Origin of the sequence: Chryseolinea soli, assembly GCF_003589925.1 — a bacterium.
GTDB classification, from domain to species: Bacteria; Bacteroidota; Bacteroidia; order Cytophagales; family Cyclobacteriaceae; genus Chryseolinea; species Chryseolinea soli.
In genome coordinates, this window is sequence record NZ_CP032382.1 from 6,166,944 (window position 1) to 6,224,614 (window position 57,671).

45 protein-coding genes and 2 tRNA genes (2 of these 47 cut by a window edge) are annotated in these 57,671 nt (G+C 51.3%); 10 read left to right on the top strand and 37 right to left on the bottom strand.

From position 1 onward, the window contains the following. The 5 genes from D4L85_RS25805 to D4L85_RS25825 all read right to left on the bottom strand — a co-directional run. Positions 1–727, bottom strand: partial view of a polysaccharide deacetylase family protein gene (locus D4L85_RS25805; RefSeq protein ID WP_119757013.1) — the 5' portion only. It extends 215 nt beyond the left edge of the window; the window shows 727 of its 942 coding nt (coding positions 1–727); its start codon is at positions 725–727; its stop codon lies off the left edge, out of view. 85 nt (positions 728–812) lie between these two features. Continuing rightward, positions 813–1,196, bottom strand: coding sequence for a hypothetical protein (locus D4L85_RS25810; RefSeq protein WP_119757014.1), 384 nt, complete (start codon positions 1,194–1,196; stop codon positions 813–815). A 4-nt stretch (positions 1,197–1,200) separates the two neighbouring features. Next, on the bottom strand, positions 1,201–1,548 hold the full coding sequence (locus D4L85_RS25815; RefSeq protein ID WP_119757015.1) for a hypothetical protein: 348 nt from the start codon (positions 1,546–1,548) through the stop codon (positions 1,201–1,203). 146 nt (positions 1,549–1,694) lie between these two features. Further along, positions 1,695–2,528 carry a hypothetical protein gene (locus D4L85_RS25820; RefSeq protein WP_228450631.1) on the bottom strand — a complete coding sequence of 278 codons (834 nt, stop codon included), beginning with the start codon at positions 2,526–2,528 and terminating at the stop codon, positions 1,695–1,697. 339 nt (positions 2,529–2,867) lie between these two features. Next, the gene (locus D4L85_RS25825) at positions 2,868–3,881 is read right to left on the bottom strand and encodes a phosphotriesterase family protein (protein WP_119757016.1); all 1,014 of its coding nucleotides are present in this window, start codon (positions 3,879–3,881) and stop codon (positions 2,868–2,870) included. A gap of 281 nt (positions 3,882–4,162) precedes the next feature. On the opposite strand from D4L85_RS25825, the gene D4L85_RS25830 reads away from it, so the two are divergent. Then, positions 4,163–4,786, top strand: a complete 624-nt coding sequence (locus D4L85_RS25830) for a hypothetical protein (RefSeq protein WP_119757017.1) — start codon at positions 4,163–4,165, stop codon at positions 4,784–4,786. A 30-nt stretch (positions 4,787–4,816) separates the two neighbouring features. Here the strand turns inward: D4L85_RS25830 and D4L85_RS25835 are convergent, their stop codons facing one another. Beyond that, a complete protein-coding gene (locus tag D4L85_RS25835; RefSeq protein ID WP_160144006.1) occupies positions 4,817–5,266 on the bottom strand; it encodes a hypothetical protein in 450 nt (149 codons plus the stop codon). 618 nt (positions 5,267–5,884) lie between these two features. Between D4L85_RS25835 and D4L85_RS25845 the strand changes: the two genes are divergently transcribed. After that, the gene (locus D4L85_RS25845; RefSeq protein WP_119757020.1) at positions 5,885–7,177 is read left to right on the top strand and encodes a hypothetical protein; all 1,293 of its coding nucleotides are present in this window, start codon (positions 5,885–5,887) and stop codon (positions 7,175–7,177) included. Between the two features lie 306 nt (positions 7,178–7,483). Here D4L85_RS25845 and D4L85_RS25850 read toward each other — a convergent pair whose 3' ends face one another. The 5 genes from D4L85_RS25850 to D4L85_RS25875 form a co-directional block, all read right to left on the bottom strand. Beyond that, positions 7,484–8,338, bottom strand: coding sequence for a DUF4249 domain-containing protein (locus D4L85_RS25850; RefSeq protein WP_119757021.1), 855 nt, complete (start codon positions 8,336–8,338; stop codon positions 7,484–7,486). A gap of 3 nt (positions 8,339–8,341) precedes the next feature. Then, positions 8,342–10,699, bottom strand: a complete 2,358-nt coding sequence (locus D4L85_RS25855) for a TonB-dependent receptor (protein WP_160144007.1) — start codon at positions 10,697–10,699, stop codon at positions 8,342–8,344. Positions 10,700–10,976: 277 nt separating this feature from the next. Beyond that, the gene (locus tag D4L85_RS25860; protein WP_119757023.1) at positions 10,977–11,786 is read right to left on the bottom strand and encodes a universal stress protein; all 810 of its coding nucleotides are present in this window, start codon (positions 11,784–11,786) and stop codon (positions 10,977–10,979) included. 745 nt (positions 11,787–12,531) lie between these two features. Beyond that, entirely contained in the window at positions 12,532–13,059 is a 528-nt protein-coding gene (locus tag D4L85_RS25870) for a ferritin (RefSeq protein WP_119757025.1), read from the bottom strand. A 112-nt stretch (positions 13,060–13,171) separates the two neighbouring features. Continuing rightward, a complete protein-coding gene (locus D4L85_RS25875) occupies positions 13,172–13,522 on the bottom strand; it encodes a hypothetical protein (RefSeq protein ID WP_119757026.1) in 351 nt (116 codons plus the stop codon). 603 nt (positions 13,523–14,125) lie between these two features. Between D4L85_RS25875 and D4L85_RS25880 the strand changes: the two genes are divergently transcribed. Beyond that, positions 14,126–14,617, top strand: a complete 492-nt coding sequence (locus D4L85_RS25880; RefSeq protein ID WP_119757027.1) for a YybH family protein — start codon at positions 14,126–14,128, stop codon at positions 14,615–14,617. A gap of 206 nt (positions 14,618–14,823) precedes the next feature. Here the strand turns inward: D4L85_RS25880 and D4L85_RS25885 are convergent, their stop codons facing one another. Continuing rightward, entirely contained in the window at positions 14,824–16,080 is a 1,257-nt protein-coding gene (locus D4L85_RS25885; RefSeq protein ID WP_228450632.1) for a WD40/YVTN/BNR-like repeat-containing protein, read from the bottom strand. Positions 16,081–16,207: 127 nt separating this feature from the next. Here D4L85_RS25885 and D4L85_RS25890 point away from each other — a divergent pair, with 127 nt between their 5' ends. Further along, positions 16,208–16,417: a hypothetical protein gene (locus D4L85_RS25890; RefSeq protein WP_160144008.1), complete on the top strand. Its 210-nt coding sequence runs from the start codon at positions 16,208–16,210 to the stop codon at positions 16,415–16,417. A 116-nt stretch (positions 16,418–16,533) separates the two neighbouring features. Here D4L85_RS25890 and D4L85_RS25895 read toward each other — a convergent pair. From D4L85_RS25895 to D4L85_RS25905, 3 genes are all read right to left on the bottom strand, one after another. Continuing rightward, positions 16,534–16,606: transfer RNA gene (locus D4L85_RS25895), tRNA-Thr, on the bottom strand. Positions 16,607–16,780: 174 nt separating this feature from the next. Continuing rightward, on the bottom strand, positions 16,781–18,634 hold the full coding sequence (locus tag D4L85_RS25900) for a DUF349 domain-containing protein (RefSeq protein ID WP_160144009.1): 1,854 nt from the start codon (positions 18,632–18,634) through the stop codon (positions 16,781–16,783). A gap of 54 nt (positions 18,635–18,688) precedes the next feature. Beyond that, positions 18,689–19,264, bottom strand: a complete 576-nt coding sequence (locus D4L85_RS25905; protein ID WP_119757030.1) for a YqgE/AlgH family protein — start codon at positions 19,262–19,264, stop codon at positions 18,689–18,691. A gap of 124 nt (positions 19,265–19,388) precedes the next feature. Here D4L85_RS25905 and pdxH point away from each other — a divergent pair, with 124 nt between their 5' ends. Then, complete coding sequence (gene pdxH, locus D4L85_RS25910) at positions 19,389–20,030, top strand: pyridoxamine 5'-phosphate oxidase (protein WP_119757031.1); 642 nt, start codon at positions 19,389–19,391, stop codon at positions 20,028–20,030. Here the strand turns inward: pdxH and bshB1 are convergent. The 9 genes from bshB1 to D4L85_RS25955 form a co-directional block, all read right to left on the bottom strand. After that, complete coding sequence (gene bshB1, locus D4L85_RS25915) at positions 20,027–20,746, bottom strand: bacillithiol biosynthesis deacetylase BshB1 (RefSeq protein WP_119757032.1); 720 nt, start codon at positions 20,744–20,746, stop codon at positions 20,027–20,029. The two genes, pdxH and bshB1, sit on opposite strands and share 4 nt — an antisense overlap. 44 nt (positions 20,747–20,790) lie before the next feature. After that, a complete protein-coding gene (gene trxB / locus D4L85_RS25920; RefSeq protein ID WP_119757033.1) occupies positions 20,791–21,741 on the bottom strand; it encodes a thioredoxin-disulfide reductase in 951 nt (316 codons plus the stop codon). 82 nt (positions 21,742–21,823) lie between these two features. Continuing rightward, positions 21,824–22,687, bottom strand: a complete 864-nt coding sequence (locus D4L85_RS25925) for a sigma-70 family RNA polymerase sigma factor (RefSeq protein ID WP_073130761.1) — start codon at positions 22,685–22,687, stop codon at positions 21,824–21,826. 76 nt (positions 22,688–22,763) lie between these two features. After that, complete coding sequence (pnp, locus tag D4L85_RS25930) at positions 22,764–24,908, bottom strand: polyribonucleotide nucleotidyltransferase (protein ID WP_119757034.1); 2,145 nt, start codon at positions 24,906–24,908, stop codon at positions 22,764–22,766. Between the two features lie 181 nt (positions 24,909–25,089). Continuing rightward, the gene (gene rpsO / locus D4L85_RS25935) at positions 25,090–25,365 is read right to left on the bottom strand and encodes a 30S ribosomal protein S15 (protein WP_073130765.1); all 276 of its coding nucleotides are present in this window, start codon (positions 25,363–25,365) and stop codon (positions 25,090–25,092) included. Between the two features lie 95 nt (positions 25,366–25,460). Further along, a complete protein-coding gene (locus tag D4L85_RS25940; RefSeq protein WP_119757035.1) occupies positions 25,461–27,185 on the bottom strand; it encodes an LptF/LptG family permease in 1,725 nt (574 codons plus the stop codon). Between the two features lie 89 nt (positions 27,186–27,274). Beyond that, positions 27,275–27,676 (bottom strand): START-like domain-containing protein, encoded by a 402-nt coding sequence (locus tag D4L85_RS25945; RefSeq protein ID WP_073134672.1) that lies wholly within the window; start codon positions 27,674–27,676, stop codon positions 27,275–27,277. 537 nt (positions 27,677–28,213) lie between these two features. After that, positions 28,214–28,287: transfer RNA gene (locus D4L85_RS25950), tRNA-Met, on the bottom strand. A 286-nt stretch (positions 28,288–28,573) separates the two neighbouring features. Continuing rightward, positions 28,574–29,005 carry a methylglyoxal synthase gene (locus tag D4L85_RS25955; protein ID WP_228450633.1) on the bottom strand — a complete coding sequence of 144 codons (432 nt, stop codon included), beginning with the start codon at positions 29,003–29,005 and terminating at the stop codon, positions 28,574–28,576. Between the two features lie 82 nt (positions 29,006–29,087). Here D4L85_RS25955 and D4L85_RS25960 point away from each other — a divergent pair, with 82 nt between their 5' ends. Genes D4L85_RS25960 through D4L85_RS25975 form a run of 4 tightly spaced genes read left to right on the top strand, consistent with a single transcriptional unit; the run spans position 29,088 to position 35,177 of the window. Next, positions 29,088–31,412, top strand: coding sequence for a Tex family protein (locus D4L85_RS25960; RefSeq protein WP_119757037.1), 2,325 nt, complete (start codon positions 29,088–29,090; stop codon positions 31,410–31,412). A gap of 49 nt (positions 31,413–31,461) precedes the next feature. Next, entirely contained in the window at positions 31,462–33,114 is a 1,653-nt protein-coding gene (gene pgi / locus D4L85_RS25965) for a glucose-6-phosphate isomerase (protein ID WP_119757038.1), read from the top strand. A 59-nt stretch (positions 33,115–33,173) separates the two neighbouring features. Further along, the gene (gene pfkA / locus D4L85_RS25970; protein WP_119757039.1) at positions 33,174–34,157 is read left to right on the top strand and encodes a 6-phosphofructokinase; all 984 of its coding nucleotides are present in this window, start codon (positions 33,174–33,176) and stop codon (positions 34,155–34,157) included. A gap of 24 nt (positions 34,158–34,181) precedes the next feature. Further along, the gene (locus D4L85_RS25975) at positions 34,182–35,177 is read left to right on the top strand and encodes an ROK family protein (RefSeq protein WP_119757040.1); all 996 of its coding nucleotides are present in this window, start codon (positions 34,182–34,184) and stop codon (positions 35,175–35,177) included. Positions 35,178–35,272: 95 nt separating this feature from the next. On the opposite strand, the gene D4L85_RS25980 is transcribed toward D4L85_RS25975, so the two are convergent. The 13 genes from D4L85_RS25980 to D4L85_RS26040 all read right to left on the bottom strand — a co-directional run bounded on the left by D4L85_RS25980 (position 35,273) and on the right by D4L85_RS26040 (position 56,776). After that, positions 35,273–37,666 (bottom strand): DUF3536 domain-containing protein, encoded by a 2,394-nt coding sequence (locus D4L85_RS25980; RefSeq protein WP_228450634.1) that lies wholly within the window; start codon positions 37,664–37,666, stop codon positions 35,273–35,275. Positions 37,667–37,697: 31 nt separating this feature from the next. Then, positions 37,698–39,674 (bottom strand): 1,4-alpha-glucan branching protein GlgB, encoded by a 1,977-nt coding sequence (gene glgB / locus D4L85_RS25985; RefSeq protein WP_119757042.1) that lies wholly within the window; start codon positions 39,672–39,674, stop codon positions 37,698–37,700. A gap of 31 nt (positions 39,675–39,705) precedes the next feature. Continuing rightward, a complete protein-coding gene (treS, locus tag D4L85_RS25990) occupies positions 39,706–43,041 on the bottom strand; it encodes a maltose alpha-D-glucosyltransferase (RefSeq protein WP_119757043.1) in 3,336 nt (1,111 codons plus the stop codon). 3 nt (positions 43,042–43,044) lie between these two features. Continuing rightward, positions 43,045–44,991 carry an alpha-1,4-glucan--maltose-1-phosphate maltosyltransferase gene (locus D4L85_RS25995; RefSeq protein WP_119757044.1) on the bottom strand — a complete coding sequence of 649 codons (1,947 nt, stop codon included), beginning with the start codon at positions 44,989–44,991 and terminating at the stop codon, positions 43,045–43,047. Positions 44,992–44,998: 7 nt separating this feature from the next. Continuing rightward, a complete protein-coding gene (locus tag D4L85_RS26000) occupies positions 44,999–46,564 on the bottom strand; it encodes an alpha-amylase family glycosyl hydrolase (protein ID WP_119757045.1) in 1,566 nt (521 codons plus the stop codon). 6 nt (positions 46,565–46,570) lie between these two features. Beyond that, entirely contained in the window at positions 46,571–48,283 is a 1,713-nt protein-coding gene (locus tag D4L85_RS26005; protein ID WP_228450635.1) for an alpha-amylase family protein, read from the bottom strand. A 171-nt stretch (positions 48,284–48,454) separates the two neighbouring features. Beyond that, positions 48,455–48,826, bottom strand: a complete 372-nt coding sequence (locus D4L85_RS26010; RefSeq protein WP_160144010.1) for a transmembrane 220 family protein — start codon at positions 48,824–48,826, stop codon at positions 48,455–48,457. Between the two features lie 99 nt (positions 48,827–48,925). Further along, positions 48,926–49,780: a sugar phosphate isomerase/epimerase family protein gene (locus D4L85_RS26015; RefSeq protein ID WP_119757048.1), complete on the bottom strand. Its 855-nt coding sequence runs from the start codon at positions 49,778–49,780 to the stop codon at positions 48,926–48,928. Positions 49,781–49,817: 37 nt separating this feature from the next. Beyond that, positions 49,818–53,144, bottom strand: coding sequence for a ThuA domain-containing protein (locus D4L85_RS26020; RefSeq protein ID WP_119757049.1), 3,327 nt, complete (start codon positions 53,142–53,144; stop codon positions 49,818–49,820). Between the two features lie 84 nt (positions 53,145–53,228). After that, a complete protein-coding gene (locus tag D4L85_RS26025) occupies positions 53,229–53,942 on the bottom strand; it encodes a 3-keto-disaccharide hydrolase (protein ID WP_119757050.1) in 714 nt (237 codons plus the stop codon). Positions 53,943–54,032: 90 nt separating this feature from the next. Then, a complete protein-coding gene (locus D4L85_RS26030; RefSeq protein ID WP_119757051.1) occupies positions 54,033–54,476 on the bottom strand; it encodes a c-type cytochrome in 444 nt (147 codons plus the stop codon). Between the two features lie 54 nt (positions 54,477–54,530). Continuing rightward, the gene (locus tag D4L85_RS26035; protein WP_119757052.1) at positions 54,531–55,583 is read right to left on the bottom strand and encodes a sugar phosphate isomerase/epimerase family protein; all 1,053 of its coding nucleotides are present in this window, start codon (positions 55,581–55,583) and stop codon (positions 54,531–54,533) included. A 38-nt stretch (positions 55,584–55,621) separates the two neighbouring features. Further along, entirely contained in the window at positions 55,622–56,776 is a 1,155-nt protein-coding gene (locus D4L85_RS26040) for a Gfo/Idh/MocA family protein (RefSeq protein WP_119757053.1), read from the bottom strand. Between the two features lie 184 nt (positions 56,777–56,960). Between D4L85_RS26040 and D4L85_RS26045 the strand changes: the two genes are divergently transcribed. Then, positions 56,961–57,671 carry the 5' portion of an aromatic ring-hydroxylating oxygenase subunit alpha gene (locus D4L85_RS26045; protein WP_119757054.1) on the top strand. It continues 330 nt past the right edge of the window, so the window shows 711 of its 1,041 coding nt (coding positions 1–711); its start codon is at positions 56,961–56,963; its stop codon lies off the right edge, out of view.

Below are 57,671 nucleotides of genomic sequence, written 5' to 3' on the forward strand. Positions count from 1 at the left end.
GGTCGCCCAGGAACAAGGCGTTCACCAGGTTATGGTGAAGCAGCAGCGTGTGATGAATATGCCGGCCGGTGAGTTGAAAAGCGAGCTGTTCGTAGTACTGCGCCCGTGCGTATAAATGCTTTAGATAGAATTGACGAAAGCCCTCGAGGTTGGCCTTAGGGTCGGTTCTGAGCCGTTTTAACAAACGGCTATCGATATACCAATCCGAAGCATCGATGGTGACGCTCCCATTTCTGTACTGGTGTGCTCGCAGCAGATCGCGAAAGGCTTCGACTTTGGGCGCGGTGTCGCCTTCTTTCAGATAGGGAAACCGGAACATCCGGATGTACTGGCTGTAGCGTTGAATGATGGAATCGGTGCGCAAGAATTCGAGTTTGAATTTCTCGAAGGAAACGGACTTGCTGCCGTAGTTGAGGTGTGAGTAGGTATGATTTCCGATGCGATGACCGGCGTCGTTCCATTGGGTGAGCAAGTACGTTCCTTTTGCATCGGATTTGTTAAATCCCGTAACAAAGAACACCGTCTTTATCCCGGCATCGTTCAAATGTTTTAGCAACAAACCATTCCATTGTTCAAAAGGATATCCAGGCATGTCGTTGGTCACGCCATCGTCGAATGTGAAGCTGATGGTAGGTTGTGCATAGCTGGTGATGGCCAGAAACAGGAAGCAAAGCGTCGCGACGTGCTTGCCGATGCGGATACCTTTCAAGGATTCAAAATGGTTCATCAACAATGTTACGGATTACGACGAGACGTTACAAATAAAAGAAGCTGTCCTTTCGGGACAGCTTCTTTCGGGATGGTCGTATTCGCTAAACAGCAGGACGAATTTCAGCGGGGGCATTTGCTTTAGAGGCTTTCCGCCCACGGAAGAAAAGATAGAGGTTGAAAAATAACATCACGCCCAGGTAGATAGAGAACCCTCCGATCTTCTTGCTAAGGATCTCAACGACCTGTTGACTGGATGCCACTTCGGCATAGATCTCCAGTATCCACAAGGCAAATCCCACATTCAACAGATAGAATCCCACTTCAAAAAGCTTGTTGGTGGCCATGGCGATCTCTGTTTTTCCGCGGAAGATATCCAACATGAAAACGCGGCTGTTTTTGAAAAGCGTGTGCGCGACATACCACGTTAATAAGAGGGTCACGGGCAGATAGATCAGGTAAGCGGTGAGGACATAAGACGTGTTCATAAGATCAGGATTTATGTGAAGGATGGAATTTGTTCCAGAGTACGACGGCGGTGATGTTGAAATAATGCATGACACTGAGCACGATCATGATCCGGCCCACGGAAATCGAAAGGGACACGATCAGATCACTCACCGTTTCGACGGGCGATCGCAGGGTGAGTACGGCGAAGACGTAACCGAGATTGACGAGATAGTAGCCGGTGAGGAGTAATCGATTCACCGAATCGGTAATGGCCGCTTCTCCCAGCATCGTCAACAAGAACGGTCGCCCGTTTCGGAATAAGACCCTGCCTACGTACACCGTGATGTACCCGGCGATCAATAGATGGAGGAAAAGAACCAGGGTTTTCATTGTTATGTAACTTTCAGTAATTTCTGAAAGTACTATATTTAACGACTACCCCGCGAAAAGGTTGACAAGGCCTTTGCATTTTTTCTATAAAATAAAAAAGCCGTCTCAATCCTGAGACGGCTTTCTTTCCGGATGGATTTCCAGATCTAAATGGTCGGCCTGAGCTTATATCCTTTCGTAGGGATATTGAACCCTGCCGACAAAATGTATTGCGCGGAGAAGAAGCTGTGTTGGGCTCTTCCATATCCGTAGAGCTTGGCGTCGGTATAGTTGGCCCACGATCCCTTCACACCAAACTGCAGGAAAAGATAGCGGAAGACATCATAGCGCAGGGCAGCACCTACACCGATCACGTAGCCCGACAACCGGAAAGGTCCGTCGTTGTGCATGCCCATGATGTAGGAGTCGGTCTTGGGAACAAGCCCGCCGCCACCCAGGCGGAAGTTGGCGCTCAGCACGTGGTTCTCATCGCGGGAGTGCACGATCTGCATGCGCTTCAGCAAACTGATCATGAGATAGTTGTTGCCGTTGGTGTGTTCGAAGTGAACAAAGTTGGGCGTCACTAGCGTATCCTGATCAAAATGTCTTTCGTTGATCTCGCCCGTGAGGTGCATGGTCTGGTTGTCGTTCACCACATACTTGAGGTGATTCCAGCAGATCTCTATGCCCAAATCATGTTTGTCGTTGAAGAAGTAGCCGCCGCTGAGCACGTATTGAGGCACCGTGAGCGGGGTGTGGAAGAAGTGATCCCAATCGGGCTTGTCGCTTGCCTTGGCGTTGTGCAAGGTAAAGTCGTAGTCGCCTGTCTTGTGATCTTCGAAGTGGATGGTGCTTCTGGAATAAGAATCGCGGTGGTAGCCCCACTCAAAGAAGAACTCGCCTTTCAGCTTTTTCTTTTTTTCACCGGATCCATCATTTTGAGCCTGTAGCGATTGCGTAGCCAAAACGCCCAGGAGAGAAAGGAAGTAAACAAGCCGCATAGATAAAAATTTATTTCAACTAATGCGGTGCGAAATAATGGAATAAAACGATCAGAACTGTGGGTTACATGATTTTTATTTCGCCGCTAACCTGACCTCTATCTTACGTTGGCGCGAATTACCCGTTTTCGGCTTAAACAATCGGTTGAAATGCAACGGTGGTGCAATCGGTTCGTTTGCGTGTAGCCTTAAAAATACCTTAAAGGTATACCGTTGCATTTTGGTGAAAAGATCACCTGAAAACATTTTTGATTTTCCACCAGATGTTCCGTGGTGACTATCTTCTCGTGATGACCAACCATGACACTCCAGAAATTCATCGGTCTAACCGGTACGTGTTCAAAGCTTGCGAACGCGAATAGCGAAAGCTCTTGCCGGATTGGCCACAAAGATCTTATCGATCTCCGCCACGGTAAAGCCATTCGCTTTTAAAGCGGGAATAAATTGCGTGAAGATGCAATTGTAATCTTTATAGTTGCCACCATTCGGCTCACCCACATTATACCACCCCGAGTCCTGCGACACAAGGACCTGGTCCAACAGCTTATGCGCTTTCATGACTTGCAAATTCTCCACGTTAGCCTTTACCGTATCGGGATTGACGCCGTCAAAGGCAACCCAGCTTTTGCTTCGGGCTGCCTCCAGGTGATAGGCCTTATCGGGCTCGTTTTGTGAATGGACCCAAATCCTGGCCTGCGGAGAAACACCCCGAGCTTTCAGAATGGCCAATTCTTCCTTAGCCGCCTCTCCGTTGCCCGTATGGATGGCGATGGTGAGCCCGGTGGCGAGGTGCGTCAGCGCGGCGCTGTCGACTACCTTACGTTGCGCTTCGGTTAGGGGCGCGTTGTCAACGCTGGTTTTGATGAACCCGGGCTTAATACCGGTGCCCTCAATGCCGTTCTTGAATTCGTCAATCCATCGCGCAGCAATCTGCTCACTGGTTTCGGTGTAGACCTGGGGTGGCAGGAACTTCTCTCCTACTGCACCATAGTAGCCTGTGTTCGTGATGAAGTTCAACCCCGTTGCCTCTGCCAGCCGCTTGAACAAAAGCACATCGCGTCCCAAATAAGCCGGTGAACAATCGATGAACGTGACACAGCCGCGTTGCTTCACATCTTTCAGAAACGGCAACGCGCGGGCAAACACTTCGTCGGCGTTGTAGCGATCGCGGCTGTATCCTTTGGCTCCAATGAAGTCGGCCAGCACGTGTTCGTGTTCCAGGGTAAACTTCATGTCGGCGGGGCGGATCGGGCCGGTCACGGTCATGACGATGTCGTCGGCGAGCAGCGAAGGGAACAGGAATATTCCCGCAGCGGCAGTTGTTTTTTGGAGAAAGGTTTTTCGGTTCATCATTTTAAAGCCAAGGACGAACAATAAAGTGGCTCGTCACAGATCATAGTTTTTTTCACCACGATCGCACGCGCTCTTGTCCGTAAAGGGTTGGCTGCGTTGTTTATGAGTTCAAGAAAATCCAATCCAAGGACTAATTCAAACCCTTTAGACAAAAGGCGCAGTTTGCCGGACAGATACCCGGGTGGAGTTCCTTATTGGCGGCTAGACGCAATTCCGTTACTTTTGTCAGGTGCGGCAATTTCATACGCATCCCGTAGGCAACAAAGAAATATTCGACTGATATGGACCTGGGAATTTTTAATGAATTTTGGGATGGCGTGCACCCTCACCATTTGCCTTTACTAAATCTTATTGACTCGGGAGCGTCCAACCAATGGAATTTGACGATCAGCCTCCAAAGACTTAATGCTATCGTAGAGAAGAATCCCGAACAATCGGTGCAGGAAGGAGTCATCGCCTTACTGGCATATCACGATTGGCGATCACACTTGGTTGCTTGCCTTGTGATCTTAAGACTACCCTCATCGGCAAGATCTATATTGCTCGACCATTTTTGGAAACGGCTCTCGCTCGGTTCCTGGGTATGTCCGCAAATACTGGTTGCACTCTCGCTTGTAGATCGAAATTTTGAAATGAAAGCGGAGAAAATTCTTCATGATGGATTAGCGATGTACGCGCAAAGTCTTTCAGTCACGGATGAACAAAAATCACAAGGCAGCAGCAGGGCCTCCACTCCTTCTGAAAGAAAAACCAAAGCCGCCATCGAATTCCTGCTAAAAAATACCCTCAACGACACTCCTGACAGTGATTCGGGGGGATTAATTGCCAGCCGTTGGAAAAAAAGGTTATTAAAACTGATGGAGTTGAAGAGCGTTGCCTTTTACGAGATCTTTATCTCTTGGTAAGAAATGCTTAAACATCGCTCCTGAAACCCCTTAGTTCGTCACAGCCTCTACTTTGAAATACGGACGCGTCTTATAATCACCTTTCACCAAGTTCACGTCGCAAAAGTAGATAACACCCTTGTCCAGGATAAACGGCTGCCCCTTTTCACCCGTCATTCTATAGTGTGCACCGTCAATAAAAAAGTGGTGATAAGGCACTTTGGAATCGTCCATCCATCCGGTGCTGGGGATACTGTTTTTCGCATACGTGAAGGCTACCGAAGGGTCGGTCGAAAAATACAGGTCGTTGTTCGCCGTGGCCACGCTGTCAATGCTGTTGTCGATAAAGGATTGCACCTCCTTGGGCAGGGCCTCGTACGTGGTGGTTTGAGTGCTCTTCTTGTCCAGGTCGACTACTTTTTCGCCGCAGGCGACCAATGTTATGGAGAGCGCGAAAAATAAATAGCCTGCCAGAGGGTGACGATGTTTGCTTGTGCTCATATTTTTTTGTGGTTTATCTGCGCATCCGCCAAAAAAGATCGAGGCGGTACGCCATAACACAAGATAATACCTTCTGGGCTATGGTCAAACTAATTCTCAGTGACGTCCTGCTTCCCGACAAAGTTGAGTCCACTGCCACCCAGTGATGCGTTAGCGATCCTGAACTGAATGTATTTGCCTATAAACCAATTAGTTACTGGCAATTATAACGGATTGAGAAATCGATTTTTTGACAGGTCAACTAGACGGCTGAAGCCGTTGTCCTTGTTAGAGGTGCTGGACAGCCTTTCTGAATCAGTCCAATCATGAGACGTTTCCCTTCCATAAACTCATGTCAACCGTTTAGTTTCGGCCGCGTCGTCCATCTAATTTTTGCGATCTTATACCCATGTTGGATTTCGTGTGATTTTCAAAAAATCCAGGCTCCAACCATCGTTATCAGCTTGATTTAGCATATTCTCGTCTGCCGACTGAATATAATTTCAAGTGCCTCCAGCAAGGTTTATGGGACTTTCGTTGCCGCGAGCGGATTATTACATATCCTCAACGTTTGGCTTACGCGCAGGTCTTCGTCTGTGATTCAAATCAAGCTATACTTGTAAATAAAACATTCCAAAAATGAACAAAACATTGCTAAAGTTTGGTGCTTTGATCGTGGCAGCCTCGGTATTCGTGGGCTGTAGCAAAGATGATGATGAAGTTAAAACGACCGAACCTGAATTCCCCACGGACTACAGCGAACTCTCGGTAGAACAAAACAAAACAAAACTGGAAGACAACGGCGTGTCGCTCGTAAATGCGGTGACGACGTTGAAAAATGCCAGCGGCATTCAAACGTCGATCGCATTCAGCAAGTATCTCGACGGCAGCACGCTCCCCGACAACATCGGCGGCCGTGTGGGCGACAACGGCGGCGTTCGCCTGCTTCAATTGTTGTCTTCGTTTGGCAATGGCCACTCGTCGGCTGCCAAAACATTGTCAGGTCTGCGCGTGGCAACCGATGGTTTCCAGTCGTTCCAAGCGGAATATGCTGACGTAGTAGGTGTGTATACCTACAGCAAAGCCAACGATACCTGGACATATGAAAAAACAGGTGATAAAATTGTCTTCAAGTTCCCTTCAACGGAAACCGGAACAACAAACAACGCTGAATACTCCGTTTACGGCCTCGAGACCGTGACCATCACAAGCGACCTGGGCGGCGATAATTACACCGGCGACTACCCGACGGCATTAAAGGCTGATCTGACCATCGACGGCGCGAAACACATGGGTTATAGCTTCTCGGCCAGCTACAATAGCAAGGGAGATCCCTCGGCTGTAGCCATCGCGTTGAGCATCGACAACTATACACTGGCCTACGAGGTGTCTAACAGCACTACCGATGCCAAATTCGATTACTCGCTGAAAGACGGCGACAAGCTGCTCTTCGGATATGGTGTGCGCGCATCGGGTAACTTCTCTTCTACGGCTGTTGAAGGAAGCCAGAATGCCGGCGACGTGGTGACCAGCGCTACCGCTTACTTCCAGATCATGAACATCAAGTTCTCGGGCGAAGTGAACGCCAACACACTGGCCGACGCCCTGGAAGCTGCCACTACCATCGAACAGCGACTGGCGGCATGGAACGCCAACTACAAACTGATCGTGTTCTACGACGATTCGAAACAGAAGATCGCCGAGAGCGAGTTCTACATTGCCGACGAAGAGTATACCGAAACGGAATGGTCCTACAATCCGAATACGGACCAGTGGGAAGCCACAGAAGTTAAGAAGACCAAAAAGGCTCTCGAAGTACGTCTGGTATTTGCCGACGGCACCAAGTCTGACCTGGCCACTTACACCGACACCGGCTTCGACGACATCAAGGATTCTTGGGATAAGTTTGTCGAAGATATCGGCAATGACTAATTGACATAACGTAGTATCTAAAGCAAAAAGAGGTTGCCTTGCAGGCAGCCTCTTTTTTTTGCGTTCATTTTTAGTCATTAGTGATGTGAAAGTATATCCGCCTCCAAATATGCTCGCTACTTAAGATGGTGCAATATTTTCGTGCCACTTGCAGCCGGCTAATGGCTTGTTAGCCATTCACGAAACATTCGCGGTAAGCGCCTGGGCTTCCTTGAGAAAAACCACACAAGCTTTCAGGAATGGATGGTGAATGCGGGCAGTTGCCGCTACGAGGAGAGATCGAAGAAGGGCCTCAATAAAAACTTTCTACTTTATATTAATGGCGTAGAACGACACGCCATAGCCTCCCCACACACCCAACGCATCATCGCCGTCGATGTTTGAGATGATCTCATTACCGGAAGATGAAAACGGGTTGCCCACTACATAGAGTTCCCGTTCCACGGTGCGCCAGAAATCGAAGTGGGCTCTGTCCATCGAGCAAAGTTTGACCCGCACACTGTCGCCACGCTTGAAATAGAGGTCGTCGATGACGTTGGTGAAATTCTCAGGCCCGCGAAGGATCGTAAACGTGAACTGCTGGCCGTTGAAATATTGATCGCCCACGGCCGACAGGTAAACCGGGATAAACCGGTTGTCCTTGTTGAGGCGTTGCGTGAATACACGGTAATAGTTGGCTTCCTCGGCGTTGTCGGTAAGCTGGCCATACACATAGCCCAGTGAATCTTTACCCGGCGCCAGTTCGAACCAGAGTTTATCAAATTTGGCTGGCGGCGGAATGGTGGTCGATGCGGTGTAACGCTTGCCTTTCACTTCCACAGTTAGAGAGTACGTCTTTCCGACCTCCCCCTTCAACGACGTACCCTGATAGACGTACGGAGGAAAGAAATCGTCGTCGCGTTTTAGGGTAAGAATTTCCTCGGTTTCGCCGTCGCTCACAGTGACCTTTGCGGTGGATACGATCAGGTCGCGGATGTTGGCGGAATCGATGTTCATGAAATAGGAAGCACTGTTGCTGAGCACCACACGGGGAAAGCCCCCGCTTTCGATGGAGCCGTCGATCACCAACTTGGGTTCGTAGGCGGTTTGGTCCAACGAGGGTTCCGGCACACAGGCCAGGAGCAGTACAGCGGGTATGATCAAAAGAACAAGTCTATCCATGGCTCAGAACTTTACGCGGTAAGTGAAGGCTGGAATGATGGGGAAAAGCGATACCTGCTTGATGCTGGTGTGCAGTTCGAGGTTTTCCAGGTTGCCCTCGGTTTCGAAATAGATATAATAGGGATTCTTGCGACTGTACACATTGTAGATGGAAAAGATCCAGTACGATTCCCAGCGCGCGCTCTTGTGCGCCGCATAGGTCACGGCCAGGTCGAGCCGGTGATAGGCCGGCATACGAAACGAGTTCCGTGCACCATACTCGTTGATCACATTTCCCTGGATCACATACCGGGCCACCGGCAGGTTCAAAGCATTCCCTGTTCCATAGACAAACACACACGAGAAGGTCCACCGGGGAGAATATTCATAGTTGCCCAGCACGGAAAGATCGTGCAGCCGGTCGTACTTGGCAGCAAAGGGCTTGCCGTTGTTCAGTGCTTCGAATTGGCGCGTTGTCCGCGAAAGTGTATACGACACCTGGCCGTTCAGGCGCCCCTTCGGCTTTTTGATGGAGAACTCGCTGCCATACGAGGTGCCGCGGCCGAACACAAAGTTGTCGTCGAAGTTGTAGCCCTTGCTGTAGCCGATCACCACGCCTTCGCGGTATTCGATCTGCCGTTGCATGGCTTTGTAATAAAGCACCACCGAGGTCTCGATCCGGTTGTCACTGAAATTGCGGAAGTAGCCGGCCGAAAATTGATGGGCTGTCTGCGGCTTGATCACGGCAGAGCTGGGCACCCAAATATCCAACGGCAGCGACACCGACGACAGCGGTGCCATGTGCATGTACTGGACCGTCTTATCATACGAAACTTTGACCGACGACGCCGGCGTCAGACTATACCGCAAGGACGCACGCGGCTCGATGTTGCCGTAGTTCTGGATGCGTTTGTGCTTGCTGTACGTGATCGTGTCCAGGATCTGAAAGTTGTCGTCTTCGATGTAGCGCGTGAACGGACCAAGCTGACTGTAGCCCGAAAACCGGATGCCCACGCTTAGTTCGGCACGCTCGCTTAGCGTGATCTTGTCATTGAAGTACAGCGCCGCCTCGTCGGCCTTGAGTTTCAGGGGCGGGCCCACATTGAGCGAGACATCATCACTCGAAGCGCTCACGTTGTTGGGCCTCAGGGCGTGGCGGGTATAGGTGAGTCCCCACGCCAGGTCGTGTTTGTTCTTTTGGAGACCGAACTGATACGTAAAGCCGACGTCGCTGATGTCGGAAACAATATCGAACGTATACGAACTGATGTCGGCGCCAAAGCCCATATCATAGCCGGAAGCTTGCACAGACAACTCCGTAAAAAGACGTTCCCCGGTATGTTGCCACGCCACGGACGCAGTTTTGTTTTTCCAGGTGATCGCATTCGAAAAACTGGAACTCGTGTTGTAGTTAAAATCGTCGGCACCATAGTAGGTTCGTATGCTGAGGCGGTCTCGCGGCGAAAGGCGGTAGTCGAAGTTTACGTTGAGGTCGTAAAAATAATAATCGATATTCCGTTTCAGCAGCCCGAGTTCGTGCAGGCCACGGGCAAAGAGATCGACATAGGTGCGGCGGGCGGCGACAAGAAACGACCCTTTGTTTTTCTTCACCGGCCCTTCCACCAAAGCCGTTGCCGCCACCAGACCGATGCTCCCCTCACCTTTCAATTCCTGGTCGTTACCGCTTCGCGTCGACACTCTGGTGATGCACGATAACCGGCCGCCGTAATACGAAGGTATACCCCCCTTGTACATATCCAACCCCTGAACGGCAGTGCCGTTAAAGATGGAGAAGAATCCAAACAGGTGGCTGGGGTTGTATACGGTGGAATGATCCAGCAACATCAGGTTCTGATCTACTGCGCCACCGCGTACATAAAAACCCGTGCTCCCCTCACCCGAGGTTTGCACCCCCGGCATCAGTTGCAGGATTCGGATGGGATCTACCTCGCCCAACAAATAGGGCAATTTTTCAATGTCTTTTCGCTGCAGGGAGATGAGGCCTGTTTCGGTTTGGGTCACGGCTTCATCGGCAGCCTTTTCCGCCACGATCACTTCGGAGAGGGTCGTGCTCTCGGAGGTTAGTTTTATGCTGAGCGTTTGGGAGGTCTGTGCATTTACAACAACGGTGTCGCGTTTATACCCAACAAATGAAAACACCACCTGGTAACGTCCTGGAGGAACAGCAAGCTGGAAAAATCCGGTCGTATCGGTGGCCGCTCCTTTGTTCAGGGTTGGAATGAAGAGTGTACATCCCGGAAGGGGCGAGCCCGTGGTGGCGTCGTGAACGTAGCCGGAAAGCATATTGTCTTGCGCCCGGGCCAATATGGCCAGCGACAATAGCACCAAGGTGAACGCTACTTTTCGAGAGGGAGAACGCACTTTTTTGAGAACCGGGTCTAAAACAAGATTCAAATATACTGGCAAGACCTCACCCGCAGGCTCCAATTTCAGCCACAATATTACATCTGTCCAACTAATCCGGCAGGCGCCAGCCTGGGAGCAAACAAATGCCCCACTTGTTGAGCCTAATAGCGGAATGCCGTTACTGCGGGAACCAATTAACGGGATTGAAGGTGTCTCGTTACAAGGAAGAACTCACTTGTCAAAACGCGAATAAAGGTTTATCAGAAATGGACATTACCACAACAGCTAATCGTTACGTTGTTTTAACGTCGTGTAAAACCAATAGTGGCAAATGTGTATGCGAAGCCATCTCCCGGGTGTAGTGCTTTTGGATGAGGTGCCCCGAATCGCGTGCGATCATCGCGATCAATCCGGTGTCCCTGTGCTCGTTGAGATAAAAATTGATCCCCGCCATCACATCCCGGCTGAAGACCGTAGCGCGATCGCTTTCAATCTCGGGGTTGAAAATGGAAAGCAGGGCGCTGCGCTCCATTCTTTTCAAATAGTCGAGGTCAGTATTCTTTGGCCGGACACTCACCACCCTCACTTTTGGCTCGATGATTAACAAGGCTATTTCCTTAAGAATGAGGAGCGAATCTTCGTCTTCCAAGGCGTCGAGATCAGTGGCCAAAACAATCCTGTTCTTCCCTTTCATCATAAAATTCTCAAATCTCGCTACTTCCGGAATGACGAGCACCGGCAGCTTCGTTTTTGCGATTACGTTCACGGTGTTGCTGCCGATTAAAATTCTTTTTAGTCCGCTTGCCCCTTTCGTGCCCATGACAATCACATCGGGTTGCTGGACATCTGTGATTTCCTGAAGGGCGTCGACAAGACTCCCCTGCCCCACCGACGATCCGCAATGTAAGCTGGAGCCGAAAGACTTTTGCAACCCGAGCGCTACTGCCTCAAGTTTGCTCTTCGCTTCCGCCTCATCCTCATCTTGCGCAATCACATGAACCATTTGGAGATGCGCGGATGCTCTTTTGGCCATTTCAGCTGCGAATGCCAAAGCGTTCGTTGATACATCAGAGAAATCGACGGGGGCGACAATAGTTTTCATATCATTTCGATTTCATTAACAAGGTGGATCCAAAATGACCCGGTATACTTTTACGGGTAGTAAGAAAGAGACTATTTCAATTCGTCACCCACACCGCATTGAAGCATCAATAGTCTGGAGATTATAACCTGTTCGTTAATCGGGTTGGGCGCCGGCATGTGTTTGGCTAATTCTAAGCTACGAAGAAAACCGCGCCGGGCAATGCAATTATGACTTTGTCCAACGGATAAGAAGATTCGGAGTAGGTGAACCACGGTATTCCGTGAGGCAAGCTTCACCTCCGGGTAACCGGTGATCTTGTGGATTTATGCTTTCTGATGACGGGGAGAACATTCATTGATCAAACCCACTGCCATTTCCTCACTGACTTGTAAATGCCACTCATTTTTGGGCATCACAGCGATTACAGGCCCCATTTTGCATCGGTCAGTGCAGCCGGTTTTGATCACCTGGACCTGTCGTTTAAGGTGACGGTGCTTCACCTCGCCCTTCAGCTGCTTATACAATTGCTTTCCGCCCGACTTTTTACATTTGCTTCCACAGCAAACATAAAACACGCATTCAGGTGAGCGGGAGAAATGCTTCATCGTTTTTGATTTAAAAACGCAAGGTAGCGATTTAACCTTACTTCGATCCGGGAGCAGGTGGTTTGGTTTTAAAAGGAATGGATGGTGGAAACCGGACTAAAAATAAAAAAGGCTGTCATCGAACATGAACAGCCTTTCTCAATATTCCGTTATGGAGATCAGTCTTTTTTCTTGAGATCGTGGATCTCGCGGTCAATGTCGAATATGGCATCCTTCGCATTCATCTGATCGAAAATCTCGATGCAGCGGCGTGCCTGTCTCTCCTCTTCAAATTGTTCGTCGAGGTACCACTGTACGAACCGCGCCGTCTGGTAGTCGCGCGCTTTCTGGCAATGCTCAGTGATCTTGTTGAAGTTCTCGGTGATCTGGATCTCCTGGTCCAGCGCCATCACCAGGGCCGAGCGGAGGTCGGTAAAGTTGCGCTCGATATTGCTCACTTCCGGCGAGATGGCCAACGCGCCGGCATGCGTGATGTAATGAAAGATCTTCATCATATGTTCGCGCTCTTCATCGGCCTGTTTTCTAAAAAACTCACCGCATCCGCGGAGACTTTGGGCATAACACCAGGCCGACATGGAGAGGTACAGGGCTGACGAATGGGCTTCGACGGCCATCTGTTGATTGAGCATCTCCAGGACACTCTCCTGAAGGGATGTTTTCTGACGAAGTATAGATGTTGTACTCATGTTTCAGGTTTGATTTGTTGAATAGAAAAGGGTCTACTACCTGACAAAGATATTTTGCTGGGGCGCAACCTTCCAACTAAACGGGGATCAACCTTGGTAATTTAGAAGAAGTCTAGTTCAACTCAGATAACGTGAGCGTAGACTGGGGAAAGATGGAGCTCCGGATCAGGAGGTCCTGCAACTTCAATTCGTACATCATTTGGCCGTATAAAGTTCTCAGCCTGGCAAAGTCACGGAGGCTAAGGACAACAGCGTTACCCTTGCCCGAAAGCGGTACATTCACCTTGTCGCTAGCATTGGAAAGGTCCTTGAGGTAAGCTTCGATGTCGGTTCCGACCATGGACGAATACGTGAGCAGAAATTCACAGGTTGACTGCTGAATGGCCTGATCGCCAATCACCAGCGTGAAAGAATTTCCGGAGTGGTTAAGCGAAAGCGGAAGAACTTGTGTAAGGAGCTCCAACTGGTCGAATTTTGATGCACAAAAATACGTCGGGATCGCTGGATATCAAAGGTTAATTAGAAAAATTCTAAATAATGTAAACGAAGAAAAATTATGGCAGCCCCAGACTCCTCAAAAACCGCCTAATTTCCTATAAAAACGCAGTTTTTCGTCCCTTTCTGAATTTAATGTGACGCGAAAGTGATACAGATTTCGCCCAAGCCCGTGATCCCAATCATTTCGCACCTGGCGACAAGAAGCTCTCCGGAGTACAAGGATTTCAGCGGGGCCCCTCAAGATGGGGTTCGGAATGGCGATAGACGCAAAGGGCTGATCTACGAATCAAAAATCGAAACGGCGCGTACGTCGCCAGGAAAATCGCACAACTTCATACCTACACGCTAGCTTCCGTCAATGGAATAACATTTTAATCTTCTCTTGTCGCAAAAACCCCTTCTAATGTCGTCTCCTCCCCCGGTAATGTGGCTTTTTGCTAGTGACATTTATGTCGTCCTAACACTGATGTACAATGGGAAAAATTATCGTCATCTCAGACATTACACTCGACTGCTACTGTGGTGGTTTGAAAGACCAGGAGCGGCAAAATTTTAACGCATCCTACACATGAGGTCTAAAATCAAAACTATTCTGCAGGCAGTTTTAGTTCTATTATTTTTTGAATCATGTACACCACAAAACTCAAACATGAAAGAGACGCCATCATTTCTCTCTGTGCTTCATGCACACCTCAAAGCGATAGAGGAAAAGGACCTTGAAAAATTTGAACCAACGGTTGCCGAAAATGTGAGCACTATCGACCCTAACGGAATAAAAACGGATGGAAAAAAAGCGTTTCTGGATTTTCATAAAAACTGGTTTGCTCAATCCAATTGGGAACGCAAAGACACGATTTTGACAACATCAGTAACGGATTCCATAGGCTATTCCGTCATTCAGTATCAATACATTCAAAAGGATGAATCGGGCAACATCCTGATTCAAGTCCATGCATACCAGATTTTAATATTTGAAAATTTAGATGCTGGCTGGCAGCTCGTATACGATCAAAACACGGGGATTCAGGAATTCAACAAAGGAATCGACACTCAGCGTTAAGATGGTAGCACAACTTCTGTGAACCTTTCTAACGCATTACATAACCGAAAAAAAGAAAAAGGCAGCTGCATTCGATGTAACTGCCTGATTATCTGATCCCCCTGTCGGAATCGAACCAATGCCACTAACCCCTTTAAAAAACGTCCCAAAGCCATTTTTATGATTTTAAACTCAGCAATACACATTATTGCTGAGTTTGGAGTTTTTCAACATCCTTTATTTGGTATGAGATAGATCACGTTGCCCGAAACAGATAAATTGAAGCCATAATTTTCTGTAGTAGGAAGTAATAGTTGTTGCCATGTTTTGCCCATGTCGGATGACCGGAATATACCATCTGAGCGACCACATAGTAAATATTTACCCATTTGTTTGATTGATGAAATCTCCGGTGAAGATTGAAGTAACCCTATTTTTTTCATGAATAAACTACTCCAGGAAGGCTGAAGATCTTCACCTATGGCTTTCCAGGTTTTTCCATTATCCATTGAAATGTGTAGGCTGTTTGTTTGGGTTACTATGTTGTTTACTATAGCAGCAAATCCTCCATCAATACGTTCCACAGCGATGCCAACACCCCCTTCATTGATCACAAGATCCCAGTTTTGACCATCGTCGGTGGATCTTAATATTCCCTCTTTGGAGGCAGCCAACAGTACACCGTTTGACTCTACCAATTTCATTCCCCAGCCCCCAACATGCACTTGCTTCCAGGTTTCCCCATTGTTCGTCGATCTAAAAAGGCTGTTGCTGGAAACGATGAAAACTGTGCCTCCGGCAGTTTCGAAAATGGTGCGTACAAATTTTTCTTTATAATGCGTGTACATCCAATCTATCGTTCCGTTTAGGCGTACGGCTTGCTCTTGAAAATTCTTGTACACGGGCGACCAGTTACTCGTTCCGTTTACTTTTTGTAAAAATTGGCCCCTGAAATTATAGGCAAATATCCCATTCTTGCCAGGGGCAATGTTCGCCTGTTTACCAGGGAAGATCTCTTTTGTCCAAAAAGAAGTTGTGGAATTTGGTTCACTGTGATAAACCCCATTTCCAGCACGTAAATAGAGCCCACGGTCATTTGCAAAGAACCCATCTCTCCGTACACCTTCTCTCTGCAAATTTTCAGGCAGCCCTTTGCTAATATCCTGCCAGGTTTGTCCGCCATCAGTAGATTTGAAAATGATGTTGCCAATCCCCGATGACTTGCCCTCTTTTATTGGTTTCTTTCTTGCTTCCTTTTCTTTTAGCACAAAAGAATTTAGTAGAAATAATACCAGGAGGATAGCCGGAGTAAACACAAATACTTTTTTCATTTTTTTAATCTTTTTATCTTCCAACAAACCTACAAGTCTTTGTGCTCGGCTTTGTAAAGCGCTTGTAAAAAGATGTAAACGAGATGTAAAAGTTACTTGGATAGCAAAATGTGAATGCTGAATACTGAATCTTTGCCAGTAATGATTGTTCACATAGACCTATGTGCCATTAGAGAGAATAGCGCGACATTATAAATAACAGGACCCTATATCAAGGCTTGTTGATGATGTGGCCAAGCTCCGGCAAAAGATTCAGGAGCATATTAATACAACGACTAGTGTGGATAAGTATAAAACGTTGTTTGACATTAGTAATCGACTCGCTCAGGAAATTAATATCGATGGAGTGGATGATAACAAAGATGATGAGGCAGAATGGCGTCGAAGAAAACTTAAATCCGACTTCGCAAAGCTTTTCGACGAGCGTGATAAATGGTCTCCTTTCAAACGCAAAGGAAGAGATGCCCTGCATCCTGATGAGTATTCATGATTATTTGAATCGGTAGCGCGCTGCGTTTGCGAAATTATCAACTGACCATTGTTGCGACCCACGAACGGAGCCAAAAGAAAAAGGCAGTCACATCGATGTAACTGCCTGATTATCTGAGCCCCCTGTCGGAATCGAACCAACGACCTACTGATTACAAGTCAGTTGCTCTACCTGCTGAGCTAAGGAGGCTTTTTTCTTTTGCTCTCTACTGATTACAAATCAGTTTCCGCCTGCTGGCGGATGAGCTAAGGAGCCAAAATGGAGGTGCAAAAATAGAGTAAGAATGCGTTTTCGCAAATACTTGTCCCAAATTACTTCAACATTTTTCGGGTTTTTTAAAGGCTCCAAGGCCCTTTTGAGGCGTTAGACGGTTTTGAGGAGTTTTAACTGCTCTTTCAGTTGCTTCAGATGGTCAGAAGCCTCGCGGATCTTGTCGTTGAATTCATCCTTGAATTTGTCGGCGTTTTTGGAGCGGCCGAAGAATTCAAGGTTGTTTTTCCAGAGCGCGATGTCGTTTTCCACTTTGCTGATCTTCTTACGGATGACCTGTTCTTTTTGGAAGATCTTGCGTTCGGCCATGGGGTCGCTGCGCAGCTCGTTCAGTTGATTTTCGAGCGTGATCTTTCCTTTCTCGTCTTCGGTGATGCCGGGGATGGAATTGATGAAACGCTCCACCGCTTCATGATAGCGCGTGCGGATGGCATTGATGTCTTTCTTGGGCACGAAGCCGATCGAATTGAACTTGGCTTGCAGTTCCAACAAGATGTCTTCCGTGCCGGTGTGGGCTGAAGCATGGGCCTCCAGGTCGGAGCACACATCTTCTTTGAGACGCAGGTTTTCGGCTTGTTCGCTCTCCACTTTACCGTGTTGCGTGCGGCGTTGTTCGAAGAAGTGGTCGCAGGCATCTTTGAATTCCTTGAACACCTTTTCGCGGAATTTCTCGGGGACGGGTCCCACGTCTTTCCATTTTTGCTGAAGGTTCTTCAACTCATTCGACGTGCGTTCCCAGTCGTTGCTTTCTTTCAGCTCGATCGCTTTCTTCACCAGGTCGTTCTTGAGCTGCAGATTTTGTTCGCGCTCTTCGTCCAGTTTTTTGAAGAATACATTTTTGTTATTGAAAAAGGTCTTGAAGGCCGACCAGAATTTCTTGTTCACTTCCTTCGCCTTTGCCCGCGGAAGCCCGCCGATGACCTCCCAGCGTTTTTGCAGCTCCAGGATCTCTTTCGTTTTTTGATTCCATTCCTTGATGCGGTCGGAATTAAAGTCGATGAATTGCTGCACTTCGTCACTCAACGAAGCTTTGCCTCCCAGGTTCACTTGCAGCTCTTGCTGGAGGTTCTGCAGGTAGGCATCCCGTTTGGCGTATACGGCATCGGACGCGGCTTTGAAGCGTTGCCACACGGCTTCCTTATCTTCTTTGGGCACGGGGCCCAGGTGTTTAAACTCATGGTGCAATTCGTTGAGTTCGCGGATGGCATCCTTGATGATCTCGACGTCGGCCAGCTTTTCGGCGCGCACGCACAATTCGATCTTGGCCTCGAGGTTTTTACGGCGATCGAGTTCTTTCAGCTCGAAGTAGATGCTTTGGTTGTCATAGAAACGATCCAGCAGCGCGTGATAGTTGGCCCAAAGCGTTTTGGCTTGTGGTCCGGGCACGGCGCCGATCGCCTTCCACTCCCGTTGCAACGTCTTGAAGCTGTCGAACTGGTCGGAGGTATCTTGTGAGTCGGAAAGCACGCGGAGCTTTTCGAGGATCTCCTGTTTCTTTTGGAGATTGTCGAGCTTCTGTTCTTCCTGTTGTTTGAAGTATTGAGCGCGCCGGTCGCGGATCAACTTGAAGTTGGCGTCGAACACATTGTCACTCTCGTCGCCTTTGTAGTCGAAGTCTTCTTCCGTCCCACCCCCTGCGGTAAATTTCAACAGGGCTTCAGCTCTTTCCTTGTCGCGGATCTCGTCATAGAGCGGTTTGATCTCGCGCAGGATGTTGTCTACCTTTTTAAAGTTGGCGTCTTTGGCCAGGTCTTTAATGAGGTCGGCAAATTGCTGCTTGGTATAGTGACTATAGTCCACATGTTCGTGGACTTCATCTTCGTGGTGTTCGTCATGATGCTCGTCGCGGTCGGAAAGATCAATTTCAGACTGTAAGGTGTGACCATGGTTTGTCACCACTTCCGTGGGATGCCCCTGCTCTTGCTCTTCGGTTTTTTCTCTTTCCATTTCCATAGTCGGTTCGGTGTGCTACTACGCTTTACGTAAATTTACTAAAATTGCTCAATTCAATCGCGGATCTACCGGATAGTTCGAATATACGGAGAAACGTCCGCCCATATTGTCTAACGCTTTTTTCCAGATAACGGTTGGATCGGTGTCGAACAGCAACGTATCATCCACGAAGTCGCAAACGATCCAGGAATCTTCCTGCAGTTCCGATTCGAGTTGTCCCTGCCCCCACCCGCTGTATCCGAGATAGAAACGAATGTCCGACGGTTTTATGACGGATGTATTCAACTGTGTCATCAAACTTTGAAAATCGCCACCCCAATAGATGTCATCCTGTATCTTAACAGCATTCGTTATAGATGTGTTTCGGTGCAGGAAATGGAGTGTATCCTGTTGCACGGGACCACCCACGAAGACGATGTCATCGAGGTTGCTGGCTTCTTCCATCACTTCGGCGATCTTGAGAATGGAGGGCTTGTTAATGACAAAACCAAACGACCCTTCTTCGTTGTGTTCGCATAACAAGACCACGGTCCGCTCAAAATTCGGGTCGGGCAGAAAAGGTTCCGAGATCAGCAACCTTCCTTTTTCCGGCTTCAGCTTGTTTCGATATTTAAAAAACTCCATACCACACGTTAAGGTTGTTGAATTTTGGCCCCATTTGTCCGTCTTTCAATACCTGAATAAAATACTTCGTACGCACCTGTGCAAATTTTATTTCTTCCTAAACTTGCAGCATCAAAATCGTCCTATGCAACACCTCGCCGATATACGAAAAGAATATTCCAAAGCCGCCCTGGACATCCTCAGCATGTCGACCAACCCAATTCAGCAATTTGAGAGTTGGTTTCAAGAAGCGTTGCATGCTCAAGTGCTGGAACCGAATGCGATGTGCCTGGCCACCGTCAATGCAGACAATCGTCCGTCTGCACGCATCGTGCTCCTAAAGGGCATCGAGAATGGAGCCTTTCTTTTCTACACCAATTTTCAGAGCGATAAAGGAAAAGAACTTGAAAATAACCCTGCTTGTGCGGCAACATTCTTCTGGCCCGAGTTGGAACGCCAGGTGCGCATTGAAGGAACTGCGACGCGCGTGAGCGATAAAACAGCGGAAGCCTACTTTCAAAGCCGGCCGCGCGGATCGCAAATCGGGGCATGGTCGTCACCCCAAAGCTCGGTATTGGAGAACCGCGAGATCCTGGAGGAACGCGTGCGGCAAATGGAACAAAAATTCGAAGGAAAACAAGTACTTCCCAAGCCCCACCAATGGGGTGGCTTTCAAATCGATCCGCTGCTCATCGAATTCTGGCAAGGACGGCCCAGCCGCCTACACGACCGCATCGAATACACCAAGGTCGAAGGCACCTGGAAAGCGCATCGCCTGGCGCCTTAACGCAGGTCGAACAACGAATTCACACCGGGATAGCGACGCACGGTATAGCCCTCTCCATGGGTGGTCCCAATGGCGTGACCAAATTCAACGGCCCGGGCTTCGATCATTTTCAGAAATGTTGGATTGGAAATATAGGTCTCCGGTTCGGTACTGCTGGGATCGTAGAACTGCGTCTTAAAGGCCCGGAGGGCGGCCATCTTTGTCTCCCAGAAGCCGGATATATCTACGATAAAGTCGGGTTCAATGAACAGGCTCTGGATGGAATGGTAGAAGGCTTCCGGACGCCAGGGAGCCTGCGCATGGCCGTGATCGTCCTGGGTTGTGATTTTGACCAGTCCCGACAGGAAAGATGCGTCATAGGCCAGGGAAGCGCCTTTGCCGTGGTCGATGTGCCGGTCGTAGACGGCGTTGGCCAGGATCACGCGGGGCTGGAACTTGCGGATGGCCCGGACCACCGCCATTTGGTGATCGGGGTCGTTTTGAAAAAAGCCGTCTTTCAACCCCAGGTTCTCACGCACGGCGATACCCTGGATACGGGCTGCCTCGGCGGCTTCCTCCTTGCGGGTCTGGGGGGTGCCCCTCGTTCCTAACTCCCCTTTTGTAAAGTCAACAATACCCACCTTATATCCCAGCGACACGTGCTTGGCAATGGTGCCCCCGCAACTGATTTCGGCATCGTCGGGGTGGGCGGAAAGAACGAGAATATCGAGTTTCAAATTCGGATGCGGTATTTGGTGGATACTGTTTTGTGGGAGCCGGCTTAGTGCACGGCTTCCATTTCCTTGGCCACCAGGAACTTCTCGGCATCCAGGGCACCCATACAACCGGTGCCGGCGGCCGTGATGGCTTGGCGGTATACTTTGTCGGCGGCATCGCCTACGGCAAACACGCCTTCGATGTTGGTCTTGGTGGACCCGGGCTGCACCTGGATGTAGCCGGTGTCGTCCATGTCGATCCAACCCTTGAAAATATCGGTGTTCGGCTTGTGGCCGATGGCCAGGAAGAATCCCTGAATGTCCAGCACCTTCTTGGCGCCGGTCTTATTGTCTACGAGACGCACGCCCGTAACCCCGGTCTCGTTCCCCAGGATCTCTTCCGTTTCGGAGTTCCAATGGATCTCGATGTTGGGCGTGTTCTTCACGCGTTGTTGCATGATCTTGGAGGCCCGCATTTCATCGCGGCGCACAATGAGGTGCACCTTGGTCACGAGGTTGGCCAGGTAGGTCGCTTCTTCGGCAGCCGAATCACCGGCACCGACAACGGCCACGTCCTTGCCCCTGTAAAAATAACCGTCGCACACTGCGCAGGCAGACACTCCGTTGTTATTGAATTTTGCTTCGGAAGGAATTCCCAAATACTTCGCGGTTGCGCCCGTGGAAATGATCACGCTATGGGCAATGATCTCATCCTTTTCGTCTACCACCACCTTGTGTGGGTAGCCTGAAAAATCCACTGACGTCACCACGCCGTAATGCACCTTGGTGCCAAAGCGTTCGGCTTGTTTCTGGAGATCCACCATCATCTGCGGGCCGTTGACCCCGTCGGGATAGCCGGGGAAATTTTCAACATCGTTGGTGATCGTCAATTGTCCTCCCGGCTGGGCGCCGGTGTATAATACGGGTTTCAAGCCGGCGCGGGCCGCGTAAATGGCGGCGGTATAGCCGGCGGGACCTGAACCGATGATGAGGACTTTTACTTCTTCTTTTGCCATGTCTGTTAGCGTCTTATAAATTCCGGGTAAAATAAAAGGTCTCGGAATGCGAGACCCTTCAATATTCTAAAATCGTACTTTCTTAACCGAGGTAAGGCTTTAAAGCTTTGCTTCTGCTGGTGTGACGTAACCGTCTGATAGCCTTTTCTTTGATCTGACGAACGCGTTCGCGGGTCAAATTGAACTTCTCTCCGATCTCTTCCAAGGTCATCGAGTGTTCGCCATTCAGTCCAAAGTATAAAGTGATCACATCGGCTTCGCGTTGGGTCAGGGTCGACAGTGCGCGTTGCACTTCGCGGCGCAGCGAGTCGTTCATCAGACCGGAGTCCGGTGTTTCTTCGCTGTCGTTTTCCAACACGTCGAGCAGGCTGTTTTCTTCTCCTTGCACGAACGGAGCATCCATGGACACGTGGCGTCCGGAGATCTTCATGGTATCCACTACCTCGGCCGTTGTCACGTCCAGCACTTCAGCAAGCTCTTCCGGGGAAGGCTCGCGCTCGTACTTCTGTTCCAATTCCGAAAACGTTTTGGAGATCTTATTCAGGGAACCCACGCGGTTCAAAGGCAAGCGAACAATACGGGATTGTTCGGCCAGCGCCTGAAGGATGGATTGACGGATCCACCATACGGCATAAGAGATAAATTTAAAACCACGCGTCTCATCGAAACGTTGTGCGGCTTTGATCAAACCCAGGTTTCCTTCGTTGATCAAATCACCTAAGGAAAGTCCCTGATTTTGGTATTGTTTTGCCACCGACACCACAAAGCGGAGGTTGGCCTTCGTAAGTTTCTCTAATGCTATTTGATCTCCCTCCTTGATACGCTTTGCCAACTCTACTTCCTCGTCCGGCGTAAGCAGGTCAACCTTGCCAATTTCCTGGAGGTACTTATCCAGTGACTGGCTTTCGCGGTTGGTAATTTGTTTACTGATCTTTAGCTGTCTCATTCTCTAAATATACAATTCGTTTGTTTAACAATATACTGTCAAAATATAGTTCCTGTCAATCCAGTTCTTAACGGATTTAGGCCGGAGTAGTTTCCGGACGTGGAGGTCTGGGCAACAGGACTTTTCTAGAGAGACGGTATTTGCCGGTTTTTTTGTCTACTTCGATCAGTTTTACTTTCACTTCTTCCCCTACTTCCAGCACGCCATCCATGTTTTCGAGGCGTTCCCACTTGATTTCGGAGATGTGGAGCAAACCGTCTTTGCCGGGCATAAACTCAACGAATGCGCCGAAAGGCATGATGGACTTCACTTTACCATCATATACTTCGCCTACTTCGGGAATGGCCACGATGCCTTTGATGCGTCGCAGGGCCGCTTCCATCACATCTTTGTTGCTGGCAAACACGTTCACCACGCCTTTGTTGCCAACTTCTTCGATCACCACGGTTGCGCCGGTGGTGTTCTGGATGTCTTGTACCACTTTTCCGCCTGGGCCGATTACGGCGCCGATCATGTCTTTCTCGATGATCACGGTTTCGGCACGTGGCGTTTGAGGCTTCAAATCCGGTCTGGGTTGGCTGATGGTCTTCTTCATCTCGTTGAGGATGTGAAGTCTGCCTTCTTTCGCCTGGAGCAATGCTTCACGCATGGTCTCATAGGTCAAGCCGTCTACTTTCAAGTCCATCTGGCAGGCGGTGATGCCTTTCTCCGTTCCGGTCACTTTGAAGTCCATGTCGCCCAGGTGATCTTCGTCACCGAGGATGTCGGAAAGGATGGCGTATTTGCCCGTAGCAGAATCGGAGATCATACCCATGGCAATGCCGGATACGGAGCTCTTTACGGGAACACCGGCGTCCATAAGGGCCAGTGAGCCTGCACATACGGTGGCCATCGAAGACGAGCCGTTAGACTCGAGAATATCGGAAACAATACGGATGGTATAGGGGTTCTTTTCTTCCGGGGGAAGCACTTGCTTCAGGGCACGGAACGCCAGGTTGCCGTGGCCCACTTCGCGACGTCCGGGGCCGCGGTTGGGTTTCACTTCGCCGGTAGAGAAGCCGGGGAAGTTGTAATGCAAAATGAACTTGCTGGAGCCTTCGATCATGGCACCGTCGATCATCTGCTCGTCCAGTTTGGTTCCGAGCGTCACGGTGGTCAGCGACTGGGTTTCACCACGGGTGAAAACCGCAGAGCCGTGGGGCGACGGCAAGTAGTCGACCTCGCTCCATATCTCTCTGATTTCCTTGGTCTTACGGCCATCCAAGCGAACGCCTTCGTTAAGAACGAGGTCGCGGGCGGCTTTCTTTTGGATCTCTTTATAGTATTGCTTTACGAGCAGTTTGTTGATGGTCGTGTCTTCGGGAAGGGCGTCCAGGTATTCGTCCAGAATGCTGGAGAAGGCTTCGGAGCGCTCGCTTTTGTTGGTGATGAGCTTGCGGGCGGCGGCGTAGGCCTTGTCGTACATGAGTTTCCACAATTCCTGGCGCAGGTTCTCGTCGCTGTCTTCGTGGCTGTAGGTACGCTTCACGGTCTTGCCTACGGCTTCGGTCAATTCGATCTGGAGACGGCACTGATCCTTGATGGCTTCATGTGCCACCTTCAGTGCTTCCAGCATATCGTCTTCGCTCACTTCTTTCATTTCGCCTTCCACCATCAGGATGTTCTCGATCGATGCACCTACCATCAAATCGATGTCGGCGATCTTCTTTTGTTCCATGGTCGGGTTAACGACGAATTTGCCTTCCACGCGGGCCACCCGTACTTCGGAGATGGGACCTTGGAAAGGGATATCGGAAACCGACAAAGCAGCCGAAGCGGCAAAGGCGGCAAGGGCATCGGGCAATGCATTTTCATCGCCGGAGAGGAGATATAACATCACCTGGGTGTCGGCGTGATAGTCGCTGGGGAACAGCGGACGGATACAGCGGTCAACCAGGCGGCTGATGAGTACTTCGTAGTCGGAGAGTTTGCTTTCGCGTTTCAGGAAGCCGCCGGGGATCTTACCCGTAGAAGCGAACTTTTCTTGGTAATCAACCGAAAGGGGGAGGAAATCGGTGCCTTCTTTGGCTTCTTGAGCGGATACCACGGTGGCGAGCAACATGGTGTTGCCCATTTTGAGCACGACCGAACCGTCGGCCTGGCGTGCAAGTTTACCGGTTTCAATTGTTATTTCGCGTCCATCGGGCAGCTTGCAGGTTTTGGTGATTGCAGTAGGTTTCATGTGTTGTTTTTTTTACGTCTGACAGCGACAACACCTAAAACAGCCCTGCGACCGGCCTTGTTGCCAGGGGGTTCGCGCGGCTATTTCAGGATGCGTCAATGTGGTCCGAAGACGGACTTAACTTATTTTAAATGCAAAAAGGGAACCTTTGGTTGGGTTCCCTTCGGGGAATGTCTTGTAATTACTTTCTCAGATCAAGATCTGCCAGCACTGCGCGGTATCTCTCGATGTTCGTATTTTGGAGGTAATTCAGGAGCTTCTTGCGCTTACCTACCAGTTTCATGAGGCCTTGCTGGGTGGAAAAGTCTTTTTTGTTTTCCTTTAAGTGGGCCGTGAGGTGGTTGATTCTATGCGTAAAGAGGGCAATCTGTGATTCGGCAGAACCAGTTTCTTCTTTTTTCTTCGCAAAGCCGTGTTTCGCGAACAGGTCTTGTTTAATTGCTGTAGTCAGATACATTTCAAAAAATGTTTTTTTTCCTTTATTTCAGGGGGCAAAGGTAAGCCAAAACGGCCCAATTTTGCAACATTTTGTTGAAATATTCGACTTCTCCCCTACGCCTGCTGCGCACGCAGTTGCCGTCTGCGGGCAAACCATCGCTTCATCTTGTCGATAGCAACTAGATAAAAATCAGCCTCAAACAGCCTGGCATCCGCCCTGGCTTGCCGCAGGAACAGGGCCCCCACGGCCAGCAGCACAAAATCCGACAGCCAAACGCCCATGGCGACGCTCACCGTCCCCTGCTTGGCCAGTTTCTCGCCTTGCATGCTCAGAACATAGAATACGATAAAGAAGAAGATCGACACCAGGAACGGCACCCCCAACCCCCCGCGCTTGATGATGGCCCCCAAAGGCGCCCCAATGAGGAACATCGCGATGCAGGCAAACGAGCTCGCCGGTATCTTATTCCACTGGATATTGAATTCTTTCAGGTCCTTTTCATAGTTGTCGACACTACTGTTGGAGTTCATGATCTGACTTTTTACCTGGCGGGCCATGTTGGTGGCGCCCTGCATGACGTCGCGGCCAATGGGCATGTTGAACACGCTGTCGATACGGGCCAGGGAAGCCGAGTCGTAATTTACAGTGACCTTCTTCACCGTTCGTACCGGTGCCGGCGCGGGTTTTTCGTTGAATTTTTTCTTACGGGCCGCCAGCAGCGCCCTTCGTTTTTCATTCTTGATCTTCAGGCGCTCCTCCCGTTCTTTTTCGGCGTTCACCGAATCGCTGCCGGTCTTCTTCACACTATCAGGCGTCGTGGCCACGGGGCTGATCTTGCTCAGGTAAGGGATTCGGTTGATGGAGTCGCGGTACGTTTTATAGGCCTGTATGTCCGGAGGCATGATCAGGGAATCGTGCTTGTGATAATAGGTGAAAAAGGATGGCTTGTTTTGGTAGTAATTCAATTGCTGGTTGAGCACTTCGATATTGATGGAGTCGATGTCCGACGTCAGCTCCGACATGTTGCGCATGATGCGGTTGCCCTGGAACCACTTCTTGTCGGTGGATTGCAACGCGAACGATGACAGGTCGAAGACCACCTGTGATTTGGCAAACTTGCTGCGGCTCAGGGCCTGGGGATTGGCGTTGCGTTGGCCCGTCATTTCGCGCTCGTTGCTGGTGCCTTCCGTGTAGCGATAGCCATTGAACAGCTCGAACTTTAAATAGCGTTCACCCAGGATGGTGTACATGCGGCCGCTGTCGGCGATCATCACTTCTTTGTTGCCGTCGTTCTTCCGGTGATCATAGACAATCACTTCTTTAAGTGCCTTGTCGTCTTTGGGGAACTTGTGGTTTACCTTGATGCTGATGTTATCGATGCCGTGATAGAACACGCCTTCGCGCAACTCGAGGGCCGGTTTCTTTTGCTTGATATCATAGAGCAGGCTGTACGCTTCCAAGGCCGCCTTTGGCACAAGGTTGTTGTTGATATAGAAGGCCAGTACGGTGAGCAAGAGCACAAAGAAAAAGATCGGCCGCAACGCTCTCACCAGGGAAATGCCCGCGCTCTTGATGGCCGACAGCTCGAAATGTTCCCCCAGGTTTCCAAAGGCAATGAGCGACGACAACAAAACGGCCAACGGCATGGCGGTGGGCACGGTGAACACGGCGAAGTAGAAAAACAACTGTCCCAGCACGAGGCCGTCGAGGCCCTTGCCGATGATGTCGTCGAAATATTTCAGCATGTTGATGTTCAGCAGGATAAAAACGACAACGAGGAAAGTGATGAGGAACGGTCCCAGGAAGGCATCTAAAACGAGTTTGTCTATTTTTTTCATGGGGTATGGCTTGCGCGCAAAACAAAGGTCAAAAATAAGGCCAACCTGTTAACCCATCATTATAAAACAAAAATAATTACATCCCTCCTTTAACCGCCCACGGTTTTCCGGAGGGTTTCCACCAACCCATGCCAGAGGTCGTTGAGCTCTTTCTGATCGTCGAAGTCGGAGTAGTCGAAGATCTTGATGTAGACGGATTGGGTGAGGTCGTTGAATTCGAGGCGCAACTCGAAGTAGGAAGGATCTTTCTCATCGTCTTTGTTTTCGGGGAGAAATTCGAAGCGGGCGAAGTGGTTGGTACGAAAGGCAGCGAGCTTGGCTTTGTGTGCTTCGTTGTCCCAGAAGAAGGTAAAAGATTTGTCTTCGTTGTTGATGGTCACGTCATCGGCAAACCATTCTGACAGACCGCTTGCCGTTTGAATGTAGGGATACAGCATCTTGATCGAGGCGTGGATTTCGTAATCCGCCGTGAACAACTTTTTATTGGACATGCTGAGGGTCGCCATTGTAATTCTTTCGTGCGATTGAATTTAGGCCAATTTATTTAGTATGGCAAACATGATTTTGACCCAAATAAGGAACTATTGACGCAAATGACCTGTGGTGAGGGATCTGAAGGGGTATAAAAAGAGTTGGCGTTTTTCTTGTGGGGAGGTGAGCCCCGTCGCCCGGAAAAGTAAAGCGCTTGCATTTCTGCAAGCTCCTTGCTTGTAGCGCGGGGGAGATTTGAACCCCGTCCGGCTAGGCGGATATGAATCCTGTGCTCCCAGGTAATGTCATAAAAAAAGCCCGCCATTTCTGCGAGCTCTTCTTTTGTAGCGCGGGGGAGATTTGAACCCCTGTCCGCCTAGGCGGATATGAGTCCTGTGCTCTAACAGGTAATGTCATAAAAAAAGCCCGTCATTTCTGCGAGCTCTTCTTTTGTAGCGCGGGGGAGATTTGAACCCCCGTCCGCCTAGGCGGATATGAATCCTGTGCTCCCAGGTAATCATAAAAAAAGCCCGCCATTTCTGCGAGCTCTTCTTTTGTAGCGCGGGGGAGATTTGAACCCCCGACCTCAGGGTTATGAATCCTGTGCTCTAACCAACTGAGCTACCGCGCCATTTTGTTTTCAAATTCACTACCGACTTATACCTAACATGTCCTTAAATCTCTGTCTGAACCCCCGTCCGCCTAGGCGGATATGAATCCTGTGCTCTAACCAACTGAGCTACCGCGCCATCTATTGTCGATTTACATTTTTGAACCCCCGTCCGCCTAGACGGATATGGATCCTGCGCTCTAACCAACTGAGTTACCGCGCTATGTCTCGATTCCCAAAAAATTTGGGAGCGCAAACTTACAAGTTGTATTGAATTTTCCCAACTAAGATGCGAAATTCTATTATTTCAGAGCTTCCGGTTTTGGTAGGCGGTGAAATCGGGGCGGGTTCGTTCGTAGTCGCTGAAGAGCAAGGGTGATGCGAACAGGAAGTCGGCAGTGGCGCGGTTGCAGGCGACGGGGATGTTCCAGACCACGGCGAGCCGGAGCAGGGCTTTAATGTCCTGATCGTGAGGCAATGGCTCGAGGGGATCCCAAAAAAAGATTAACATGTCGATGCGGCCTTCGGCGATGAGGGCGCCGATCTGTTGGTCGCCGCCGAGCGGCCCGCTTTGGAGTGAAGTGACTTCGAGGCCGACGTCTGATTTTAATAATTTTCCTGTTGTGCCTGTGGCAAACACCTTGCACTTTTGCATGCTTGCTTTGTTCAATTCCGCCCACTCGACGAGTTCTCGCTTCCGGTTATCATGCGCGATGAGGGCGACGGTTTTTGTACTCATATCTAATTTAAACTTCATTCTAAAAATACGGTATTGCAGGTTCTAAACCTTATTCTATTTTTGCCACCCTGTCATTAAAAATATGGACCAAGAAAATATCGCCCGTTGGGTAGAACAAATTGCCAAGGAGTTCTCCCTGCAAATCAAAAATGTGAAAGCCGTTGCCACACTGCTGCAGGAAGGATCGACCATCCCTTTCATTGCCCGCTACCGGAAGGAATTGACCGATAGTATGGATGAAGTGATGATCGCCAATGTCCGCGACCGTCTGGAGCAACTGGATGAACTCGACAAACGCCGCGAAGCCATCATCAGCTCGGTCGAGAAACAAGGTAAACTCACCGTTGAATTGATGCAGTCCATCGTGGCGGCCGTGACCTTGGCCGAGCTCGAAGACATTTATTTGCCGTTCAAACCAAAGCGAAAAACACGCGCCAGTGTCGCCAAAGAAAAAGGACTCGAGCCGTTGGCACAAAAGATACTGGAACAAGAGAAGTTCGATCCCGAAGAATTTGCCAAGTCGTTCATTGATAGCGAAAAGGGCGTCGCCAATTTACAGGAAGCTTTAGAAGGCGCCCGCGACATCATTGCCGAGTGGGTCAGCGAAAATCCCGAGACACGCAAACGTGTACGCGAATTGTTCTGGAGCGAAGGCACACTGGATGCTAAAGTGCTGAAAGGCAAAGAAGGTGAAGGCCAGAAATACAAGGATTACTTTGAGTGGAAAGAGCCTATCGCGCAAACACCATCGCACCGGCTACTGGCCATGCGGCGCGGCGAAAAAGAAGGCATTCTCGCCCTCGATATTTTTCCGCCCGAAGAAATGGCCATCGGTTCCATCGAGCGTCAATTTGTGAAGAACGAGAATGCTGCCGGTGAACAGATGAAGCTGGCCATCAAAGACAGCTATAAACGACTGCTTCGCCCGTCGCTGGAAACGGAGATCCGCATGGAGTCGAAAATGAAGGCCGACGAAGAGGCCATCAAAGTTTTTGCCGACAACCTGAAAGAGCTGTTGCTGGCCGCGCCGCTGGGTCAAAAAAACGTGCTGGCACTCGATCCGGGTTTCCGCACGGGCTGTAAAGTGGTGTGCCTGGACCGCCAGGGAAAACTTTTGCATCACGATGTGATCTACCCGCACGAACCCCAACGCGAAACCGCAAGAAGCGCAGCCCTTATAAAATCGCTTTGTGACAAATATGAGATCGAAGCCGTCTCCATCGGCAACGGTACGGCCGGCCGGGAAACAGAAGCGTTTGTTAAAGGCATCGGCCTTAACAACAAGATCATCATCGTGATGGTCAACGAAAGCGGAGCCTCCGTGTATTCCGCTTCGGATGTGGCCCGTGAAGAATTCCCCGACAAGGATGTGACCGTTCGCGGCGCAGTGTCTATCGGCCGGCGTCTAATGGATCCGTTGGCCGAGTTGGTGAAGATCGACGCTAAATCGATCGGCGTAGGTCAATACCAGCACGACGTGGACCAGACCAAACTGAAACATGGATTGGATGACACCGTGATGAGTTGCGTGAACTCCGTGGGCGTGGAAGTGAACACGGCCAGCAAAGAGCTCCTCTCCTATGTGTCGGGCCTGAGCCCTGCCCTGGCTAAGAATATCGTGGAATATCGCAACCAGAACGGGCCGTTCAAAGACCGCGAGTCGTTGATGAAAGTGGCGCGTTTGGGTGAAAAAGCCTATGAGCAGGCTGCCGGTTTCTTACGCATCCAACAAGCCGAAAACCCCCTCGACGCCAGCTCGGTGCACCCCGAACGCTATGCCTTGGTGCAGCAAATGGCCACCGATCTGGGCTGCGGCGTGAAAGACCTCATGACCAGCGCTGCCCTGCGCAAACAACTGGACCTCCAGAAGTATGTGTCTGAAAAAGTGGGACTTCCCACTCTGAACGACATTATAAAAGAGCTTGAAAAGCCCGGACGCGACCCGCGGAAGGAATTTGAAGTATTCAGCTTCACCGACGGCGTCAATTCCATTGGAGATCTGAAACTTGGCATGCGCCTGCCCGGCATTGTAACGAACGTAACCGCTTTCGGCGCGTTTGTCGACGTGGGCGTTCACCAGGACGGCCTGGTACACATCAGCCACCTGGCCGACAAGTTTGTGAAAGACCCCAAAGAAGTAGTCACCGTCCAGCAAAAAGTAATGGTCACCGTAGTGGAAGTGGACGTGCCCCGCAAGCGCATCGGCTTGTCCATGAAGAGCGACCCGTTCGGCCAACCGGAACCTGCTCCAAAAGCCGCGTCGCCGAAAGGCAATTCCCCGAAAGGGAAGAAATCGGGTCCTGGCCCGGACCGTGGCGGCAATGGTGGATCCCGTCCCAAGGAAAAGGAGAAAGAGCTGAGCATGGAGGAGAAGCTGGCCATGCTGGTGAGCAAGTTCAAGAAGTAAGCTCAAAAATCCTTTTAACTTCGCATACTTTATAAGAAAACCCTAGCCTATGCTACCCAAACATAACCCGACTACCACTGAAGCCTGGCAAAAACTGGAGATCCAGTTCCTGACCCTGCAAGCGTCGCACATGCGCGAATTGTTTGCAGAAGACCCTCACCGGTTCGAATCCCTTCACGCCCGCTTTGAAGACATCCTCGTGGACTACTCAAAGAACCTCGTGATTGGCGAGACCCTGAAGGATCTGGTCGCGTTGGCCGACGAGGTGGAGTTGAAAGACGCCATCAACGCCATGTTCCGGGGCGAGAAGATCAATCAGACCGAAGGCCGCTCCGTGTTGCACATTGCCCTGCGCAACCGCTCCAATAGCCCCATCGTGGTGGACGGCGAAGATGTGATGCCGGAGGTGAACCGCGTGTTGCAACAAATGAAAACCTTCTCCGGCAAGATCCTCGACGGCTCGTGGAAAGGCTATTCCGGGAAAGCCATCACCGACATTGTGAACATCGGGATCGGCGGATCGGATTTGGGGCCCTATATGGTGACGGAAGCCTTGCGTCCGTATTGGAAAAACATCACGCCTCATTTTGTATCCAACGTAGACGGTACACACATCGCGGAAACGGTAAAAAAATTAAATCCGGAAACCACGCTTTTCATCATTGCTTCGAAAACATTTACCACCCAGGAGACCATGACCAATGCCGAATCGGCTCGTGCATGGTTCCTTGAAAAGACCGGTGGTAAAGGCGAGGTGGCCAAACACTTTGTGGCCGTGTCCACCAATGAAAAAGAGGTGACCAAGTTTGGCATTGCGCCGGAGAACATGTTTGTGTTCTGGGACTGGGTTGGTGGCCGCTATTCTTTGTGGTCGTCGATCGGGTTGTCTATTATTTGTACGATCGGTTTCGAAAACTTCGAGCAGCTTTTGGATGGCGCGCATGCCATGGACAACCACTTCAAGGACGAAGCCTTTGAAAAGAATATCCCCGTGATCCTGGCTTTGCTGGGGATCTGGCACAACAACTTCTTTGGGGCGGCTTCAGAGGCCATCCTCCCCTACGATCAATACCTGCACCGGTTTGCCGCCTATTTCCAACAAGGCAACATGGAAAGTAACGGCAAGTCGACCGACCGCGGGGGCAAGCCGGTAACGTACCAGACCGGTCCCATCATTTGGGGCGAGCCGGGTACGAACGGGCAGCATGCTTTCTACCAGCTGATCCACCAGGGCACGAAGATCATTCCTTGTGACTTCATCGCGCCGGCCATCAGTCACAATCCGATTGGCGATCATCACGACAAACTATTGTCCAACTTCTTTGCGCAGACCGAGGCGCTCATGATGGGCAAGACCCTCGAAGAAGTTCAGAAAGAATTGGCCGCCAATGGCATGAATAAGGAGGAAATTGCCCTCCAGGCACCGTTCCGGGTGTTTGAAGGTAATCGTCCAACCAATTCCATCCTGTTCCGGGAGCTTACGCCGCGGACGCTGGGAAGCCTCATTGCCATGTATGAGCACAAGATCTTTTCACAAGGTGTTATCTGGAATGTGTTCAGCTTCGACCAGTGGGGTGTGGAGCTGGGCAAGGTGTTAGCCAAGAAAATCCTTCCCGAGCTCACATCGAAAGAAGAAATCACTTCGCACGACTCTTCTACGAATGGCCTAATTAACGAATTCAAACGATTGAAGTCTGTTTGAGTAAATTCTTGATTGCAAACTAAACTATGTCCATTATTTTTGTTGGATTTTGAATCTGAATGGAGAATAAAATTTCGAAAATTGGAGTGTTCACGTCGGGTGGCGATGCTCCTGGGATGAATGCAGCCATCCGTGCCGTCGTTCGGGCATGCACGTATTATGACAAGACCAGTCTCGGCATCATGCGAGGCTATGAGGGGATGATTGAAGGGGATGTGATCAAATTGGACGCACGCTCGGTCGGCAATATTCTTCAGCGCGGTGGCACGGTCCTGAAATCGGCCCGCAGCAAGGAATTCAGAACTCCGGAAGGGAGAAAGAAAGCATACGACAATATTAAGAAGCAAGGCATCGACGCTTTGATCGCCATTGGTGGCGACGGAACGTTTACGGGGCTTCATAAATTTTATGAAGAATTTGGAGTGCCCTCGATTTGTATCCCGGGCACCATCGATAACGACCTTGCCGGTACCGACTATACCATCGGCTATGACACGGCCACCAACACAGCGGTAGAGGCCATCGATCGTATTCGCGATACCGCCCTCTCCCACAACCGATTGTTCTTTATTGAAGTGATGGGTCGTCATTCCGGCTACATCGCCATCAACAGCGGTATTGCCGGTGGTGCTGCGGCGGTGATCATCCCCGAAGAAGCCACTTCGTTTGACGAGCTTTGGGAGCTTCTGGAAGAAGGAGGTAAAACGAATAAAAAATCAAATCTTGTTGTTGTAGCAGAGGGATCGAAAATTGGAGATGCCCACGCTTTGGCAAGACAGGTAAAAGAACGTTCGTCGTATTTTGATATAAAGGTCACTGTGCTGGGACACCTTCAGCGCGGGGGTGCGCCTACTTACTTCGACCGCGTGCTGGCGTCTCACATGGGCGTTGGTGCAGTCGAAGGCTTGCTCCAAGGCAAGAGCGATGTGATGGTGGGCGTACGCGACCGGAAGATCGTTTACAACAAATTTGACGATATCATGTCGAAGATCCACGAGATCGACGCTGAGTCGCTTCGCATCGCTAAAATTCTTTCTATATAATTCATCACGTTTAAATCCGGCATTATGAGAGAGCTAACCATCGGCATCGATATCGGGGGGACCAACACCAAGTATGGCATTGTAGACAGAGCAGGAAATGTGATTTCCCATGGCAGTATTTCCACTACGGGATACCAGGAGTTCAAAGATTATTTCAAAGGGCTTTCCGAAGCCCTTCGCAAAGAGATCGCGGCGATCCCGGGCGAACATAAAGTATTGGGTGTGGGTGTTGGTGCAGCGAATGGTAACTACTACAAGGGTACGATCGAACGTGCTACCAACCTGCCGTGGAAAGGCATTATTCCCTTGGCCGACATGTTCCGTGAAGAATTCGATCTTCCTGCCATCATCACCAACGACGCCAACGCTGCGGCTGTGGGCGAAATGGTCTATGGTGCCGCCAAAGGCATGCGCGATTTCGTGGTGATCACCTTGGGAACCGGATTAGGCAGCGGCTTTGTAGCCAATGGCCAACTGCTGAATGGAAAACACGGCATTGCCGGGGAAGTGGGCCACACCTCTGTGAACCCCGCCGGCCGTTTCTGCAACTGCGGTAAACGCGGATGCCTGGAAACTTACGTATCGGCCACCGGCATCAAGCGCACGGTCTATAAACTCCTTGCCGATCACCTGGAGCCCAGCGAACTGCGCGGCATCAGTTTTGATAACCTGACCACGAAGATGATCACCGAGGCTGCTGTGCGCGGCGATGTGGTTGCCTTGGCGGCTTATGAATACACCGGTCGGATCCTCGGTATGAAACTGGCCGAGACTGTTGTGCACACCGATCCGGAAGCGATCTTCTTGTTTGGCGGTTTGTCCCTGGCGGGCGATCTTATCTTCAAGCCCACCATCAAGCACATGGAGGCCAACCTGATGCCTTTGTTCAGAGGAAAAGTAAAAGTGTTGCCTTCGGGTCTTCAGAACCAAGCCGCGCCGATCATCGGTGCCAGCAGCCTGGTGTGGAACTACCTGGACAATGCTCACAATACGCACCTGACCGAAGAGGCGATCGCCTAACCAGCAGTCGCCATCTTTCAAGACATAACCTGTTTGTCTCTTTCAAAAGATGAACAGGTTTTTTTATTGTCTGAAGGATGCTGCGTCGCGTGTTGCTATTCCAGTTTCACGCTGAGGTTTTCACCCAATAGATTGAATTGTTTGATCCACTCGGCTGAGTGCCCGTCGTGTGCGCGGTTTCTGACGGAGATCTCAAAATAGAGGTTTTGGCTTTTATAGAGATTGGGATTGATGTTGAACTTGCGCAGCAATGGAAACAGGCGGTTGAGCTTCTCCACGCGCTTGTGGTTGTCGCCCTCGGCGCTGATGCGCTTCACTTCTTTGAACACGCTCTCCCCTACCAGGCGCTCGAGTTTTCCGGTATCCTCGATGTTGAGCTTCCACAACACCAGCTCGTTCATGATGCGTTCCACCTGGCGAATATTGATGCGTTCGGATTCGAAGCTCCGGATCAGGTCGGCATTCAGAATGTATTCAAATGTGGTGCGATATGCATTGGGGATCGGGGCATCGTTGTTGGCCAAGGCCATCACCAACGGATAGTCGCGGTTGTAGATGCGGCGCAGCGAGTTTTCGAGGTCGCGCATGCTTTGGTAGGTGATCAGGTTGAACACCTTGCGCTTCTCGTCCTGGAACAACTGCCAAATGGTGTACTTCTCCGGTCCGAAATAAGTTTGCATCAACCCGATGATGTCTCCTAGCCGCGCTTCTTCAAAGGCGTCGACCATGCGGGCCTGCATGCTGGCGAACTTCTCTTCTTCCATGTCGATGGAGATGTTGCCGATGATGTTGTGCTGCCCCATGTAAATTACCGCGAAAGCAAATTTCTTCTCCGATCGCGTCACGTTCGAGCGCACCTTCGTGATGCCCAACACCAGTTTTTGTTCGCCGGCTTCTTTACGGATGAAGACGTCGTTTTGTGTGGTATAATTAAATACCGGGAAGGACTCCGGATCTTCTTCAAAGATGGATGCCACCGCATAGTGCATGCCCACGCGCTGCAGGTTCGTCTTGGAGGGCAGCACATATTTGCGATAGACCTCGGCGCCGGTCTCCAGCGCCGTGAGATTGCTCGGCGCCAGTTGCATGCGGTTGAGAAATTCGATCTCCAGGTTCACCTCTACGATCTGGCTCACCAACTGCATGGCGCGGCAGGCGTATTGCATGATCTGGGTGGTCTCGATGCCCGAGATCTCGTCGAAGAACCAGCCGCAGCTGGTGTACATCAGCATGGCGTTGCGTTGCACTTCCATCATGCGAAACACGCGGTTGTGTTCCACCTCGCGGATGCAATGTTCTTTCAAGAATTTCTCGATGGTTTCGTCGGTCCGGTTCAGGATGACGTCCACGTAGTCTTCTCGGGCTTTCCACGGGTCTTTGAGTATTTTGGAGGCTTCGTCTTCGAATACGTTGGCGAGCTCGTCGCGGAGCCAATCCAGTGTCTCACGAAGCGGCTTGCGCCAGAGTTGGTGCCAGTCGGGTGTGCCCGAGTTGCATCCGCAGTTGTTGCGCCAGCGCTCGATGCCATGCACACAACTCCAGGAACTGTTCTCGTGTATCTCGGCCTCGTAGGTGGGCGGAAATTTGGCGAGGAATTCGGCGTAGTTGGTGAGGTTGGACTGTTTATGCCTTTCGATGTAATCCAGGCAATAGGCCAAGGCCATGTCGCCATGCTTGTGGTGGTGGCCGTAGGTTTCGCCGTCGGTGGCGATGTGCACCAGTTGAGGCTCGGTGGACTCTTTATCGAAACCGTCCAACAGGCGGTGGGCGAATTTCTTACCGTCGTTCAGCAATCCGTTGAAGGCCACGCCTTGTGCAATGTCGCCGTCATAGAAATACAGGACGATGCTTTTGCCGGAGGGCAGGTTGCACTTGTAGGGTCTGCGGGTGTCGAGTGTGCCGCTGTCTACGGAGGTCCATTCGGCATCCGTTATTTTGCGAATGGCTTTGGCCTGGCGTGGTGCCAGCACGGTGAATTTGATCCCGTGCTTTGCCAGCAATTCCAGCGATTCGATGTCGACCGCGGTTTCGGCGAGCCACATGCCTTCGGGTTTGCGCTTGAAGCGGTATTCGAAATCGCGGATGCCCCAGATGATCTGGGTTTCTTTGTCGCGCGTGTTGGCCAGCGGCAGGATCATGTGGTTGTAGACCTGTGCCATAGCGGAACCGTGGCCACCGAAGTGCTTTGCGCTTTCGCGGTCGGCGTCGATGATGGCCGCATACGTTTCCGGGTCACTGGTCTCCATCCACGACAACAGCGTGGGACCATAGTTGAAACTGATGCGCGAATAGTTGTTGATGATGTTCTTTATGACGGCCTTCTCGTTGAGAATGCGCGACGCGGTGTTGGGCGCATAGCATTCGGCCGTGATCCGTTCGTTCCAATCGTGATACGGGTGAGCGGAGTCTTGCACCTCAATCACTTCAAGCCAGGCATTTTCGCGGGGTGGCTGGTAGAAATGCCCGTGAATGCATATATACTTTTCCAAACAAATTCAAATTAGGTAATGACTCGTGCCGTCAGGTTCCCATGTCGTTCAGATCAAATTCGCTGATCTCCTTTTCCAAGCGTAACACCGAAATCCCCAGCGGGGGTAAAGTTAATGAAATCGAGTAATCCCTACCATGATATTTTACGGGTGAGGTGAGCAGCAGTCCTTCGTTCAAAACGCCACTGCCGGCATACTGTTGGCGGTCGGAGTTGAAAACTTCTTTCCAACTGCCCCTAAAAGGTACACCGATGCGATAATGACGGCGCGTCTCCGGAGTGAAATTACAGACGACAATGAGCAGGTTTTCCTTGCCGTCGCCCTGGCGCTGGAAGGCCATCACACTGTTTTCGCGATCGTCGTAGTCGATCCAGGAAAATCCTTTTTGTTCGAATTGATGTTGATATAAGGCCGGTTCTGCCTTGTAAAATCGATTGAGATCGCGGACGAGCTTCTGAACGCCCTTATGGACGTCGTAGTCCAGCAGGTGCCAGTCGAGGCTTTTTTCGTGGTTCCACTCGGCCGATTGCCCGAATTCCCCTCCCATGAACAACAATTTTGAACCGGGATGCATGAACATGTAGGTGAACATGAGGCGAAGGTTAGCAAACTTGCGCCACTCGTCGCCGGGCATTCTTCCCAGCAGCGAACCCTTTCCATGCACTACCTCATCGTGCGAGAGCGGCAACATAAAGTTTTCGGTGAACGCATACATGATGCTGAATGTGATCTCGTTCTGATGATATTTCCGATGGATAGAATCCTGTTTGAAATATTGGAGCGTGTCGTGCATCCAGCCCATCATCCATTTCTGTCCAAAGCCCAAGCCGCCGAGATAGGTCGGACGCGATACGCCGGTCCACGACGTGGATTCTTCCGCAATCGTGATCGCATCGGGAAATGTGCCATACACCACCTCATTCATTTCCTTCAGGAACGTGATGGCTTCAATATTTTCGTTGCCGCCGTAGACGTTGGGGATCCACTCCCCTGCTTTCCGCGAGTAGTCCAAATACAACATCGACGCAACGGCGTCTACACGCAGGCCGTCGATATGGAATTTGTCGAGCCAGTACACCGCGTTGCTGATGAGGAACGAACGTACCTCGTTGCGGCCATAGTTGAAGATGTAGCTTTTCCAGTCGGGGTGAAATCCTTTGCGCGGGTCGGCGTGCTCGTAGAGGAACGTGCCGTCGAATTTGAAAAGGCCGTGTGCGTCGCCGGGAAAATGTGAGGGCACCCAATCGAGGATCACGCCAATGCCGGCGCGGTGAAAACTATCGACGAGGTACATGAAATCTTCCGGGCTGCCATAGCGGCTGGTGGGCGCAAAATATCCGGTGAGCTGGTAGCCCCACGATCCATAGAAAGGGTGTTCCATGAGGGGCAGAAATTCCACATGTGTGAAATTCATGTCTTTCACATAGTCGACCAACGTATGCGCCATTTCCGGATACGTTAATGAAGGCGCGCCTTCTTCCAGTTTGCGGCGCCACGAGCCATAATGCACTTCATACACCGAGTACGGCTTTGGTTTGCCCGCCTGGCTTTTGCGTTCGTTCATCCAGGCTTCATCTTTCCACTCAAACTTCGGGGTCCACACGATGCTGGCCGTCTTGGGTGGCATTTCACAAAAGGTGGCAAACGGATCGGATTTCTCCAGGTATTCGCCGGTGTTGGAGTGAATGGCATATTTATAGGCCTCCCCATGTTTAATGTCGGCAAAAAATCCTTCCCAGATGCCCGACTCATCCCATCGCGCATGCAGAATGTGTTTGCCTTTGTTCCACTGATTGAAATTACCAATGACGGAAATAGCCGATGCATTGGGTGCCCAGACGGCAAAGTAGGTTCCCTCCTGCCCCTCGTTGTTCACAAAGTGTGCGCCGAGCTTCTCATACAACTTGTAGTGTTTTCCGGTCTTGAACAAATGCACGTCGAAGTCGGTGAGCAGCGAAAAGCTTGCCGGTAGAGTGGTGGTCGAGGGTGTTACCGTTTTTTTTGCCATGATGGTGTCGTGGATAGTAAGCGTTTCGTGATCACTTTTTCTTTCGTTCGTCCTTCTCTTCCTGGTAGCGCTTCATATGGTAGTAAATGCCACGGAGCGGAATGATGGTCCAGTCGGGCCGGCCGTTCAATTCATAGCCGAGCTCATAAATGGCCTTCTCCAACAGGAAGGTACGAATAAGTATGTCATCTTCCTGGGTCAACGTGGTTCCCATGCCCATGCGTTCCATGTAGGCGCCCAGGTAGAACCGGCCCACATAGTGTTGCCACTGTTCGGCCCATGACTCCAGGAATTCGAGGTCGCGGTCGCGATAATTTTCGTTCAACAAAATTTTGCCAAAAGCGGCATAGTGGATCGAACGCATCATGCCGGCGACGTCCTTGAGCGGGTTTTTCTTCAAGCGTCTCTCGCTAAACGAAAAACCGGGTTCGCCTTCAAAATCGATGATCACAAAATCCTTGCCGGTGAAGAGTACTTGTCCCATGTGGAAATCGCCATGGATACGGGTCTTGATGGCTTTGATCTTGGTTTGATAGACTTCGCTGAAGCATTCCAGGATCTTGTCTTCCAGCACCAGCACGCGCTTGGCAAACTCCTGCACATCAGGGTTCAGTTTTGGCAGGCTGCTCTCCAGGAGATTGAACCGGTCGCGCACCAATTTACGCAGCGATGAATATAGCGAACGCTGATAGTTGGGGGTGAACGTCTCGGGGGTAAAGGCTGGGTTGGAATTGTCGGACGCCAGGGCCAGGTGCATTTCGGCTGTGCGTTGTCCCAGGCGCACCATGCGCTCGTAGAAACCGCGTCCAATAAATTCCTGGATCACTTCGGGGGCCTCCTCAAATTTTATTGACGCTCGGTTCACCAGCTTGGGCAGCTTGATCGATTTCGCCCCGGCCAGCACACGCTCGTAGAATCTTCCCACCGAGTCCACGGACATCGTCCAGGCCTCGCCCTGGTTCTCTACTTTTTCCTGCAGCAACCCAAACACGATGACGTTGTCGTCGGCATCATGATATTCAATACTGCCGGCGTAGCGCGGTGAGTTTTGGAAGGAGGTGTGTTCAGAAAGGAATCGAACGATCTCCAACTCGGGATTGATCTCTTTCTCCAGTTTGCGATAGAATTTGAAGAAGTACTGATCGTTATAAATGACCGCCGTGTTGCTTTGGTCGGATTTTAAAACCTTGGAGTCAACCTCTTTGTTGACGTCGATCTTGGCAAAGACGCTGGAGTTGAATTCCAATGTTCCGCCCTCGTCGTCGCGAACACGGGTTTCTTTTGCCATGCTGGTGAACAGGAAGTCGCGGAACACTTTGTCGTAGCTGCTGTCCATGATGAAGCCTGCCTTGCCCTGGATTTCGGCGCGGCATACCACGCTTTGAACCGTGTACTCCACGCGTTCCAGAATGCTGTCGGAGGGCAGGAATGTGAGCGGAAGGAAATAGAATTCGGGCAGGCGTTGCACGTAGTGAACTTCCAGCACCACCAGGAAATGGGCATCGCCCTCTACTTTCAGCGCAATGGTTTTGTTGATGCTCACCTTGCTCACGACCTTGGCCTTGCCTCCAAACCAACGGCACTTCTTCATGAACGGTGGCAGGATGTTTCGCTCCAATACGCGCACCTCGTCATAGTTGTCGAACAGCTTTTCCCACGACACATCCGTTTTCAACAGGGGCAATTCGCCGCTGGCTTCCGACTTCTCTTTTTTCTCCGCGGTGTCTACCTGGAACCAGAAATAGCCATAAGGGCCGATCGTAATGGGATAGCTGCCTTCGTCCACGCTCATGAACCGGTTCTGACTGAACACTTCGGTGATGTCGCATCCTTTGTATTCGCCCAGGTTCAGGGTGGCCGCTTGCGAAAATTGCGAGAGGTTGGCCACCACAATGATGCGGTGCTTGTCGAGGGTTCTGACGAAGGAAAGCACCTTCGCATTGGAGCTCTCGATAAACTTCATCTCCCCTCTTCCAAAAATGTGCAAGCGCTTGCGCATGGCCATGATGTTTTTCATCCACCACAGGAACGATGACGGATTCTCTTCCTGCGCCTCCACGTTCACCGACTCATGGCGATAGGCCGGGTCAGTGATGATGGGGAGATAAAGGCGTTGAGGGTTTGCCGTGGAAAAGCCCGCGTTAAGGTTCATGTTCCATTGCATCGGAGTGCGCACGCCAAAGCGGTCGCCCAGGTATACGTTGTCACCCATGCCGATCTCGTCGCCGTAATACAACACGGGTGTGCCGGGGAGTGAGAACAAAATGGCGTGAAGCAATTCAGATTTCCGGCGGTCGTTGTTTAGCAACGGGGCCAGTCTCCGGCGAATACCGGCGTTAAATTTTGTGTTGGCGTCGTTGGCGTAGGCTTTGAAGAGGTAGTCCTTTTCTTCTTCCGTCACCATTTCGAGGCCCATCTCGTCGTGGTTGCGCAGAAACAACGCCCACTGGCTGGCGGTTGGCGTTGCTGGTGTTTGCTCGATGATGTCGACGATGGGATAGCTGTCTTCCGTGCGCAGGGCCAGGAACATACGAGGCATCAGCGGGTAGTGGAAGTTCATGTGACATTCGTCGTTGTCGCCGAAATAGGTGGCGGCATCTTCCGGCCACAGGTTGGCCTCGGCAACAAGAATGCGATTCTTATAATGTTTGTCGATGTGCGCCCGCAGGCGTTTCAGGAACACGTGGGTTTGCGGCAGGTTCTCGCAGCTGGTACCGTCCTCTTCGAAAAGAAAGGGCACAGAGGGCAACCGGAAACCGTCCACGCCGATCTTCATCCAGAAGTCGACGATCTTGATCATCTCCAACTGCACTTCGGGGTTTTCGAAATTCAGCTCGGGTTGATGACGGTAGAAGCGGTGCCAATAGTAGGCTCTGGCTTCGGGGTCCCAGGTCCAGTTGGTGGATTCCTCGGAGCTGAACATGACGCGGGCTTCTTTGTATTTATCCGGCGTGTCGTTCCACACGTACAGATCGCGGTAGCGCGAATTGGCTTTGGCCTTGCGTGAGCGTTTGAACCAGGGATGCTGGTCCGAGGTGTGATTCAGGATCAACTCCGTGATCACGCGGATCCCCCGGCGATGCGCTTCTTTCAAAAATTGTTTAAAATCCGACAGGTTACCATAGTCGGGATGGACATCGCAGTGGTCGATCACATCGAACCCGTCGTCTTTCAGCGGCGAAGGATAAAAGGGCAGCAGCCAGATGGTGTTGATGCCGAGGTCCTCCAGGTAGTCGAGCCGTTGGATGATGCCCTGAAAATCGCCAATGCCATCGGCGTTGCTGTCGAAGAACGCCCGCACGGAGAGCTCGTAGATGATGGCATCTTTGAACCAGAGGGGATCGTTGTGTTTGAGTGGTGTGCTCATGGCTTACAAGTATGATTCGTGTATCACTACTTTAAATAGATGGAATGGCATCTTGTAGGGGTCCAGCTCCACATAATTCCATTCTTGTGTCCAAGTATAATGTTCGTCGGTGATGAGGTCGTGCACTTTCACGTTGATGTGGCCTCCGAGCTTCAACCGGTCCTTTGGCAATTGCACAAAACCCGATTGGCGTCCGCTGGGATCGAGGTTTACGATCATCAAAATGATGCTGGTCAGATCGTCCGTTGCCTTGACGTAGGCCAGCAGGTTACTGTTTTCGATGGCACAAAATTGCATATTCCACGTCGACTGCAAAGCGGCATGCTCGTTCCTTGCTTTGTTGATCATGGCAATGATGTCGATCATCCGGTTGGCGCGTTTCCAGTCGTGGCGCTTCACCTCGTATTTTTCCGAGTTATAATATTCTTCCTTCCCCTGCATGGGAACATTGTCATAAAACTCGTAAGCCGGTCCATAGATGCCATAGTTCGACGACAACGTGGCGGCTAACGCAAGGCGAATGATGAAAATATTCTCGCCTTGATACTGCACGTGGAACGGCAGAATGTCCGGCGTGTTGGGCCAGAAATTGGGCCGGAAATAATTTCGCGAGGGGCCGAACACCAACTCGTTCATGTAGTCCACGATCTCCTGTTTATAGACCCGCCACGTGAAATACGTATACGATTGCGTATAGCCGATCTTTCCCAGCGACGCCATCACCTTGGGCTTCGTAAAGGCTTCCGCCAGGAAAATAACGTCCTCATATTCTTTGTTCACTTCGGCGATGGCCCATTGCCAGAATGGGATGGGCTTTGTGTGTGGGTTATCCACCCGGAAGATCTTCACCCCCTGGTCGATCCAAAAGGTGATTACGGATTTCAACTCCTGCCACAAGCCCTGCCAGTCGTCCGTCTCGAAGTTGAAGGGATAAATATCCTGATATTTTTTTGGTGGATTCTCCGCGTATTGTATCGAACCATCGGGACGTTGCTTGAACCAATCGGGATGCTCCTTTACGTAAGGATGATCGGGTGCGCATTGAAAGGCCAGGTCGAGCGCGATGTCGATGTTCAATTTGTGCGCTTCGGCGATCAACTTTTTGTAGTCTTCCAGTGTGCCCAGTTCGGGGTGAACGGCCTTGTGACCGCCTTCGTCGCTGCCAATAGCCCAGGGCGATCCGGGTTCGCCGGCTTCCGCACGCACGTTGTTGTTCTTTCCTTTCCGGTTCACTTTGCCAATGGGATGGATGGGCGGCAAATACAGCACATCAAAACCCATCGCAGAAATGCGGGGCAGCAATTTGATCACGTCCAGGAACGTGCCATGCTTGCCCTGCAGCGAAGCAGAGCGCGGGAACAATTCATACCAGGACGAGAAATTTGCTTTCTTATGTTCCACCACAACGCTCAACACATTTGCATAGGTGGTCGCGTGGGTGATGAGCGGATGGGCGTGCACCAACTCACCAAACTCGGGGCTCTGCACATAGTGTAATGCTGCATTATACTCTCCTTCGAGGATGCCGATGGCCTGTTTCAGATTTTCATGCTTGTCGGCAGCGACCGTTGTGATGTACTGAACGCCTTCCCGCAATTCGAGGTGTACGTCCACTTTGGCGGCGGCTTTCTTTTTGAAGCCGTCGTACCACGTGTCGAAGTGATCCACCCAGGCCATGAGGGTGAATTCGTATGTGCCTTTTTCCGTCACGGTAAACGATCCGTACCAGTTGTCGTTGTAGGAGGGCGTCATCTCCGCGTGGTGCCATTCTTTGGCGCCTTCTTTTTTGTAGAGCAGGCGGGCGCGAATGTGGTCGTGGCTGTCGCCAAAAATGTCGGCGGTCACGTCTACGCGTTCTCCGATCGTTCGCTTGGCGGGATACAAGCCGCCATCAACCTGGGGTTGCACATTTTCGATGATGACTCGCGATTTTCCTTCTATTGGGATCATGCTTCGTTCAGGGTTTCAATATCACGGTTGAGTAGGCCGGCAATGTGAGTTCGCCGGCTTGTAGTTTTGCTTTCTTGCTGGTGTCGAACGCCAGTGCCGTAAAGGCATTGTTTTGCTCGGCGAGGTTCAGGGTCACTTCCACATCCGCGATGTTGTTCAACACCAGCAGTGTTTCGTCTTTATACGTTCTCTTAAATCCAATCACCTCACTCACGTTCACATTCGATTCCTCGAGCGTGCCATAGGTCATGACGGGACTTGCATTTCGGAAATAGATAAGACTTTTGTAAAAGGCCAGCATAGAACCCGGGTCGCTCTGTTGTTGACGGGCAGGGATCACGGTTTCGACGGTGGAATATACCGGCTTTTCCCACGACGTTTGCGGCCCGCCTGTATTGGTGACGTCCCACAGAAACGGTTCACGAATGTTTTCGTCAGGTTTCCGGCCCAGCATGCCGATCTCTTCGCCATAATACAAATAAGGTGTGCCGGGCAGGGTAAGCAGTATCCCGGCGGCTACACGCATCTTGTTCTTGCTCCCTCCCAGCTCACTGAGAATACGATTCTGATCGTGATTCTTGAGAAACGTGGCGTCGATGTATTCGGGGTTTACCGTGTGATAGTAATCGATGATTTCCTTGTATCTTTTGATCAGCCCGATGGTATCTCTGCCTGCGTTCACCACATCAGTGATCTTATACCCCATATCAAAATTGAAAAGCGACGGCAAGCCTTTCAAATAGGGCGCTACTTCGGGCGCGGTAGACCACACCTCTCCTACCAGGTACACATCCGGTTTAATTTTCTTCATGTTGGTCCTGAACTCTTCCCAGAACGCATGGTTATCGGCTGCCCTATCGGCCGGAAAAATATGACGGGCGGCATCCAGGCGAAAGCCGTCCACGTTCATGTCGCTGAGCCAAAATTTGCCGATGGCATTGAACTCTTCCTTTACTTTTGGATTGTCGAAATTGAGGTCGGGCATGCCGCCCCAGAAATAGCCATAATACTGTTCCGACAGGGTGTCGCCGTTCACAGCGTGCCACTGCGTGAGATTATCCGAATCGAACGACGCGGTCTTCTTGGCGATTTGATTTCGGATGGAGTCCCGCTTAGCCCATACGTAGTAATCGCGATAGGGACTATTCTTGTCTGCGGATGCGCTTTTAAACCACGGGTGCTCCGCCCCGGTATGGTTTAGGATGAGGTCGATCACCACGCGGATGTTGCGGCGATGCGCTTCGGCCACAAACGTTTTAAACTCCTCCACGGTGCCGTAGTCGGGATGGATGCTTTTGTAGTCCGTTACATCGTATTTGTGATACGTTGGCGAGTTCATGATGGGCATCAGCCAGATGCCGTTCACGCCCAGTTCCTGCAGGTAGCCGAGCTTGGCTGCCAGCCCTTTGAAGTCGCCTTTCCCGTCGCCGTTGCCATCGGCAAACGAGAGCACAAACACTTCATACTTGACGCCATACGGCCACACGGCCGCATTCCTGACCTGCTGCTGGCAAGCGAGAAATGCAAACGAAACCAGCAGGAATGCAACCGCGCATGTGGGGCGTATGGGCATGCAGTTTTATTTGATCTTAAAGATATAGGAACTATAAGGTTTACATTTCAATTCGAACGTGAAATCTTTGCTAAAACCTACTTCCGCTTCGCGCCACAGCAAGTCGCGGGCGATGTAGCTGCCGGTGGGATCCAGCCCCAGCGCGCCCACCGCCGCCGGGGGAAGTTGAATTTTGATCTGCTGGTCGGCTGCGTTGAAAGTGGTGACGATCAACAATCGCTCTTCGCCCGAATATCGAAGATAAGCACTGGTGTTGGCAGTGAAGTTGCCAGCCTGAAGGTTATGGGCTGTGATGTCCAGGTACTCTCCTTGTGCGAGCGCTATGTTTTTTCCCGCGAGCGACAACACGTCGCCGTAAAACTGCCGCAGTTGTTTTTGTTCCATGCTGAGGGAGTCGCCGTTGAACTTGCCTTCGTTCATCCACTTCTGATGTTCGGGAACACCCCAGTAGTCGAAGATAGTGGTCCGTCCATCGTTGGCTTGAAACCCCGCCGAACCGGCACCGGGCTCTCCCACTTCCTGGCCAAAGTAGATCATGACCGGTCCGCGATCGATGGTGGCGCTCACCACCATGGCCGGCACCCCACGCCAGGGATCGCCGGCAAAGAATGGCGACGCCAGCCGCTGTTCGTCGTGGTTCTCCAGGAAGTGAAGCATGTTGTCGTTAATGCCCGACAAGTGTTGTTGGATCGGATGGATCGCCGACGTGGCTGCTTTGCCCTGCACGATGAGACGCAGCGTGTCGTAGAGCTGCACTTTGTCGTAGAGGTAGTTGAATTTTCCGTTCTCGATGTAGTTGCGATATTGGTGCGGATTATAGATCTCGGCAATGAACACAATGTCGGGGTTGATCACCCTCACCTGGGGAATGACCCATCCCCAGAATTCAACCGGCACCATCTCGGCCATGTCGCAGCGAAAGCCGTCCACATTTTTCTGCGCCCAGTACACCAGAATATCTTTCATCTTGATCCAGGTGTCGGGGACCGGATCGAAATGGGTTTGCTTTGCCTGCAGGTCGACGCCATAGTTGAGCTTTATCGTCTCGAACCAGTCGTGGATGTTGGGGGTCGCGGAAAACACATCGTTGCCCGTGACCTTGGCGGGTGTTTCTTCGAACTTACCGTCTTTGGTGGGAAACACATTGTCGGGCCCCAGCGCATGATATTCTTTTGGCACCTGGAACGATTGCCCCGGGAGGTAATAGAAATTATTGTTGGCGCTGAACGTCACGGTCTTGTTGTCGGTCTCGCCCAGGTCTTTCACACCGGCGGGTTTTGCATCGCTGTGATATTGACGCGCCACGTGGTTGGGCACAAAGTCGATGATGGCTTTGAGACCGGCTTTGTGTGTGCGCTCCAGCAATCGCTCAAACTCTTCGCGCCGGTTGGGCACACTCATGGCGAGGTCCGGGTCCACGTCGTAATAGTCTTTGATGGCGTAGGGCGAACCGGCGCGACCCTTCACGACGTCGGCATCGTCTAACGGGATGCCGAAGGGCGTGTAGTCGGTGAGCACGGCATGTTCCAGCACGCCGGTATACCAGACGTGTGTGATCCCCAATTCCTTGAGCGATTTCAGGGCGGCTTCGTTGATGTCGTTGAACTTGCCAACGCCATTTTCATCGCGTGTTCCGTAGGGCTTGTTTACGGCTTTCTTGTTTCCAAACAGCCTCGTCATCATTTGATAGATGACAATCTTACCCGATGATCTTTCCATAGTGACAAGCGGTGGGATTTTTTCCTTGGGGGGCGATGAGCAACCCATAAAAATTGACGATGCGAGCAGGCAAAAAAGGAGTCGTCTCATAGGTTTGAATATAAAAAAGAAAAGACAGCTTTGTATGCTGCCTTACCGGAAATCGTTTGTTCCCGCTTCCGGTGACGGCATTTATCGTCGGGAGAATTTCTTGGCGCGCATCCAATAAAAGATCAAGACGGCTACACAGATCATGAGCCCCAGGAACTCGCGCGACTCCTCGATGTAGAGGTGCTCCATTTTTGCCACATCGTCGAAGAGCGCCGACCGGTCGTCCTGTTGCAGCCACTCCATCACCCCCGGGATATAGAACAGCGAATAGGCGATGTACACCACGCCGAGGCCGATGATAAATTTGACGGGATAGAATTCAAAAATAGCCATGACACTCAACACCGCCATGGCGCCGTAGATGAGGATCCAGATCACGGGGTCGGGATCGTTGAGTTGTAAAAATGCAAAGACCACAAACATGATGGCCAGCAAAAAATTCAGAATGCGCATGGATGAAAAATTTTTTACGTTACCTGTAAAAGCAAGGTGTCGGACATGTGCCCGACACCTTTGCATTCACCTGTAAACAAAACAAAACAAAAAACAAAATCAAATAATGGTCTTCAGATATTTCGCATCCGCCTCGGCGCTTTCGAGCGAGGTGGTGCCGGGGAAGGTATCGTGTTCTACATACCACCGTTTCAAACCGGCCTGTTTGGCCTGGGCGAAGATGCGTTTGAAGTCGATGGAACCGGTACCGACGTTGGCGTTTTTATTGCGGTCGGTTGTAGTCATGTCCTTCACGTGCCATTGCTCGAAGAGGCCGGGATGCTTGGCAAAGAGCGCCAGCGGATCTTGGCCCGCATTTATCGTCCAGAACAAATCGAGCTCCATGCCCACTTTTTTGGGATCGAGTTCTTTGAGCATCACATCGTAGGGAACCTGTCCTTCTATGGGCTGGAATTCGAAAGCGTGGTTGTGATACTGGAAGCGCACACCGGCATTGGTGCACACTTCGCCGGCCTTGTTCAGGTCTGCGCAGATGGCCTTGTAGGCGTCGATCGTCTGGCGATCGGGCTCTTTGATGTAGGGCATGACCATGAACTCCTGGCCGTTCTTTTTGGCGTCGTCGACGGCTTTCTGCCAGGTGTCGCCCTGGATCTGGTCAAGGCCATAGTGGCCGCTGGTCACGCGCATGCCCAGGCCGTTCACGAATTTATTGAACTCAGCATAGTCCATGCCGAAGATCTTGCCGTCTTTGTAGCTGTAGGCTTCCAGGTCCTTGTAGCCGTAGCTCGCCACTTTGGTCAACACGCCCTTTGGATCTTGTCCAATGACATCACGCAAGGTATACAGTTGCAAGCCAATGTTCTTGGTGGCCTTGCCGGCCGCCAGGAACGAAGGCAGGGAAAGCAAACCGACCGCAGCGAACGATGCAGTTTGCACAAACTCTCTTCTTTTCATGGGTTGTAGATATAGTTAGGTTAGGTTAGTTTAGGTTTCACTTGTTGTCCAGCGCGACCCCCCCAAAGTAGAACATGGGTTTGTCGCCCTTCGGATTTTTGAACACGACATAAAGATCGTGTTTACCGCTTACCGGCGCCAGCTTCACAGGGGTTTTCACCAATTGAGGGGCCGTCACCGTTGCCTTGCCCAGCAACTCTCCATCGGGTTTGTCCAGGTGGAGTTCGATGTCGCCTCCCGTGTTCTGTCCTGGCATGATGAAGGTGAGCAGTGTCGCTTTCTTCACGCCGGTCAGGTCCACGCCTTTGAAGGCTCCATGCGCGTTGTTCAGCACATTCTGGAGGGCCGTGCCCTTGTCGCTTTTCACCTTGCTCACGATGTTGAGGTCATCCATATGCTCGGCGCCCAACACGGGGCTGCGCAATGCAATGGCGGTGGTGCCTGCCAGGGCGGGCACTTTATCCGCTCCCTTGTCAAAGTAGGTTGCTGTCAGTATGTAGGCGCCGTCTTCCTCTTTGCCCGGGGTGGCCGAGCCGGAAAGCGGGAGTTTCTTCACCACTTTCGATTCGCTGAGCGAAAGGACGTATTCTACCATTTTCTTGGCATCGTCGACGCTCACTTGCGGGTGTGCCGCCATCTCGGTGGTGCCCCATACGCCGGCGCCGCCTTTGATCACTTTGGCCGCCAAAAGGCCTACGGCTTTTTCGTTGCCCTTGTATTTTTCGGCCACCATCTTATAGCTGGGGCCGGCGGATTTCTGGTCGATGATGTGACACGACTTACAGTCGCTTTTCTCGATCAGGGCTTTGCCTGGCAACTCGGCGGTTGGCATTTGGTGGCCTTGCGCGATCGCGGTCATGTCAAATCCTTTCAGATAGTCGAAGGTTACGGTCACGTCTTCGGGTTTGATCTTGCCATCGGCGGTAGAGCCGTCTTCCTTGTCAGTCACTGTCACGGTGTACTTCACGGGTGTGCCGGGGAAGTAGAACGACTTGTTTCCGGACACGATCTCGGCGGTCACCACAGGGGGTTCGTTACCGATGGTCAACTTCAACTGGGCATCGGCCTCGCCTCCTTTGTCATCTTTCACCGTGAGCTTCACGTTTTGAACACCGGCGTTCTTGAAATCGACGGTGAACTTGCCATCGGTCGAGGTCAGCGTTTTTCCTTCGGCTTCCAGTTGATAGGTGATCTTGTCGCCATCCGGATCGTTGGTGCCTTCTGCCGACAGCTTTACGGTTGCCGGGAAACCGGTTGACATCTTATCAGCACTCAGCATGGCTACGGGCGGGCGGTTGCCGCTGTTGTAGTCGATGCGCACCAGGCGGGCATCGAGGTTTTGTTTGAACCAGGCTGTGCCATACTCGATCATGTAGAGCTTGCCATCGGGGCCATACGACATGTCGATGATGTTGTTGAACGGGGTGTTGGGCATGAACGGCTCCATATCCATGATCGCGCCCTGGTCGTTCATCGACACGAGGAACATCCAGTTGCGGATCCAGTCGTACATGAGCAGCTTGCCGTCAAAGTAGTTCGGGAATGCCGTCGCCACGCCTTTGTAGTTTTCGCTGTAATAGACCGGGCCCGCCATAGCGTTACGGCCACCTTCCTTCAGCATCGGGAAGTCGTCGGATTTCACATAAGGATACCAGATGAAGGGCGGGCTCACGGCCGGCAACTCGCGCTTACCCGTGTTGTTGGGCGACTCGTTGATGGGCGCTGCAGGATCCCACTTTGCCAGCGCTTTCTTTACGGCGAAGTCATATTTCGCATACGGGAAGTTATTGCCCACAAAATACGGCCATCCAAAGTAGCCTGCCTTCTTGGCCTGGTTCAATTCGTCATAACCACGCGGTCCGCGGAGCGAATCGTCCTTTCCTGCATCGGGACCCACTTCACCCCAATAGAGGAAGCCGGTTTTGCTATCCATGGAAATGCGATACGGGTTGCGACAGCCCATCACGTAGATCTCGGGACGGGTCTTTTCTTCGCCTTTTGCAAAGAGGTTGCCGTCGGGAATGGTGTAGGTGCCATCGTCTTCCGGGTGGATGCGCAGGATCTTTCCGCGGAGGTCGTTGGTGTTGGCCGAAGACTTTTGTGCGTCAAAGGGAGCGCGTCCGGGACGCTCGTCGGAAGGGCTGTAGCCATCCGATTCGAAGGGACTCGTGTTATCGCCGGTGGAAATGAACAGGTTTCCGTGGGGATCAAACATCAGCGAGCCACCGGTATGGCAGCAGGTCTCGCGTTGTGTGCCCACCTCCAGCAATTGCTTTTCGGAGGCCATGTCCACCTTGTCATCCTGGAAAACAAAACGCGACAGCACGTTCACGGATTTGTCGGGATGCGAGTAGAAAATGTAGATCCAATGGTTCTTGGCAAAGTTGGGATCGGCGGCCAGGCCGATCATGCCGTCTTCCGATTTGGTCCAGACGTTGAACTTGTTCACCTCTTTGATCTTGCCATCGGCCGGTGTGTAGAGCATCACTTCGCCTTTGCGTTCGATGAAGATGATCTTGCCATCGGGCAGCACGGTCATTTCGGTGGGCTCGTCCAGGTTGAAATCGAGGACGGTTTTCTTGAAGCGGTTTTCTTCCACGGCGCGGATGGTTTTTGCCTTCGAATAGTCCAGGGGCTTGTCTCCGATCGCATAATGGATCCCGGTGAGCAGGTGATCCTGGAAAAGCGAATCGGCATAGCTCTGCTTGGTGTGGCCCATGCCGGTGTAGAAAGAACGGCCGCCTTCGAAGTCGTGATACCAGGCGATGGGATGGTTATTGCCATTCTCGCCGCCTTCATAGGTGCTTTCGTCCAGCGTGTAGATCACGTTGATGTCGGGCGAGAAGTGTTTGTAGTTGTAGAGTTCGTCCCAGCGCTTCCATTCGTCGGGCAGCGTGTTGGGGTGCGGTCCAAAAGGTTTTGCCTTGCGGAACATGGCCTCCTGTTGCTTGGGATGGCTTTTGAAATAGGCACCCACCAATTTTCCATACCAGGGCCACTCGTATTCTGTATCGGCGGCGGCGTGGATCCCTACATAGCCCCCACCCGCTTCGATGAAGCGTTTGAAGTCGGCCTGCTGCACGGGATCGAGCACGTCTTGCGTTGTGCTGAGGAAAATGACGGCCCGGTATCGTTTGAGGTTTTCTTCATTAAAAAGGGATGCATCTTCGGTGGTGTCAACGGCAAAGCCATTCGTCTTGCCCAGGGCCATCAACACCAATTTTGCCGTATCGATCGACTCGTGACGATAGCCTTTCGTTTTCGAAAAGACCAGCACGCCCGGCACACTCTTTTCGCCACAGGAGAGGATGAGGCAAAAGAGCACCACGATCGACAGGAATGAATTCAGTTTATGCGTTGTCATAAAAGGATATGAGTTTTCGGCGCATAGACATCACGTGGGTCTCTCCGGTCGTCCATGGCCTTTAATAAAGTTTGTGGTGAGGTCTTACTTCAGTTCGCGGATCTTGAGGTTGCGGAACCACACTTTGTTGCCATGGTCCTGCAGGGCAATGCTGCCTTTCAACGATTTACCAAACACGGGCCAGGCCTTGAATTTGCTGCCGGCCACCAGTTGATCCCACTCAGGGGTGTGCATGGTGAACTCCACCACCTTCACGCCATTGACATAGAATTCCATGTGTGCCTTTTTGGAAACAATGCGGAACTGGTTCCAGTCGCCGTGCTTCACGGGTTCAGAGGAAGAAGCGATGAGGTCGTACAGATCGCCGGTGCGGTGCTTGTTTATTTTACCATCGGGGTGACAGTCGTTGTCGAGGATTTGCATTTCGGGGCCGCTGTGGTAGGGTGCGCTGGAGGCGGGGTCTTCCACCACGTTGAACATGAGGCCGCTGTTGCCACAGGAGTCGATCTTCCATTCCAGGATCAGTTCATAGTCCTGGTAGGTTTTGTCTGTCACGATGTCGCCGCGGCCTTCTTTTGTAGAAGCGTCGAGGTACAGCGCGCCGTCGGCTACTTTCCAGCCGGTGCCTACGCCTTTCTTGTTGTAGTTGTGCCAGCCGGCTGTGGTCTTTCCGTCAAAAAGGAGTTTCCATCCGTCTTTCTTTTCCTGTGCCGTCAGGGTGTTGTTTTGTGCATTCACGGTAGAAACAAAACAAAGCAGGGCGCACCATAGCAGCGACGTCGAATAGATTTTTTTCATGATAGTGGTTGTGTGAGCTTGGTTGTAGATTGTTTTTTCAAAGAAATGAAAACCGTCAGGCCTTGTGGGCGCTGACGGTTTATGAATGTGTTAATCTTTCGGTTTTTCTCCGTCGAGAGAGAGGACGTACATGGCCATCTTCTCGGCGTCGGCTTTCGACAGGTCAGGGTGAGGCGACATCGGTATTTCTCCCCATACGCCGCTTCCGCCATTGCGGATCTTGTCGGCCAGCAAGCCTACATTGGCTTTGGTGAATTCGTATTTCTTGGCCACGTCGGTGTGGGAAGGACCTACGATCTTGTTGGTGGGGTGATGGCAAGTCTTGCAGTCGCTGGCATCTACCAGTGCCTGGCCTTGTTTGATCAGGTCGTCGGCAGATTCGGCTTTGGGCTCAGCAGCTTCTTTGGCGGCTTCCTCGTCGCTGTAGCCTTCTTCGGTTTCTTCGGTTGCTGCTTCTTTCTTGGATCCGCCGCACGACGTCAGGGACCAGGTGGCTACACCTACCAGCGCTAATACTAAAAATGCTTTTTTCATGTGTTGTTCGAATTAAAAAAATTAAAAATGGTCAGTCAGTAAATCTTCCCGGGTCTAAATACCCAACACTTTCTTATTGAATTTGGCGTCTTTGCCGGTAGCGGCAAAGTCGTCGAATGCTCTTTCCGTGACGCGGATGATATGGTTCTGGATGAACGGCGCACCTTCGGCAGCACCCTGTTCGGGGTGCTTGATGGCACACTCCCACTCCAGCACAGCCCAACCGGCGTAGTCATATTGCGTGAGCTTGGAGAATATGGTTTTGAAATCCACCTGCCCGTCGCCCAATGAACGGAAACGCCCCGGGCGGTTCACCCAATCTTGATAGCCACCATAGACGCCACTCTTTCCCGTAGGGTTGAACTCGGCATCCTTCACGTGGAACATCTTGATGAAGGTGTGGTAGAAATCTATGAATTGAAGATAATCCAATTGCTGCAGCACAAAATGGCTGGGATCATACAAGATGTTGCAACGCGCGTGTTTTCCGGTAGCCTCATAGAAGCGCTCGAAAGTGATGCCATCGTGCAGGTCTTCACCTGGGTGGAGTTCATAGCAAACGTCCACACCGGCCTTGTCGAAAGCATTCAAGATGGGCAGCCAACGCTTGGCCAGTTCCTTGAAGCCATCGTCCACAAGCCCTGCGGGGCGTTGGGGCCAGGGATATACCGTGTGCCACATGAGCGCGCCTGAAAAAGAGGCGTGCGCATTGAGGCCCAGGTTTTTGCTGGCCTTGGCGGCATACTTCAACTGCTCTACGGCCCAGGCGGTGCGCTCGGCAGGTTTGCCGTGCAAAGCCTTTGGCGCAAAGCCGTCGAACATGTCGTTATAAGCGGGATGCACGGCCACCAATTGGCCTTGTAAATGGGTGGAAAGCTCTGTGATCTGCAGACCACAGGAATCTACGATGCCTTTGATCTCATCGCAGTAATCCTTGCTCTCGGCAGCTTTCTGGAGGTCGATGCAGCGGCTATCCCATGTGGGGATCTGCACACCTTTATAGCCCAGGGAAGCCACCCACTTGCAAATCGTTTTCAGATTGTCAAATGGCGGCTGATCGCCCATGAACTGTGCCAGGAAAATGGCCGGTCCTTTTATCGTTTTCATTTAAAAAACTGGAGACATTAGGTTGAACATCATTTCCGTTATTTCAGCTTGGTCCACTTGCGGGTGGAGTTGCCGGACTTTACCGCCGTTTGCACGAAGTTCATGCCGCGTACGCCGTCTTCCACATCGGGGAAGTCGTATTTGGCTGCGTTGATCTTCTTGCCGGGCTTGTAGTCGCGCACGGCTTTGCCAAAAGCGCGGTAGATGTTGGCGAAGGCTTCGAGGTAGCCCTCGGGGTGACCGGCCGGCGTGCGGGTAAATGCCTTGGCTTCGTCCGAAAGATAAGACTGACCTGCGCGGATGATCTCCTTGGGTTTGCCGAGCCATTTCACGATCATGGTGTTGGGGTCTTCCTGTTTCCATTCCAGGCCGCCTTTTTCACCGTAGACGCGGATGTTGAGGTTGTTTTCTTCACCTGCGGCAACCTGGGTGGCCATGAGCACACCGGTGGCACCGTTATCAAATTTTATCAACATGGAAGCGTCGTCGTCCAGCTTGCGGCCTTTTACAACGGCGTTCAGCATGGCGCATACTTCGGTGATGTTGGAGCCGGTGATGTATTCGGCCAGGTTCGCAGCGTGCGTACCGATGTCGCCGATGGCACCGCCCATACCCGATTGTTTGGGGTCGGTTCTCCAGGAGGCTTGCATGTTGCCTGTTCCTTCCAACAGCGTGGAAAGCCAGCCTTGAGGGTATTCAACAAATACTTTTCTGATCTTGCCCAGCTTGCCGGTGGCAACCATGTTGCGGGCTTCTTTCACCAGGGGATAGCCGGTGTAGGTATGGGTGAGGCCGAGGATGAGGCCTGTTTTTGCGACTACTTTTTGTAAGGTCTTTGCTTCTTCCAGAGAGAAAGCGATGGGTTTTTCAACGATCACGTGGAAGCCACTTTCCAGGGCCATCTTCGAGGGACCGAAGTGTACGTGATTGGGCGTTACAACCGACACAAAGTCGATGCGTTGATCGGGAGGCATGTTCTTCTCGATCTCGAACATCTCCTGGTAGGTTTCATAGACCCGTTTGGGGTTGAGATAAAGCGCTTCGCCGGTCTGTTTCGACTCGCCGGGAACCACGCTAAAAGCACCGCATACCAATTCAATTTCTCCATCGATACCGGCGGCTTTACGATGAACGGGGCCAATAAAAGAGGTAAGTCCGCCACCTACCATGCCCATGCGTAATTTTCTTTTCATTAGGTTAGAATGTTTTGGTTCAAGTAAGGGATTAAATGTCTAAAAATAAAGCATAAAATTTACAGAAATCGATTGCGGGTTGGGTTGACGGCCCATATATTTTCTAATGATTTATTCATAGGTTGGGTTTGGCAAACTAGTTGTTAAATCCTTTCTTTGACACCATTTGCCTTAACTTTTTTTCATGACTGAATCGCTCTTTCTCAAAAATCTCTGGTATTTCGCCATGCATGGTTCGTTTCTGAAGCAAGGCAAACTTGTGGCGAAGGAGCTCCTCGGCGAACGGGTTGTTTTTGGGAGAGATGAGAACAACATCCCCTTCGCGCTACGCGACAATTGTCCGCATCGCGGCGTGCCCCTCTCCAAAGGATGGTACGATGGCAAAACACTGCAGTGCTGCTATCACGGCTGGAAGTTCGACAACACCGGCACCTGCACCGGCATCCCCGCATTGGCCGACGAAAAGTTCGACACCAGCAAGATCAAGGTCTTCAAATATCCCTGTCGCGAGATCAACGGCACCGTCTGGATCTACATGCCCCAGAACAAAACACAACTGAGCGGCGCCGACGAAAGAATCCCCGACTTGCTCGTGCCCCAGGGCAAGGATTTTCTCTTCGTAGAAAAAGTGACGATGCCCGCCGATATCGATCACTCCGTGATCGGACTGATCGACCCGGCCCACGTGACGTTCGTGCACCAATCGTGGTACTGGCGTTCGTCCAAAAAGTTGAAGCTGAAGGAGAAGAAGTTCGAACCCGTCGACCTGGGCTTCAAGATGACGCGGCACACGCCGTCGTCGAATTCGAAAGGATATTCGATCCTGAAGGGAAGCCGGTCCACAGAGATCAACTTTCAATTGCCGGGCATTCGCACGGAACATATCCAGGTGGGC

What these genes read in the sequence shown, in the direction of transcription:
- D4L85_RS25830 (WP_119757017.1), top strand. Translation starts at nt 4,163, where the DNA reads ATGGACCTGGGAATTTTTAATGAATTTTGGGATGGCGTGCACCCTCAC.
- D4L85_RS25860 (WP_119757023.1), bottom strand. Translation starts at nt 11,786, where the DNA reads ATGAAAACTATTGTCGCCCCCGTCGATTTCTCTGATGTATCAACGAAC.
- D4L85_RS25975 (WP_119757040.1), top strand. Translation starts at nt 34,182, where the DNA reads ATGAGAGAGCTAACCATCGGCATCGATATCGGGGGGACCAACACCAAG.
- D4L85_RS26000 (WP_119757045.1), bottom strand. Translation starts at nt 46,564, where the DNA reads ATGCCCATACGCCCCACATGCGCGGTTGCATTCCTGCTGGTTTCGTTT.
- D4L85_RS25880 (WP_119757027.1), top strand. Translation starts at nt 14,126, where the DNA reads ATGAGGTCTAAAATCAAAACTATTCTGCAGGCAGTTTTAGTTCTATTA.
- trxB (WP_119757033.1), bottom strand. Translation starts at nt 21,741, where the DNA reads ATGGCAAAAGAAGAAGTAAAAGTCCTCATCATCGGTTCAGGTCCCGCC.
- pnp (WP_119757034.1), bottom strand. Translation starts at nt 24,908, where the DNA reads ATGAAACCTACTGCAATCACCAAAACCTGCAAGCTGCCCGATGGACGC.
- D4L85_RS25900 (WP_160144009.1), bottom strand. Translation starts at nt 18,634, where the DNA reads ATGGAAAGAGAAAAAACCGAAGAGCAAGAGCAGGGGCATCCCACGGAA.
- D4L85_RS25850 (WP_119757021.1), bottom strand. Translation starts at nt 8,338, where the DNA reads ATGGATAGACTTGTTCTTTTGATCATACCCGCTGTACTGCTCCTGGCC.
- D4L85_RS25995 (WP_119757044.1), bottom strand. Translation starts at nt 44,991, where the DNA reads ATGATCCCAATAGAAGGAAAATCGCGAGTCATCATCGAAAATGTGCAA.
- D4L85_RS26030 (WP_119757051.1), bottom strand. Translation starts at nt 54,476, where the DNA reads ATGAAAAAAGCATTTTTAGTATTAGCGCTGGTAGGTGTAGCCACCTGG.
- glgB (WP_119757042.1), bottom strand. Translation starts at nt 39,674, where the DNA reads ATGGCAAAAAAAACGGTAACACCCTCGACCACCACTCTACCGGCAAGC.
- D4L85_RS25820 (WP_228450631.1), bottom strand. Translation starts at nt 2,528, where the DNA reads ATGCGGCTTGTTTACTTCCTTTCTCTCCTGGGCGTTTTGGCTACGCAA.
- pgi (WP_119757038.1), top strand. Translation starts at nt 31,462, where the DNA reads ATGCTACCCAAACATAACCCGACTACCACTGAAGCCTGGCAAAAACTG.
- D4L85_RS25845 (WP_119757020.1), top strand. Translation starts at nt 5,885, where the DNA reads ATGAACAAAACATTGCTAAAGTTTGGTGCTTTGATCGTGGCAGCCTCG.
- D4L85_RS25940 (WP_119757035.1), bottom strand. Translation starts at nt 27,185, where the DNA reads ATGAAAAAAATAGACAAACTCGTTTTAGATGCCTTCCTGGGACCGTTC.
- D4L85_RS25925 (WP_073130761.1), bottom strand. Translation starts at nt 22,687, where the DNA reads ATGAGACAGCTAAAGATCAGTAAACAAATTACCAACCGCGAAAGCCAG.
- D4L85_RS26035 (WP_119757052.1), bottom strand. Translation starts at nt 55,583, where the DNA reads ATGAAAACGATAAAAGGACCGGCCATTTTCCTGGCACAGTTCATGGGC.
- D4L85_RS25825 (WP_119757016.1), bottom strand. Translation starts at nt 3,881, where the DNA reads ATGATGAACCGAAAAACCTTTCTCCAAAAAACAACTGCCGCTGCGGGA.
- D4L85_RS25960 (WP_119757037.1), top strand. Translation starts at nt 29,088, where the DNA reads ATGGACCAAGAAAATATCGCCCGTTGGGTAGAACAAATTGCCAAGGAG.
- treS (WP_119757043.1), bottom strand. Translation starts at nt 43,041, where the DNA reads ATGAGCACACCACTCAAACACAACGATCCCCTCTGGTTCAAAGATGCC.
- D4L85_RS26010 (WP_160144010.1), bottom strand. Translation starts at nt 48,826, where the DNA reads ATGCGCATTCTGAATTTTTTGCTGGCCATCATGTTTGTGGTCTTTGCA.
- rpsO (WP_073130765.1), bottom strand. Translation starts at nt 25,365, where the DNA reads ATGTATCTGACTACAGCAATTAAACAAGACCTGTTCGCGAAACACGGC.
- D4L85_RS26005 (WP_228450635.1), bottom strand. Translation starts at nt 48,283, where the DNA reads ATGGAAAGATCATCGGGTAAGATTGTCATCTATCAAATGATGACGAGG.
- D4L85_RS25815 (WP_119757015.1), bottom strand. Translation starts at nt 1,548, where the DNA reads ATGAAAACCCTGGTTCTTTTCCTCCATCTATTGATCGCCGGGTACATC.
- D4L85_RS25905 (WP_119757030.1), bottom strand. Translation starts at nt 19,264, where the DNA reads ATGGAGTTTTTTAAATATCGAAACAAGCTGAAGCCGGAAAAAGGAAGG.
- pdxH (WP_119757031.1), top strand. Translation starts at nt 19,389, where the DNA reads ATGCAACACCTCGCCGATATACGAAAAGAATATTCCAAAGCCGCCCTG.
- D4L85_RS26025 (WP_119757050.1), bottom strand. Translation starts at nt 53,942, where the DNA reads ATGAAAAAAATCTATTCGACGTCGCTGCTATGGTGCGCCCTGCTTTGT.
- D4L85_RS25870 (WP_119757025.1), bottom strand. Translation starts at nt 13,059, where the DNA reads ATGAGTACAACATCTATACTTCGTCAGAAAACATCCCTTCAGGAGAGT.
- pfkA (WP_119757039.1), top strand. Translation starts at nt 33,174, where the DNA reads ATGGAGAATAAAATTTCGAAAATTGGAGTGTTCACGTCGGGTGGCGAT.
- D4L85_RS25945 (WP_073134672.1), bottom strand. Translation starts at nt 27,676, where the DNA reads ATGTCCAATAAAAAGTTGTTCACGGCGGATTACGAAATCCACGCCTCG.
- D4L85_RS26015 (WP_119757048.1), bottom strand. Translation starts at nt 49,780, where the DNA reads ATGAAAAGAAGAGAGTTTGTGCAAACTGCATCGTTCGCTGCGGTCGGT.
- D4L85_RS25955 (WP_228450633.1), bottom strand. Translation starts at nt 29,005, where the DNA reads ATGAGTACAAAAACCGTCGCCCTCATCGCGCATGATAACCGGAAGCGA.
- D4L85_RS26020 (WP_119757049.1), bottom strand. Translation starts at nt 53,144, where the DNA reads ATGACAACGCATAAACTGAATTCATTCCTGTCGATCGTGGTGCTCTTT.
- D4L85_RS26040 (WP_119757053.1), bottom strand. Translation starts at nt 56,776, where the DNA reads ATGAAAAGAAAATTACGCATGGGCATGGTAGGTGGCGGACTTACCTCT.
- D4L85_RS25810 (WP_119757014.1), bottom strand. Translation starts at nt 1,196, where the DNA reads ATGAACACGTCTTATGTCCTCACCGCTTACCTGATCTATCTGCCCGTG.
- D4L85_RS25835 (WP_160144006.1), bottom strand. Translation starts at nt 5,266, where the DNA reads ATGAGCACAAGCAAACATCGTCACCCTCTGGCAGGCTATTTATTTTTC.